This is a genomic window from Burkholderia sp. AU45251 (genome assembly GCF_030482905.1).
Lineage (GTDB): Bacteria > Pseudomonadota > Gammaproteobacteria > Burkholderiales > Burkholderiaceae > Burkholderia > Burkholderia aenigmatica.
This window is the reverse complement of the sequence record NZ_JAUJQH010000006.1, coordinates 57,672-115,342: the sequence shown is the minus strand read 5'-3', so window position 1 is coordinate 115,342 and position 57,671 is coordinate 57,672. Positions and strand designations below refer to the sequence as shown.

Annotated in this window: 41 protein-coding genes and 2 riboswitches (2 of these 43 cut by a window edge); of the genes, 15 read left to right on the top strand and 26 right to left on the bottom strand. The window is 69.9% G+C overall.

What is annotated here, in order from left to right:
- The 4 genes in view from cobG to cobJ are tightly spaced (each overlapping or abutting the next) and all read left to right on the top strand, a layout consistent with a single transcriptional unit that may run on beyond the window.
- Positions 1-428: the end of a precorrin-3B synthase gene (gene cobG, locus QZM67_RS15335; protein WP_301804452.1), read on the top strand. It extends 976 nt beyond the left edge of the window; the window shows 428 of its 1,404 coding nt (coding positions 977-1,404); its start codon lies off the left edge, out of view; it ends in the stop codon at positions 426-428.
- Positions 421-1,047, top strand: a complete 627-nt coding sequence (locus QZM67_RS15330; RefSeq protein ID WP_122945354.1) for a precorrin-8X methylmutase — start codon at positions 421-423, stop codon at positions 1,045-1,047. The genes cobG and QZM67_RS15330 overlap by 8 nt, the downstream gene beginning before the upstream one ends.
- Positions 1,044-1,778 carry a precorrin-2 C(20)-methyltransferase gene (locus QZM67_RS15325; protein ID WP_301804448.1) on the top strand — a complete coding sequence of 245 codons (735 nt, stop codon included), beginning with the start codon at positions 1,044-1,046 and terminating at the stop codon, positions 1,776-1,778. Before QZM67_RS15330 ends, QZM67_RS15325 begins: the two co-directional genes overlap by 4 nt.
- Positions 1,775-3,490, top strand: a complete 1,716-nt coding sequence (gene cobJ / locus QZM67_RS15320; RefSeq protein WP_301804445.1) for a precorrin-3B C(17)-methyltransferase — start codon at positions 1,775-1,777, stop codon at positions 3,488-3,490. The genes QZM67_RS15325 and cobJ overlap by 4 nt, the downstream gene beginning before the upstream one ends.
- Positions 3,491-3,496: 6 nt before the next feature.
- Here cobJ and QZM67_RS15315 read toward each other — a convergent pair whose 3' ends face one another.
- Positions 3,497-4,705, bottom strand: coding sequence for an MFS transporter (locus QZM67_RS15315; RefSeq protein WP_301804443.1), 1,209 nt, complete (start codon positions 4,703-4,705; stop codon positions 3,497-3,499).
- 94 nt (positions 4,706-4,799) lie between these two features.
- Here QZM67_RS15315 and QZM67_RS15310 point away from each other — a divergent pair, with 94 nt between their 5' ends.
- On the top strand, positions 4,800-5,702 hold the full coding sequence (locus QZM67_RS15310) for a LysR substrate-binding domain-containing protein (protein WP_301804439.1): 903 nt from the start codon (positions 4,800-4,802) through the stop codon (positions 5,700-5,702).
- Positions 5,703-5,940: 238 nt separating this feature from the next.
- Positions 5,941-7,296, top strand: coding sequence for a chitinase (locus tag QZM67_RS15305; protein ID WP_301804436.1), 1,356 nt, complete (start codon positions 5,941-5,943; stop codon positions 7,294-7,296).
- Positions 7,297-7,401: 105 nt separating this feature from the next.
- Here QZM67_RS15305 and QZM67_RS15300 read toward each other — a convergent pair whose 3' ends face one another.
- From QZM67_RS15300 to QZM67_RS15285, 4 genes are all read right to left on the bottom strand, one after another.
- Positions 7,402-8,145, bottom strand: a complete 744-nt coding sequence (locus QZM67_RS15300; protein WP_301804432.1) for an IclR family transcriptional regulator — start codon at positions 8,143-8,145, stop codon at positions 7,402-7,404.
- A 60-nt stretch (positions 8,146-8,205) separates the two neighbouring features.
- The gene (locus QZM67_RS15295) at positions 8,206-9,372 is read right to left on the bottom strand and encodes an acyl-CoA dehydrogenase family protein (protein WP_301804430.1); all 1,167 of its coding nucleotides are present in this window, start codon (positions 9,370-9,372) and stop codon (positions 8,206-8,208) included.
- Between the two features lie 130 nt (positions 9,373-9,502).
- A complete protein-coding gene (locus QZM67_RS15290) occupies positions 9,503-10,804 on the bottom strand; it encodes a CitMHS family transporter (RefSeq protein WP_301804428.1) in 1,302 nt (433 codons plus the stop codon).
- 124 nt (positions 10,805-10,928) lie between these two features.
- Entirely contained in the window at positions 10,929-12,095 is a 1,167-nt protein-coding gene (locus QZM67_RS15285) for a CaiB/BaiF CoA-transferase family protein (RefSeq protein WP_301804424.1), read from the bottom strand.
- A gap of 275 nt (positions 12,096-12,370) precedes the next feature.
- On the opposite strand from QZM67_RS15285, the gene QZM67_RS15280 reads away from it, so the two are divergent.
- Together QZM67_RS15280 and QZM67_RS15275 are read left to right on the top strand one after the other, a co-directional pair.
- Entirely contained in the window at positions 12,371-12,616 is a 246-nt protein-coding gene (locus QZM67_RS15280) for a hypothetical protein (RefSeq protein ID WP_175022511.1), read from the top strand.
- Positions 12,617-12,766: 150 nt separating this feature from the next.
- Positions 12,767-13,189, top strand: coding sequence for an NUDIX hydrolase (locus tag QZM67_RS15275; RefSeq protein ID WP_301804420.1), 423 nt, complete (start codon positions 12,767-12,769; stop codon positions 13,187-13,189).
- A 21-nt stretch (positions 13,190-13,210) separates the two neighbouring features.
- Here the strand turns inward: QZM67_RS15275 and QZM67_RS15270 are convergent, their stop codons facing one another.
- From QZM67_RS15270 to cobW, 7 genes are all read right to left on the bottom strand, one after another.
- A complete protein-coding gene (locus QZM67_RS15270) occupies positions 13,211-13,537 on the bottom strand; it encodes a low molecular weight protein tyrosine phosphatase family protein (RefSeq protein WP_301804417.1) in 327 nt (108 codons plus the stop codon).
- A 31-nt stretch (positions 13,538-13,568) separates the two neighbouring features.
- A complete protein-coding gene (locus tag QZM67_RS15265; RefSeq protein ID WP_175022514.1) occupies positions 13,569-14,141 on the bottom strand; it encodes a DUF1993 family protein in 573 nt (190 codons plus the stop codon).
- Positions 14,142-14,320: 179 nt separating this feature from the next.
- The gene (locus QZM67_RS15260; protein ID WP_011351963.1) at positions 14,321-14,773 is read right to left on the bottom strand and encodes a YaiI/YqxD family protein; all 453 of its coding nucleotides are present in this window, start codon (positions 14,771-14,773) and stop codon (positions 14,321-14,323) included.
- 58 nt (positions 14,774-14,831) lie between these two features.
- A complete protein-coding gene (locus QZM67_RS15255) occupies positions 14,832-15,440 on the bottom strand; it encodes a VWA domain-containing protein (RefSeq protein ID WP_301804414.1) in 609 nt (202 codons plus the stop codon).
- A 68-nt stretch (positions 15,441-15,508) separates the two neighbouring features.
- A complete protein-coding gene (locus QZM67_RS15250) occupies positions 15,509-16,585 on the bottom strand; it encodes an ATP-binding protein (RefSeq protein ID WP_175022517.1) in 1,077 nt (358 codons plus the stop codon).
- Positions 16,582-20,391, bottom strand: a complete 3,810-nt coding sequence (cobN, locus tag QZM67_RS15245) for a cobaltochelatase subunit CobN (RefSeq protein ID WP_301804412.1) — start codon at positions 20,389-20,391, stop codon at positions 16,582-16,584. Before cobN ends, QZM67_RS15250 begins: the two co-directional genes overlap by 4 nt.
- A 6-nt stretch (positions 20,392-20,397) precedes the next feature.
- The gene (gene cobW, locus QZM67_RS15240) at positions 20,398-21,486 is read right to left on the bottom strand and encodes a cobalamin biosynthesis protein CobW (protein ID WP_089450457.1); all 1,089 of its coding nucleotides are present in this window, start codon (positions 21,484-21,486) and stop codon (positions 20,398-20,400) included.
- Positions 21,487-21,815: 329 nt separating this feature from the next.
- A riboswitch (cobalamin riboswitch) is annotated at positions 21,816-22,083 on the bottom strand.
- 115 nt (positions 22,084-22,198) lie between these two features.
- Positions 22,199-22,436, top strand: a riboswitch (cobalamin riboswitch).
- A gap of 169 nt (positions 22,437-22,605) precedes the next feature.
- Between cobW and cobA the strand changes: the two genes are divergently transcribed.
- From cobA to QZM67_RS15220, 4 genes are read left to right on the top strand one after another with little or no spacing between them, the layout of a single operon-like run.
- Positions 22,606-23,355 (top strand): uroporphyrinogen-III C-methyltransferase, encoded by a 750-nt coding sequence (gene cobA / locus QZM67_RS15235; RefSeq protein WP_301804408.1) that lies wholly within the window; start codon positions 22,606-22,608, stop codon positions 23,353-23,355.
- The gene (locus QZM67_RS15230; protein WP_301804404.1) at positions 23,352-23,729 is read left to right on the top strand and encodes a cobalamin biosynthesis protein; all 378 of its coding nucleotides are present in this window, start codon (positions 23,352-23,354) and stop codon (positions 23,727-23,729) included. The genes cobA and QZM67_RS15230 overlap by 4 nt, the downstream gene beginning before the upstream one ends.
- 37 nt (positions 23,730-23,766) lie before the next feature.
- Positions 23,767-24,369 carry a cob(I)yrinic acid a,c-diamide adenosyltransferase gene (gene cobO / locus QZM67_RS15225; protein ID WP_021160089.1) on the top strand — a complete coding sequence of 201 codons (603 nt, stop codon included), beginning with the start codon at positions 23,767-23,769 and terminating at the stop codon, positions 24,367-24,369.
- A gap of 2 nt (positions 24,370-24,371) precedes the next feature.
- Positions 24,372-25,676, top strand: coding sequence for a cobyrinate a,c-diamide synthase (locus tag QZM67_RS15220; RefSeq protein WP_301804399.1), 1,305 nt, complete (start codon positions 24,372-24,374; stop codon positions 25,674-25,676).
- Positions 25,677-25,715: 39 nt separating this feature from the next.
- Here QZM67_RS15220 and bamE read toward each other — a convergent pair whose 3' ends face one another.
- Together bamE and QZM67_RS15210 are read right to left on the bottom strand one after the other, a co-directional pair.
- Positions 25,716-26,255: an outer membrane protein assembly factor BamE gene (gene bamE, locus QZM67_RS15215; protein WP_175022522.1), complete on the bottom strand. Its 540-nt coding sequence runs from the start codon at positions 26,253-26,255 to the stop codon at positions 25,716-25,718.
- Between the two features lie 333 nt (positions 26,256-26,588).
- The gene (locus tag QZM67_RS15210; protein WP_175022523.1) at positions 26,589-27,752 is read right to left on the bottom strand and encodes a M20 aminoacylase family protein; all 1,164 of its coding nucleotides are present in this window, start codon (positions 27,750-27,752) and stop codon (positions 26,589-26,591) included.
- 342 nt (positions 27,753-28,094) lie between these two features.
- Here QZM67_RS15210 and QZM67_RS15205 point away from each other — a divergent pair, with 342 nt between their 5' ends.
- Positions 28,095-29,165, top strand: a complete 1,071-nt coding sequence (locus tag QZM67_RS15205; RefSeq protein WP_175022588.1) for a type IV toxin-antitoxin system AbiEi family antitoxin — start codon at positions 28,095-28,097, stop codon at positions 29,163-29,165.
- Entirely contained in the window at positions 29,134-30,039 is a 906-nt protein-coding gene (locus tag QZM67_RS15200) for a nucleotidyl transferase AbiEii/AbiGii toxin family protein (protein WP_301804393.1), read from the top strand. The genes QZM67_RS15205 and QZM67_RS15200 overlap by 32 nt, the downstream gene beginning before the upstream one ends.
- A gap of 48 nt (positions 30,040-30,087) precedes the next feature.
- Here QZM67_RS15200 and QZM67_RS15195 read toward each other — a convergent pair whose 3' ends face one another.
- The 9 genes from QZM67_RS15195 to QZM67_RS15155 all read right to left on the bottom strand — a co-directional run bounded on the left by QZM67_RS15195 (position 30,088) and on the right by QZM67_RS15155 (position 52,328).
- Positions 30,088-30,504, bottom strand: a complete 417-nt coding sequence (locus QZM67_RS15195) for a PIN domain-containing protein (protein WP_175022525.1) — start codon at positions 30,502-30,504, stop codon at positions 30,088-30,090.
- Positions 30,501-30,764: a type II toxin-antitoxin system VapB family antitoxin gene (gene vapB / locus QZM67_RS15190; protein ID WP_301804389.1), complete on the bottom strand. Its 264-nt coding sequence runs from the start codon at positions 30,762-30,764 to the stop codon at positions 30,501-30,503. Before vapB ends, QZM67_RS15195 begins: the two co-directional genes overlap by 4 nt.
- A gap of 250 nt (positions 30,765-31,014) precedes the next feature.
- Positions 31,015-32,031: a GNAT family N-acetyltransferase gene (locus QZM67_RS15185; RefSeq protein WP_301804387.1), complete on the bottom strand. Its 1,017-nt coding sequence runs from the start codon at positions 32,029-32,031 to the stop codon at positions 31,015-31,017.
- Positions 32,031-32,870, bottom strand: a complete 840-nt coding sequence (locus QZM67_RS15180) for a formyltransferase family protein (protein ID WP_301804383.1) — start codon at positions 32,868-32,870, stop codon at positions 32,031-32,033. The genes QZM67_RS15185 and QZM67_RS15180 overlap by 1 nt, the downstream gene beginning before the upstream one ends.
- An 86-nt stretch (positions 32,871-32,956) precedes the next feature.
- Positions 32,957-35,173 (bottom strand): TonB-dependent siderophore receptor, encoded by a 2,217-nt coding sequence (locus QZM67_RS15175; RefSeq protein WP_301804826.1) that lies wholly within the window; start codon positions 35,171-35,173, stop codon positions 32,957-32,959.
- 46 nt (positions 35,174-35,219) lie between these two features.
- Positions 35,220-36,596, bottom strand: coding sequence for a lysine N(6)-hydroxylase/L-ornithine N(5)-oxygenase family protein (locus QZM67_RS15170; RefSeq protein WP_301804380.1), 1,377 nt, complete (start codon positions 36,594-36,596; stop codon positions 35,220-35,222).
- A gap of 32 nt (positions 36,597-36,628) precedes the next feature.
- Positions 36,629-37,681, bottom strand: coding sequence for a GNAT family N-acetyltransferase (locus QZM67_RS15165; protein ID WP_301804377.1), 1,053 nt, complete (start codon positions 37,679-37,681; stop codon positions 36,629-36,631).
- Entirely contained in the window at positions 37,671-42,662 is a 4,992-nt protein-coding gene (locus QZM67_RS15160; RefSeq protein ID WP_301804374.1) for a non-ribosomal peptide synthetase, read from the bottom strand. The genes QZM67_RS15165 and QZM67_RS15160 overlap by 11 nt, the downstream gene beginning before the upstream one ends.
- Before the next feature lie 9 nt (positions 42,663-42,671).
- The gene (locus QZM67_RS15155; RefSeq protein ID WP_301804371.1) at positions 42,672-52,328 is read right to left on the bottom strand and encodes a non-ribosomal peptide synthetase; all 9,657 of its coding nucleotides are present in this window, start codon (positions 52,326-52,328) and stop codon (positions 42,672-42,674) included.
- Positions 52,329-52,579: 251 nt separating this feature from the next.
- Between QZM67_RS15155 and QZM67_RS15150 the strand changes: the two genes are divergently transcribed.
- Entirely contained in the window at positions 52,580-54,325 is a 1,746-nt protein-coding gene (locus QZM67_RS15150) for a cyclic peptide export ABC transporter (RefSeq protein ID WP_301804368.1), read from the top strand.
- Between the two features lie 193 nt (positions 54,326-54,518).
- Here the strand turns inward: QZM67_RS15150 and QZM67_RS15145 are convergent, their stop codons facing one another.
- The 3 genes in view from QZM67_RS15145 to fhuB are tightly spaced (each overlapping or abutting the next) and all read right to left on the bottom strand, a layout consistent with a single transcriptional unit that may run on beyond the window.
- Positions 54,519-55,556: an ABC transporter substrate-binding protein gene (locus QZM67_RS15145; RefSeq protein WP_301804365.1), complete on the bottom strand. Its 1,038-nt coding sequence runs from the start codon at positions 55,554-55,556 to the stop codon at positions 54,519-54,521.
- The gene (fhuF, locus tag QZM67_RS15140; RefSeq protein ID WP_301804362.1) at positions 55,553-56,353 is read right to left on the bottom strand and encodes a siderophore-iron reductase FhuF; all 801 of its coding nucleotides are present in this window, start codon (positions 56,351-56,353) and stop codon (positions 55,553-55,555) included. The genes QZM67_RS15145 and fhuF overlap by 4 nt, the downstream gene beginning before the upstream one ends.
- A protein-coding gene (gene fhuB, locus QZM67_RS15135; protein ID WP_301804359.1) for a Fe(3+)-hydroxamate ABC transporter permease FhuB crosses the window boundary here: on the bottom strand, positions 56,350-57,671 show its 3' portion. 769 nt of this gene lie beyond the right edge of the window; 1,322 of the gene's 2,091 nt are visible here — the last part of the coding sequence; the start codon falls outside the window, past its right edge; its stop codon occupies positions 56,350-56,352. Before fhuB ends, fhuF begins: the two co-directional genes overlap by 4 nt.

The following is a 57,671-nucleotide window of genomic DNA, read 5'->3' as shown; positions in this document are numbered from 1 at the left end:
TGTCGATGACGCCCTGGCAAGGCGTGTTCATGCACGGCGTATCGCGCGAGCGCGCGCCGGCCTCGCTCGATGCGCTTGCGTCGCTCGGCCTCGTCTGCGCGCCGTCCGATCCGCTCGCGACGCTCGTCGCGTGCACCGGCAGCGCGGGTTGCGCGAAAGCGCGCGCCGACACCAAACACGACGCGCTCGCACTCGCCGCGCGCATCGGCCACGCGGTCGACGTGCACCTGACCGGCTGCGAACGCCACTGCGCACTGCCGCATCCCGCGACGCACACGCTCGTCGCGGTTGCGCCCGCGCACTACGACCTTTACCGGCGCGACGCCGCTGCGGGCCTCGGTGCCCCACTCGCGCGCCATCTGACGATTGACCAGGCCGCGGCCCGACTGACGGGCGCGCGGCACAGCCAGGACACCACCGATGCTTGACTACATTCGCGATGGGCAGGAAATCTACCGCCAGTCGTTCGCGACGATCCGCGCCGAGGCCGACCTGTCGCAGGTTCCGCCCGACCTCGAGAAACTCGCGGTGCGCGTGATTCATGCGTGCGGGATGGTCGACGTCGTCTACGACCTGCGCTTCTCGGCCGGCGCCGGCACGGCGGGCCGCGCGGCCCTTGCCGCCGGCGCGCCGATCCTGTGCGACGCGAGGATGGTCGCCGAAGGCATCACGCGCGCGCGGCTGCCGGCCGACAATCGCGTGATCTGCACGCTCGGCGAGCCGGAGGTGCCCGATCTCGCCCGGCATCTCGGCAACACGCGTTCGGCTGCCGCACTCGAACTGTGGCGTCCGCATCTCGCGGGCAGCGTCGTCGTGATCGGCAATGCGCCGACCGCGCTGTTCCACCTGCTCGACATGATCGACGCCGGCGCGCCGCGCCCCGCGCTGATCCTCGGTTTCCCGGTCGGCTTCATCGGTGCGGCCGAATCGAAGGCGCTGCTCGATGCCGACAGCCGCGGCGTGCCGTACGTCGCGCTGCTCGGCCGGCGCGGCGGCAGCGCGATGGCGGCTGCCGCAGTCAACGCGCTCGCGACGGAGGTCGAATGAAGCGCGCACGCGGACGCCTGTTCGGGGTCGGCGTCGGCCCCGGCGATCCTGAACTGATGACGATCAAGGCGCTGCGCGTGCTGCAGGCCGCGCCGGTGGTCGCGTATTTCGTCGCGAAGGGCAAGAAAGGCAATGCATACGGCATCGTCGAAGCACACCTGCAGGACGGGCAGACGCAACTGCCGCTCGTCTATCCGGTGACGACCGAGGCACTGCCGCCGCCGCTGTGCTACGAGACGGTGATCGCCGACTTCTACGATACGGCCGCCGAAATCGTTGCCGCGCACCTCGACGCGGGCCGCGACGTCGCGGTGATCTGCGAAGGTGACCCGTTCTTCTACGGTTCGTACATGTACCTGCACGACCGCCTCGCGCCGCGCTACGACACCGAGGTAATCCCCGGCGTATGCGCGATGCTCGGCGGCACCGCCGTGCTCGGCCAGCCGCTCGTCTATCGCAACCAGAGCCTGTCGGTGCTGTCGGGCGTGCTGCCCGAGCACGAACTGCGCGAGCGGCTTGCGCGGGCCGACGCGGCCGTCGTGATGAAGCTCGGCCGCAATTTCGACAAGGTGCGGCGCGTGCTCGACGGGCTGGGGCTCGCGAAGCGCGCGCTGTATGTCGAGCGCGCGACGATGGCGAGCCAGCGCATCGTGCCGCTCGACGAAGTCGATCCGATGGCGTCGCCGTATTTCTCGCTTCTCGTCGTACCGGGGGAAAAATGGCAAGGATGACGACGCCGCCCGCGATCGTGATTCTCGGCACGGGCGCGCTCGATACCGCGCGGCGCATCCAGGCGCGCTATCCGGGTGCGCTCGTACATGGCCTCGCGTCGCGCGTCGCGGCCGACGTGCCGTTCGACGATCTCGGTGCGCACTTGCGCGAACTCTATGCCCGCGGCCTGCCGATCGTCGCGCTGTGCGCAGCCGGCATCGTGATCCGCTGCCTCGCCCCCGCGCTGGCCGACAAGGGCGTCGAGCCGCCCGTGCTCGCGGTGGCGGAAGACGGTTCGGCGGTCGTGCCGCTGCTCGGCGGGCTGACGGGCGTCAACGTGATCGCGCGCGAAATCGCCGCATGCGTCGGCGTCGCGCCGGCGATCACGACGAGCGGCGAACTGCGCTTCGGCGCGTGCGTGCTCAATCCGCCGGAAGGCTATGCGCTCGCCGATCTCGCCCAGGGCAAGCGCTTCGTGTCCGATCTGCTCGCGGGTGCGTCGACGCGCATCGATGGCGCGGCGCCGTGGCTCGACGATGTCGCGCTGCCGCGCGACGACGCGGCCGCGCATGCGATCCGCGTGACACCCGATGCATGGCCCGGCACGCGCGACGAACTCGTGATTCATCCGCGCAGCGTGGTGGTCGGTGTCGATGCACCGGCTATCCACGGCGATGAAGCGCTCGCCGCGCGCATCGACGCCGCACTCGAAGCGCACGGTCTCGCGCGGCTGGCGCTCGCGGCCATCGTCGCGCCCGCATCGGCAATCGGTGATGGCGGGCTGGAAGAAGCGGCGCAAACGCTCGACGCACCGCTGCGCTTTGTCGATACCGACGGTGACGGCGGCGCGACAACCGATGCGGCCGCACTGCTCGGCCGCGCGTTGCGCGTCGTGCATACGCTGCGCGCGACGACGAACGGCATCGCATGCGCGGTCGCGTCGCATCCGGTCGATCCCGCCACGCTCGGCCGCGCGCGCGGCCGCCTGACGGTGCTCGGGCTCGGCCCGGGCGGCGCCGCGTGGCTCACGCCGGCCGCGCGCGCCGCGCTCGCGGAAGCGACCGACATCCTCGGCTACACGACCTACGTGGACATGGCCGGCCCGTTCCGCGACGACCAGCGCGTGCACGGCACCGACAATCGCGAGGAGATGCAGCGCGCACGCCATGCGTTCGAACTCGCGGCGGAGGGCCGGCGTGTCGCCGTGGTGTCGTCGGGCGATCCGGGTGTGTTCGCGATGGCCGCGGCCGTGCTCGAAGCGCTCGACGAAGCGCGCGATCCGCACTGGGCGGCGGTCGACCTGCGCGTGGAGCCCGGCATCTCGGCGTCGCTCGCGACGGCCGCGCAGGCTGGCGCGCCGCTCGGCCACGATTTCTGCGCGATTTCGCTGTCCGACAACCTGAAGCCGTGGGACGTGATCGAGACGCGGCTGCGGCATGCGGCGCAGGCCGATCTCGTGATGGCGTTCTACAACCCGATCTCGCGTGCGCGGCCGTGGCAGCTCGATCGCGCGCTCGATGTCGTGCGCGCGCACCGCACGGCCGATACGGTGGTCGTGCTCGGCCGCGACATCGGCCGGCCGGGTGCGACGCTCACGACGACGACGCTCGGCGCGCTGCGCAGCGACCAGGTCGACATGCGCACGATGGTGATCGTCGGCTCGTCGACGACGCGCCGCTTTGCGATCGGCAACGCACGCGAATGGGTCTATACGCCGCGCTGGTATCGCTGAACCCGGTCAGCGCGTCGGCGTGACGCCGCGCGTGCCGGCATCCGCGATGCCGGTCGCGCCACCCGCTCGCCAGAACCGGTACACGAGCACACCGACGATGGCCTGTGCCGCGACCACGAACGCGACGCAGCCGGCCCATCCCCACCGATGCCAGCCGGGCACCGGCAGGATCGAGCCGAGGCTGCCGCCGAAGTAATAGCAGGACAGGTAGATGCCGATCGCTGTCGAGCGCGCGCTCGACGCCGCCTGCGAGATGAACGTGTTGGCCGACGCCTGTTCGACGAACACGGCGGTCGAGCTGAGCGCGAGGCCCGCCAGGATCACCGGCACGGTGTCGGACAGCGTCAGCAACGCCCCGCCGATCGCGAGCGCGGCCGCGGCAAGCCCCGGCGCGCGCGGGCCGCGATGCCGCGCGAGGCGCCCAGCCAGCGGGGTCACGACCACCGCCACCAGAAACACCGCATAGATCGCGCCGATCCCGACCGTACCGAAGCCGAACGGCGCGCGCGCAAGGCGCAGGCCGACGAACGTGAACGTCGCGACCTGCGACGCGAGTACACACGCGCCGATCGCGAACGACGCGAGCAGCGGGCCGCGCGTGACGATGCGCCAAGACGGCCCCGCACCGGCATCCGCTTCGTGCTCGGCGCGCCGCGCGATCGCACCGGACGCCGGCAGGCTCGCGTAGATCGCGATGCCCGTGACGAGACACAGCGCCGCGACGACGTCGAGCGCATGCCGCCAGCCCCAGATCGACGTCATCAGGTTGGTCGCGAAGCGGCCGGCGAACCCGCCGAGCGTCGTGCCGGCAACGAACAGCGCACTGATCTCGGCCGACGTGCCGCGATCGAAGCGCTCGGCGATATAGGCGATCGACAGCGCGAAGACGAACGGCATGACCAGGCCGGCCGCGAAGCGCGCGCCGAGAAACGACGCGAAACTGCCCGCATGCGCGGACCACACGACCGGCAGCGCGACCGCCACGGCCGCCAGCGAGATCGCGATGCGTCGCTCGATGCGTGCGGCCAGCACGCCGACGAACGGCGCGATAATGGCGACGGCCGTCGTGGTGGCGCTCACGCCCTGCCCTGCACGCTCGGCGCTCACGCCGAAGGTGGCCGCGAGTTCGTGCAGGATGCCCTGCGTCGAATACAGATTGAGAAACGCGGCAAAGCCGCAGAGAAAGAACGCGATGCGCGTGGTCCTGTCGTTCATCGGAGCGGCCTGGTCGTCGATGCCGACAGTCTGACGAGCGCGCCGCATGCACGCCAATACCGTTTTCATCGCGATTGATACCGGAACGACAACAATGCTCGACCTGCGCCGCCTTCGCTATTTCGTGGTCGTTGCCGACGAACTGCATTTCGGGCGTGCCGCGTTACGCCTGCGCGTCGCGCAGCCGCCGCTGACCCGCCACATCGCCGCGCTGGAAAGCGAGCTCGGCGTGCGGCTGTTCGAGCGCTCGACCCGTGCGGTGCGGCTGACGCCCGACGGCGAGCGATTCCTCGAACATGCACGCAACGTGGTCAGCGCGGCTGCCGAGGCCGAGGCGAGCGCGCGCAAGCTGGCGCAGGGCATCGCCGGGCGCATCGTGATCGGCTACGCGAGCTCGATTCCGATGTCCGACACGTTCCCGGACATCGTCCGTCAGGCGAGCCGCACGATGCCGGACGTCGAGCTCGCCTTCCGCGAAGCGTCGACCGCCAGTCAGCGCCAGCAGATCGCCGACGGCGCGATGGACGTCGGGTTCGGCTGGTCGTGGGCGCGTGCGCCCGGTGCAGCGGTGCCGTCGTTCGTCGTCGCCCGCGAACCGCTCGTCGCGGCCGTGCCGGCCGGCAATCCGCTTTCGGAGCGCACGCGCGTCGACTTTGCCGCGCTCGCCGGCGAAACCTTCGTGACCTTCCCGCCCGGCTTCGGCTCCGCGCTGACGACGGCGCTCGACGATCTGTGCGCGCAGGCCGGTTTCGCGCCGCGCATCGGGCCGACCGCATCGCAGATCACGACGCTCGTGTCGCTGGTGGCCGCCGAGCGCGGCATCGCGATCGTGCCGGGTTTCACCGCGACGCTGCAACGCCCGGGCGTCACCTACGTACCGCTGAGCGACACGCGCCGGGTCGAACTGATCGTGTCGTGGCGCGAGCCGTTTGCATCCGCATGCATCGAACGTTTCGTCGCCCTCGCCCGGTCGCTCGAACCGCCTGCGTCGGCCTGACCGGCGCGCGCGCCGTACATCGGCACGAGGCGGAAAAATCGCCCGCCCGGCGTTGCGCAACGGTGTCGAATCGGCAAGATCGTTACGTACCGGGAATCAAATAACAAAAAGAACTCCTGACTATTCCCTATCGGGCGCGAATCCTCCAAGATGGGCACGCCGTCGGGCCGGCACACCCGGTTGCCTGCCGGGCGGCGATACGCGGGCCAGCGTATCTCTCTTCCACTTGGAGAACACCATGCACAACAATGTGTTGCCGTGTTTCATTCCGCGCGCGCTTGCCGCGGGTTGCCTGCTCGCCGTCGCGAGCGTGTCCCAGGGCGCCGGCGTCTATGCGCCCTATGTCGACGTGACGCTCTATCCGACGCCGCTCGTCGACCAGATCGGCGTCCGGCAAGGCATCCAGCAATTCACGCTCGCGTTCGTGGTCGCGGGCAGCGGCTGTACGCCCTCGTGGGGCGGCGTGCAGCCGATCGGCAATGGCGCGAGCGGAGGCCTGCTGACCGCGCTGTCGACGTCGATCGCGAGTTATCGCGCGAAAGGCGGCGAAGTCGCCGTGTCGTTCGGCGGCGCGAACGGCACCCCGCTGATGCAGGCGTGCTCGACGGTCCCCGCGCTGGCAAGCGCGTACCAGACCGTGATCGACACGTACGGCCTCACGCACATCGACTTCGACATCGAAGGCGTGTCGCAACTCGACACGGCCGCTGTCGCGCGCAACTTCCAGGCGGTCACGCAATTGCAGGCGAGCTATGCGGCGAAAGGCAAGCCGCTGCACGTGACGCTGACGCTGCCGACGATGCCGACCGGGCTTACGCAGGACGGCCTGAACATCGTCAATGCGGCGATTTCGAACCAGACCGTGTTCGATGCGGTGAACGTGATGGCGATGGACTACGGCCCCGCGAATCTCGACATGGGCGCGGCCGCGATCAGCGCCGCGCAGGCGCTCTATTCGCAACTCGATACGTCCTTCAAGTCGGCCGGCCAGCCGAAGACCAATGCCCAGCTCTGGCAGATGGTCGGCGTCACGCCGATGATCGGCGTGAACGACGTGCAGGGCGAAACCTTCACGCTCGCGAATGCGCAGAGCGTGCTGAACGCGGCGGTCGCCAACGGCTACGGCTTCTTCGGCAACTGGTCGGTCGGCCGCGATCAGGCGTGCCCGTCCGGCGGCACCTATGCGTCGCCGACCTGCTCGGGCGTCGCGCAGCAGCCGTACGCGTTCGCGACGATCTTCAAGCAGCTCGACGGCAAGTGGGGAACGGGCGTCACGCAGGATCCGAACTACGGCGGCGGCTCAAACGGCGGCACGCCGCAGCCGGGCGCACCCTGGGCGGCCGGCCAGGTCTATACGGCCGGCGCGACGGTCACCTACCAGGGCACCACGTATCAGGCGCAATGGTGGACACAGGGCGACGTGCCCGGCCAGGCTGCCGTGTGGAAGGCGGTCGGTGGCGGCACCGCCACGTGGTCGGCGACCACCGGATATTCAGGCGGCACCTGCGTGATGTACCAGGGCGCGAAATACTGCGCGAAATGGTGGACGCAAGGCGACAACCCGAGTGCGGGCGGTGTGTGGGTGAAGTCGTGATGCCGCGGAGCGGCCGTCGCTAGGCCAGCGCGTCAGGGGCCGTTCACGACGATCGCGACCGGATCGCCGGCGGACGGCTCGCAGGCCGGCGCGCCCTGCCCGCCGTCAGCCGCGCGCGTGTTCGGCCAGCAGCCTGGCCTTCGCATCGACGAGCAGCGCCGCATGCGTATCGCGATGCTGGCGGATCCGCTCGGTCGGCCCGACCACCGACAACCCGTACCAGTCGCCGTCGAGCGTCAGCGCGACCGCGATCGCCGACAGCTCGGGCGCGCTCTCGCCGAAGTTCTCGGCCCAGCCGAGTTCGCGAAACCCGGCGGTTTGCGCGACGAGCGCGGGCAGGTCTGCCACGGTCGAAGCAGTGAAGCGCTCGAACGGCAACTGCGCGCCGAGCACCTGCTGCGCATCGCCGGCCAGTTCCGCGAAAATCGCCTTGCCGATCGAGTTCGCATGCAGCGGGCGCAGCTCGCCGGGCGCACGCGTATAGCGGATCGCCTGCTCCGATTCGACGACGTCGAGGTACGTGATCGACACGCCCTGGATCTTGCCGAGCACGGCCGTCTCGCGGCTCGCGTCGCGCAGCGCGACCAGATGCGGATGGACGATGTCGACGACCGGATCGGTCGCGTCGATCGCGGCGGCGATCGTCTGCAGGCGGCGCGTCGGGTAGTAGCCGCCGCGCTTGCGCACTTCGTACAGGTAGCCGCGGCTCACGAGCGTGCGCGCCATCGCGAGGCAGCTCGACGCCGGCACATTGAGCAGGCGCGCGAGTTCGGTGAGCGGCAGCGGCCGCCGTTCGGCGGCGAACAGCTCGAACAGGTCGAGCGTGCGGGCAACGAGTTTGACGTCCATGACGAGCGCTTGATTCGGAACGGGAAACCGCGCACCGGGCCGGCCGCCGGGTCGGACCGGTCAGTACGACTTCGGCAGCCCGAGCACCTTCTCTGCGATGTAGCACAGGATCAGTTGCGGGCTCACGGGCGCGAGCCTCGGAATCATACACTCGCGCAGGTAGCGCTCGACATGGTATTCCTTCGCGTAGCCCATCCCGCCGTGCGTCGCGACCGCCGTCTGACATGCGTGGAACGCGGCTTCCGCGCCGAGGTATTTCGCGGCGTTCGCTTCCGCGCCGCACGACTGCCCCGCGTCGTAGCGCGTCGCGGCCTTCATCACCATCAGCCACGCGGCCTCGAGCTGCATCCACGCCAGCGCGAGCGGATGCTGGATCGACTGGTTCTGCCCGATCGGCCGGCCGAACACGACGCGCTCGCACGCGTACTGCGTCGCGCGGCGCAGCGCGGCCTGCCCGAGCCCGATCGCCTCCGCGGCGATCAGGATCCGCTCGGGATTCAGCCCGTGCAGCAAATAGCGGAAGCCGTCGCCTTCGTGACCGATCAGGTCGCCTTCCGGCACGCGCAGGTTGTCGATGAACAGCATGTTCGAATCGACCGCCTTGCGGCCCATCTTCTCGATCTCGCGCACCTCGACGCGAGACCGGTCGAGATCCGTATAGAACAGGCTCAGCCCGTCGGTCGGCTTCGCGACCTGGTCGAGCGGCGTCGTGCGCGCGATGATCAGCATCTTGTTCGCGACCTGCGCGGTCGAGATCCAGATCTTGCGCCCGCTCAGCACGTAGTGGTCACCGTCGCGGCGTGCCTGCGTGGTCAGGTGCGTGGTGTCGAGCCCCGCGTCGGGTTCCGTCACCGCGAAGCACGCCTTGTCGCGCCCGGCGATCAGCGGCGGCAGGAAGCGCGCCTTCTGCGCATCGTTGCCGAATACCTGCACCGGATTCAGCCCGAAGATGTTCATGTGGACGGCCGACGCACCGGACAGGCCGGCACCCGATGCGCTGATCGTGCGCATCATCAGCGCGGCCTCGGTCATCCCGAGCCCGGCACCGCCGTAAGCCGGATCCATCGCGATGCCGAGCCAGCCGGCCTCGGCGAGCGCCGCGTGGAAATCGGCCGGAAACCCGCCCGCGCGATCGCGTTCGAGCCAGTAGTCGTCGCCAAAGCGCGCGCAGATTTTCTCGATCGCGCTTTCGATCGCGCGCTGGTCATCGGTCAGGTCAAACTGCATGGAATGCTCTCCCGGAAAAAGCGGAGCGGCCGCGCCGCTCTCAAGGAAACGCCAGGCGGCGCCAGGGTTTCCGCGCCGACCGACGTCCCCTCGCGGGGTGCGCCGGCACGAAGCGGCAGGCCTGGGCCGCTCACAACGGAAATACCCCGACGATCACGGCGGCGAACACCATCAGCACCGTGGCGGCAAACAGGAACGGAATCGTGAATTTCTGGTGCTCGGCGAGCTCGACACCGGTCAGGCCGACGATCAGGAACGTCGCAGGCGTGAGCGGGCTCACCGGGAAACCCGTCGTCATCTGGCCGAGCAGCGCGGCCTGTGCCATCTGGATCGGCGACACGCCCAGCAGCTTCGCGCTTTCCGCGAGCACCGGCAGCACGCCGAAGTAGAACGAATCGGGGTCGAACAGCAGGCTGAGCGGCATCGACAGCAGCCCGAGCACGAACGGCATGTGGCGCGCGTGCTCGACCGGCACGTGCGCGACGACCACGTCCGCCATCGCCTTCAGCATCCCGGTGCCGGACATGATGCCGGTGAACGCGCCGGCCGCGAGCAGCACGCTCGCCATCATCAGCGCGGCCTTGGCATGCGCGTCGATCCGCTCGCGCTGGGCCTGCACGTCCGGGTAATTGATCACGAGCGCGGCGACCGTGCCGAGCATGAACATCACCATCGGGTCGACGATGCCGGACACGAGCGTGACGAGCACGACGAGCGTCAGCACGAGATTGATCCGGAAGCGCTCCGGCCGGCGCAACGCGCGTTCGGCATCGGTCAGCGCGCGCGGCGCGATCGCGAGCGACGCCGCACCGGCACGATCGAGCCCGAGCCGCTTCGCCTCGCGCACGCCGAGCACGTATGCGGTGCCGAACACGAACACGAGCCCGACGATCTGCACCGGAATCATCGGCATGAAGATCGCGGAACCGGGAATATGCAGCGCCGCCGACGCGCGCAGCATCGGCCCGACCCACGGCAGGAAATTGACGCCGGCCGCCATCGATGCGACGCACGCGAGGATGCGGCGATCCATCCCGAGCCGCGTATAGAGCGGCATCATCGCGGGCAGCGTGACGAGAAACGTGACGGCGCCCGAGCCGTCGAGATGAATCAGCAGCGCGAGCAGCGCCGAGCCCATCACGATCCGCGGCGGATGGCAGCCGATCACGCGCAGCACGCCCGCGATGATCGGGTCGAGCATGCCGGCATCCGTGAGGATTCCGAAAAAAAGAATCGCAAAAACGAACATCCCGGCGATCGGGCCGATGTTCTGGACGCCGTGCACGATGAACTTGCCGGTCGCAAGCCCGAAACCGGCCGCGAGCGACGCGGCCACCGGCACGACGATCAGCGCAACGAGCGGCGACAGCCGCTTCGTGATGATCAGGCTGAACAGCGCGACGATGGCGATCGCGCCGATCCATGCAAGCATGATGCGTCTCCTCTTCAGCCGGTGCGCCCGTGCGGGGCGCGGCGTGGGGTTCGAAGGGGCGTGCGGTACGCTTGGCCGTGCGGCGCCATCGGGCGCGCGGCACGGCCGGCGGCCGCGATGCCGGTCAGTCCCGGTGTGTGTCGTGGTCGTGGTTGTCTGCGTCGGCGAACACCTGCGCCGCGTGCTCGTTCAGCGCAGGCGGCGGCCGCCGGTACGTGGCCGGCGTACGGCCGAGCTTGATCGGCGACGCGATGCCGCGATGCCGGCCCAGTTCGACTTTCATCTCCCGATGCGCGACATGCGGATGGTCGAGCGCGGCATCGAGCCCGAGCACCGGCGCGCACGGCACGCCGCGGCGCATCAGCTGCTCGGCGAGTGCCGCGCCGTCGTGTCCGGCCAGCGCCGTCTCGAGCAGCGTGCGCAGCGCGGCGCGATTCGCGCTGCGCGCGCGGTTGTCCGCGAAGCGCGGATCGTCGAGCCAGTCGCGCGTGCCGAGCACGTCGCACAGCCCCGCGAACTGCCCGTTGTTGCCCACCGCCAGAAAGATGTCGACGCTCGCCGTCGGAAAGCTGTCGTACGGCGTGATGTTCGGATGCGCGTTGCCGGTGCGCACGGGGGCATTCCCCGAATGGAAGAAGTTCGGCGTATGCGGATGCAGGATCGACAGCGCGCAGTCGAACAGCGTCGATTCGACGAACTGGCCGCGGCCGCTCGCGTCGCGCTCACGCAGCGCCATCAGCACGCCGAGCGCCGCATTCAGCCCGGTGACGAGATCGACGATCGGCACGCCGACCCGCAGCGGCGCGCCGCCGGCTTCGCCATTGACGCTCATCAGCCCCGCGAGCGCCTGCACGGCCGCGTCGTAGCCGGGCAGCCCGCCGAGCGGGCCGTCCGCGCCGAAGCCCGATACCCGGCAATGGACGAGGCGCGGAAAGCGCGCGTGCAGCGCGTCGAAGCCGAGCCCCCAGCGCTCCATCGTGCCGATCTTGAAGTTCTCGACGATGGCGTCCGCATGTTCGAGCAGGCCGAGCAGCCGCTCGCGGTCGGCGGCCTGCGTCAGGTCGAGCGCAATGCCGAGCTTGTTGCGGTTCACGCCGAGGAAGTACGACGCGGTATCGCCGTCGAACGGCGGGCCCCAGGTGCGCGTTTCGTCGCCGGACGGCGGTTCGACCTTGATCACCTCCGCGCCGTGGTCGGCCAGGATCTGCGTCGCATACGGGCCGCCCAGCACCCGCGACAGATCGATGATGCGCAATCCCGCCAGCGCGCCCTGCTGCTCGTGTTCCGCCATGCGTCCCGCTCCTGGTTCCGGTTGATCGGACTGCCGGCTCCGGCGGCCCGGCGCCTGCGGCGCGACCTTCCGGATTGGGCAAATAATTCTTGTGTGTGAATTTATATTCACACTCAGGAATTATGTTGTCAACCCCGGCGGCACCCTGAGTCCGGGCGGATGACGCCGCCGCGCGCAAGTGGGGGCGACCCCGAACACGGGCCGGTTGCGGTAGCGCCCCGCCTTTCGCTAAGCTGGCGGAAACCTTCATCTCGAAAAAATAAGGCGGATTATTCATGAAACGGATGCTGCTGGCGGCCTTCATGCTGGCGTCGACGCTGGGCGTCGGACATGCGCAAACCCAGACGTTCCATTTCGGCGAAGGACAGACCGGGATGCCGGGCGCAGCGCCGACCGCACGGCCCGCGCCCGCGCGCCGGCACGTCACGCCGCCGCCGTCCCACCATCGGCGTGCCGTTCACAAGCGCCGCCATCCGAGCCACGTGAAGCCGACGCGCAACGGGATCTATACGCACGCGTGATGCGTCAGCGGTCCTGCAGCGCCGTGCACGGAACTGTCACGAACCGCCGGTAGCATCGTTGCGGCTGCCTGTACGCCGTCGCGGCCGGCTGCCGAATGACGCGCCGCCGACGCGCATTTTCTCCACGATTCAGCACCTGTTTTGCCGAACATGAGTACCGGGCCGGACACACTCGCCGTCATCAAGGAACGCGCCACGATCGTGTGCCGTCAGCGCAGCAGCGTGCTGCTGGTCGCCCGCACCGCGTCGCGCTGGTCGCTGCCGGGCGGCACGATCCGGCGTGGCGAGACGCCGCTCGATGCGGCACTGCGGGAGCTCGCCGAGGAAACGCGGCTGGAGGGGCTCGCGCTCGATTACGCGGTGCAGTTCGGCGGGCTGACGAAGCTCCATCACGTGTTCGTGGCCGACGTGCCGGCGCACCTGACGCCGCGCGCGAGCAACGAGATCGCCCGCTGCAAGTGGTTCACCGACGACCGCCTCGACACGCTGCGTGCAAGCGTGCCGACGCGCAAGATCATCGAGTTGCTGCGGCTCGACGGTTTTTCGGCGATCGCGAACGGCCGGCTGCGCTGACGTCCACCTCGCCCGTGCCGGTCACCCGCGCAGGAACGGGCCGGCCTTGCGCTCGAGCAACGTGACGAGTTCGGGCTGCATGGTCGCGTAACGGTCTGGAATGTCGAGGCACACGATCTTCTTGTGCCGTACCTGCGCGCCGAATTGCGCCGCCAGCCTCGCCTTGTGCGCCCGCTCCATCACGAACACGACGTCGGCCCAGTCGAGCTGCTCGGCGGACACGCGCGTGTCCGCATCGGGCGCGAGGCCCGCCGAGTCGGTGTCGACACCCGGCCACGCGGCGAATACCGCTTCGGCCGTCGGGCTGCGCAGCCGGTTGCGGCTGCAGATGAAAAGTGCCCGCGTCATGTCGTTTCGACGGTGCCCGGCGCCTGCCGGCTCACCCCTGCGGAATCGTGCCCGGCCGGACGTACGCGAGCATGTGCGGCACGTAGTCGGCCTTGCCGAGTTCGACGCCGTGGTGGCGCAGGATCGCGTACGCGGCGATCGCGTGGAAGTAGAACTGCGGCAGCGCCCAGTCGCGCGCGTACTGTTCGCCCGTCATGTCGAACGCGATCCCGTTCGGCATTTCGAGCGCGATCGGCAGCGAGGCACCGCCATCGAGCGCATCCGGCGCGAGTTCGTCGAGAAAGGCGAGCGTGCCGGCGATGATCGCCTGCGCGTCGGCCAGCGTGCCGGGCTGCGCATCGGCATTCCATCCCGCTTCGCGCAAGGCCAGCAGCGCAGCCGGCAACGGTTCGCCACGCAGCCGGTGGACGGGCTCCATCGCCTGGAAGCACGAGAAGCGCACCTGTGCGGCAAGCGGATACATGTCGGGTGCCAGCTTCAGCGACATCGCCGCGTCGGGCGCGTCGCCCGCGGCCTGCCGGTGTGCGACGGCCTTGTCGAGCCACGCGGTCTGCGCGCGCAGCATCTGGGTGAAGGTCGGAACGAGAAGTTGAGTCGGTGACACGCGTGCGCTCCTGTGTTGTGGTTTGCGCCACGATAGCAGTGTCGGCGCGAACCTGCATCCCGGCCTGAGCGATGAGCGCGATTAAATGCGGATCCGGTGATGTGACGCATGGTCCGTGCAGGTGTTCGTCCACGCATCCACGCAGGATGATCGCCGCACGCGGCTGGCGCAACGCACCCTCAGGGCTTGCCGTGTCGCGCCAGGAACCGGTCGAGCTGCGAGGCGAACGCCTTGCCGTCGCGTGCGCTGAATGGCGCCGGCCCGCCCGTGTCGATGCCCGCGCTGCGCAACTGATCCATCATCGCGCGCGTCGACAGGCGTTCCTCGATGTTCTCGCGGCTGAACCAGTTGCCGCGCGGGTCGAGCGCATGCGCGCCCTTGTCGAGCACGGCGGCGGCCAGCGGGATGTCGGCGGTGATCACGAGATCCCCCGCTTCCACCAGCTCGACAATGCGCGCATCGGCCACGTCGAAGCCGGCCGGCACCTGCACAGCCTTGATGAACGGCGACGGCGGCGTGCGCAGAAACTGGTTCGCGACCAGCGTCACACAGATTTCGGCACGACGCGCGGCGCGAAACAGCATGTCCTTGATGACGGCCGGACACGCGTCGGCATCGACCAGTACTTGCATGGCGGGTGTTTCCAGAGAGCAGCAGAAGCGGCGATCATAACGCACCGCTGGCCGCCCATCAGCCGGCGCGGCCCGTGTACAGCGCGTCGGCCGTCACCCACTGCGCGCCCCAGGCCGCGGCCAGCCGCGCGCCCTGCCCGATCCGCACGGCCGCATCGTCGAAGTCGACGAACACGACGTGATCGGCCGCCGCGGGTTTCGCGGGTATCTCGCGCGTGCGTCCGTCGGACAGCACCCACAGCCAGCGCTGCTTGCCGGGCTCGCGCCGCGCCGCGCGCGCGAGCAATTGCGCGGCGGCCGCGATGCCGTCCGCGAGCGGCGTGCCGCCGCCACCTTCGACGGGTTCGAGCCAGCGCGCATTCCACCAGCGCGGCACGGCCGGGCCGAAGCGGCGCGCGGCGCCATTGCCGCCGAAACAGATCAGCGCGGTTTCGACACGGTCGCGCGCGGCCTGGTCGAAATACGCGACGATCAGCCCCTTCGCCAGTGCGAGCCGCTCGTGCGACAGCATCGACGCCGAACAATCGAGCACGAAGCAATGCAGTGCGTCCGGCGTGCCGGCCCGTTTCCGGAAGCGCAGATGGCCGCGATGCAGCGGGCCGCCGCGTTTCCCGGCAAGCGTTGCCGGCCATGCAACGGTGGTGCCGGCACGTGCCGTGCCCGGCACGCGCGCGGCTGCGCCTGATTGCCATCGAGGACCGCGAACGGTGTTCGCAGCGGCGCCGGCTCGATGGCTCAGCGCTTTTTTAGCGGCAGCGGCACCACGCCTTTCACGTCGTGCAGCCCGGCCGGTTCGGGCGGCAGGTAGCCCCAGTCGCCCTGCGCTGCCGCGGCATCGTTCTGCGCGGCGCCCGATGGATCGTCGGGGCGCTCGCGCGCATCGGGCGGCGTGTGACCGTCGCGTTCGTCGTTTTTCTGCGGCGCTCGGGACGATGGCGGCGTCCCCGCATGACGCCGGTGCCGCAGCACCGCGTCGGCCACGCGCTCCACATGCGACACCGTCACCGCATCGGCCTGCTCCAGTGCGGCGAGCGCGCGCGCCGCGCGCAGCATCACGAGATCGGCACGCAGCCCGTCAACGGCCGCGTCGATGCACAGCGCGCTGACGCGCGCATGGACGGCATCGTCGAAATCGAGCGCCGCCAGCCGTGCACGCGCCGCGTGAATCCGGTCGCCGAGTTCGCGCTGTGCGGATACATGGCCTGCGCGGAACGCGTCCGGATCGAGATCGAACGCGAGCCGCGCCTTCACGATCCGCTCGCGCTGTGCGGCGTCGAAGCAATTCTCCAGTTCGACCATCAACCCGAAGCGGTCGAGCAACTGCGGACGCAGCTCGCCCTCCTCCGGATTCATCGTCCCGATCAGCACGAAGCGCGCATCGTGCGCGTGCGACACGCCATCGCGCTCGACGATGTTCACGCCGCTCGCGGCGACATCGAGCAGCGTATCGACGAGCCCGTCGGCGAGCAGGTTCACTTCGTCGACATACAGCACGCCGAGATGCGCCCTCGCGAGCAGGCCCGGCCGGAAGCGCACGCCATTTTCAGCGAGGGCATGCGCGAGATCGAGCGTACCGGTCACCTGCTCGTCGCTCGCCGACAGCGGCAGCGTGACGAACTGCCCTTCGGGCAACAGCTCCGCGAGGCCGCGCGCCGCGGTCGACTTCGCGGTGCCGCGCGGCCCGCTGACGAGCACGCCGCCGAGCGACGGGTCGATCGCGGCGAGCAGCAGCGCCTGCTGCAATGCGTCCTGCGCAACGAGCGCCGCAAACGGAAACACCGCGCGGGCGCGGTGCAGCGTCGGATCGGTCATCGCCGTCCCCCTTCCTGGAGTTGTTCGCTCGCGAGCCAGACCGCTTCGATCCGTTCGCGATAGTCGCCCGGATGCTGCCACAGGCCTCGCAGCATCGCCTCGACGAAGCGTTCGCAGATGCCGTGCAGCGCCTTCGGATTGTGCCGTTCGAGGAACGCGCGGGTGGCGTCGTCGAACAGGTACGCGTCGGCGACGAGCGCGTACTGGTGGTCGGACAGCACGCGCGCGGTCGCGTCATAGCCGTACAGGTAGTCGACGGTCGCGGCCATCTCGGCCGCGCCCTTGTAACCATGGCGCTTCACGCCATCGAGCCATTTCGGGTTGACGACTCGCGAGCGGATCACGCGCGCAATTTCCTCGCGCAGCGTGCGCATCTTCGGCGCGACCGGGTTCGCGTGGTCGCCGTGGTAGATGCTCGGCTGCTGACCGGACAGATGCCGCACGGCTGCGGTCATCCCGCCCTGGAACTGGTAGTAGTCGTTCGAATCGAGGATGTCGTGTTCGCGGCTGTCCTGGTTCTGCACGACGACGTCGATCGTCGCGAGCCGCTCGCCGAACACGTCGGCCGCCGCGTCGCCCGCGCTGTTCTGCGCATACGCATGGCCGCCCCACTGGCGGTAGGCATCGGCGAGATCGGCGTCGGTCTGCCAGCGGCGCTGGTCGATCAGGTCCTGCAAGCCCGCGCCGTAGCTGCCCGGCCGTGCGCCGAACACACGCCAGCCGGCGCGGCGCCGCGCTTCGTCCGGTGCCACGCCCTGCGCGACCCACTTCGCGCGCTCGCGCTCGATGCGCGCGCGGATCGGGTTCAGCTCCTCGGGCTCGTCGAGTGCGGCCACCGCCTGCACGGCCGCGTCGAACAGGTGCATCAGGTTCGGGAACGCGTCTCGGAAGAAGCCCGACACGCGCAGCGTCACGTCGATGCGCGGCCGGTCGAAGATCTCGATCGGCAGGATCTCGAAGTCGGTCACGCGGTGGCTGCCGTGCGCCCATTTCGGCCGCACGCCGAGCAGCGCGAACGCCTGCGCGATGTCATCGCCGCCCGTGCGCATCGTCGCCGTGCCCCAGACCGACAGGCCGATCGCGCGCGGATAGTCGCCATGATCCTGCAGATGGCGTTCGATCAGTTGCTGTGCGGATTTCAGGCCGAGCGACCACGCCGCCTGCGTCGGTACCGCGCGCGTGTCGACCGAGTAGAAATTGCGACCGGTCGGCAGCACGTCGGGGCGGCCGCGCGACGGCGAGCCGCTCGGCCCCGGCGGCACGAAGCGGCCGTCGAGCCCGCGCAGCAGCTGACGCATTTCCTCGCCGCCACACGCGTCGAGCGCGGGCAGCAGCATCTCACGGACACGCTCGATCACGGCGAGCGTGTGCGGCCAGTCGCCGGGAGGCGTCGCATCGGTACCTGCGTTACCGCCGTCGGCTGCGCACAGTCCGTCCAGCCACTGCTGCGCAAGCCGTTCGAGCCGCTCGCGCGTATCGCCCGCATGGCGCCACGGCGATGCGTCGAGCGCCTGCAGGATCGCCGGGCGCGGGCCGACCCACGGCGCGGCCCAGTCGGCCGCGAGCGGATCGAAGTCATCGCCGAGTGCGAGATCGCGCGCGAGCGCGCCGATCAGTCCTGCGCGTGCTCCCTTGCCGTCGCCGACCGGAAAGCGCGCGAGCGCGAGCAGCGTGTCGCGCCGCTGGCGCTCGGCCGGCGATACGCCGAACACGTGCAGTCCGTCGCGAATCTGCGCTTCCTTCAGTTCGCACAGCCACGCGTCGACGCGCGTGAGCAGCGCATCCTCGTCGCCCGTATCGCGTGGCGGCGACACGCTCAGTTCGTCGTGCAATCGGTGTTCGGCGATCGTCGCGAGGATCGTCTTGCGCAGCAGCTTCGCGCGCCGCGCATCGACCATCAGCGCTTCGTAGTATTCGTCGACCTGCCGCTCGAGATCCTGCAGCGGGCCGTAGTTTTCCGCGCGCGTGAGCGGCGGCATCAGGTGATCGATGATCACCGCCTGCGCGCGACGCTTCGCCTGGCTGCCCTCGCCCGGATCGTTGACAATGAACGGATACAGGTGCGGCAGCGGCCCGAGCGTCAGGTCGGGCCAGCACGCGTCGGACAGCGCGACGCTCTTGCCCGGCAGCCATTCCAGGTTGCCGTGCTTGCCGAGGTGGATCACCGCGTCGATGCGATAGGCGTCGCGCAGCCAGAAATAGAACGCGAGATACGCGTGCGGCGGCACGAGATCCGCGTCGTGGTAGCTCGCGTAGTCGTTCTCGCCGCGCGAGCGCGACGGCTGGATGCCGACGAACACGTTGCCCGCGCGCCAGCCGGCGATCGTGAAGCGCCCTTGCCGCAGCGTCGGATCGGCTTCAGGCGGGCCCCAGCGCTCGTTCAGCGCGTCGCGCACGGCCGCCGGCAGCCGCGCGAAACGGGCGACGTAGTCGGCCAGCGGGAAGCTCTGGAAGGCGGGGCGCAACGCATGCACGGCCGCGTCGTTGGTCACGCCTTCGGTGAGCCGCGCGATCAGCGCGTCACCGTCGGGCGGCAGGTCGGCCACCGCGTAGCCCGCGTCGCGCAGCGCCGCGAGCACGCGCAGCGCGGACGCCGGCGTGTCGAGCCCGACGCCGTTGCCGATCCGACCTTCGCTTTGCGGATAGTTCGCGAGAATCAGCGCGACGCGCTTGTCGGCGTTGTCGCGCGTGCGCAGCCGGCACCAGCCGCGCGCAAGCGCCGCGACGAACGCGATCCGCTCGGCGTCCGGCTGGTAGCGCACGACGTCGACCTCGGTATGCGGGCAGCGGTACGCGAGCCCCTTGAAGCTCACCGCGCGCGTGACGATGCGCCCGTCGACCTCGGGCAGCGCGATGTGCATCGCGATATCGCGCGCATGCAGGCCCTGGTTGTCGGCCACCCACGCGTCGCGATTGCCGCCGGACAGGATCACCTGCAGGACCGGCGCGTCGCCGGCGAGCACGTCGTGCTCGGGGCTGTCGATCGCGCCGGCCGCGAACGCGGTCGTGTTCAGCACAAGCGCGGCGTCGTGCGTGTCGCAGAGCTGCGTGATGACTTCGCGGCTCACCGCGTCCTTCAGCGACGTGACCGCGATCGGCAGCGGATTCAGCCCTTCGTCGATGAGCGTATCGGCCAGCGCGTCGAACACGGCCGTGTTCGCGGCCTGCCAGTGCGCGCGATAGAACAGGATCGCGACGACGGGCGCGCCGGGCGTCCAGCGCGACCGCCAGTCGTCGACGCTCGCGCGGTCGCGCGCCGGGTGATACAGCGCGGCGGCCGGCAGCGGGCGCGGCAGTTCGGGCTCTTCGCCGAACCCGAGCGTATGGAATGCAATGCTGCGCAGCAGCGCCTCGGCGTTGTGCACGCCGCCTTCACGCAGGTAGCGCCACCACAGCCGGCACAGGTCGGGCGCGACCGTGCTCTTCGCGACGAGGTTCGGGTCTTCCTGCAGGTCGCCCGAGAACATCGCGAGCTGCTGCTTGCGTTTCGACGCGAGCGACACGGCCTGCTCGATTCCGTACGGCCAGTACGCCTCGCCGCCGAGATGATCGATCACGACCGACTTCGCATGCTGCAGCACGTCGTCGACGTAGAAGTCGACCGACGCCGGCTGCCGCAGGAACGTGACGTTCGCGAGCCGCACGCTCGGGAAGCCGGCCGGCAGGTGCGGCACGACGCTCGCCAGCAGCGACAGTGTCGTGTCGGCCGAGCTCAGGATCACGATGTCGGCCGGCTGCTGGTCGATCCGGACGACGCCCTGCGTGTCGTCGACGAAGCCGCCCGGCGTGGTGCGCAGCAAATGCATCGTGTGTTACGCCTGTTGCGGCTCGGCCGCGCACGCGGCGTCGAACGCGCGTTGCAGCGCGGCCGCGTCGAGATCCTCGCCGATCAGCACGAAGCGGCTCGCGCGCGTTTCGCCGTCCTGCCAGCGACGGTCGAAATAGCTGTCGAAGCGGCGGCCGACGCCCTGGATCACGAGGCGCATCGGCGCGCCGGGCAGCGCGGCGAAGCCTTTCGCGCGATAGATCGTGTGCGCTTCGACGACACGCTGCAGCGCGGCGATCGTCGCTTCGCGCGTGCCGGCGTCGCCCGACACGACGACCGAGTCGAAATCGTCGTGATGGTGATCGTGATCGCCGTCGTCGGCCGAGCCGTGATGGTCGTGACGCAGGTGGATCGTTTCTTCCGATGCCGATTCGAGACCGAGCAGCATCGCGAGATCGAGCTCGCCGCGCGTCGCGCGCACGATCTTCACCTGCGGCGGGATTTCGTCGCGAATCGCGGTTTCGATCTGCGCGAACGCTGCGTCGCCGACGAGATCGGCCTTGTTCACGATCACGAGATCGGCGGACGACAGTTGATCGGCGAACAGCTCGTGCAGCGGCGATTCATGATCGAGGTTCGGATCGGCGCGGCGCTGCGCGTCGACGGCCTGCGGGTTTTCCGCGAACTGGCCACTCGCGGCGGCCGGCCCGTCGACCACGGTCACGACCGCGTCGACCGTGAAGCTGTTGCGGATCGTCGGCCAGTTGAACGCCTGCACGAGCGGCTTCGGCAGCGCGAGGCCCGAGGTTTCGATCAGCACGTGGTCGATGTCCGCACGCCGCTCGACGAGCGCTTCCATCACCGGATAGAACTCTTCCTGCACGGTGCAGCACAGGCAGCCGTTCGCGAGTTCGTAAAGCTGGCCCGACGCTTCGCCCTGCGCCCCCTCGGCATCCTCGCAGCCGATGCCGCAGCCCTTGAGGATTTCGCCGTCGATGCCGAGCTCGCCGAATTCGTTGACGATCACCGCGATGCGGCGGCCTTCGGCGTGCTGCAGGATGTGGCGCATCAGCGTCGTCTTGCCGCTGCCGAGAAAGCCCGTGACGATCGTGACGGGAAGCTTGCGCATGGTCATGGTAGGTCCTGTGTCGAAAATGGAATCAGCCCGGGATCGTCGCGTCGATGGCGGCGTGGCAGTTCATCTGGCGGATCGCGGGCATGCCGCCGCGCGATCCGGACGGACAGTCGCGGGACGGGCGGAACGACGAAGCGGACATGGTGCTTCCTTGCGAACGGTCGACATCGTGAATGCCAACACGGCTGCCGCCGGCCCGGTGCGCGCCGCCTGCCGTTCGCCACGCCGGCCGGCGCGGGTTGGCGCGACGGCGGATCGGCGGAGGAAGCGGGCAACACGCGGGCGTCGGGCCTGCTGCGGCCGTGGACGATGCGCCGCCTCCCCGCGGCGCTGAACCCCAACGTTTAGGCCGGTATCCGGGCTGACGAACACACCGCTTCGCCTTCCCGGATGCACGCGGCATCCAGTGGCGGTCGTCCGCATGCGCGCGGCATGCGGCGAAGCGGCGTTGCGTGGCGCTTCTCGCGCGACGCGTTCGCTTACCGTTGCGGGGGCAGCACAGGTTGGCTCGACTGCGGCGCAGGCAGGCTCCCTGTTTCCCGTTTAACTGCGCGCGCCGGAGCGGCGCGCGCGAGCACCAAAACGCGTGCGAGTGTAGGCGGCGCAGGCGGGGAGCGTCAAGGCGGAGCGGGCCACCGGGCCCGGTTCCGGATGGCCGGCGCACGTGGCCGAACGCCGTGCGCAGTGGTTCGCGCGGGTGGATCGCTGTGCTATCGTATGCGCCGCGTTCGGTGCTCGCATGCGTATTCCGCGCCTGCAGTTAAACGGGAAACAGGAGGCGGACCACCGCCCGGCCTGTGCTGTCCCCGCAACGGTACGCCGCCCGCGCGACGCGCTTCCCCGCGCACGCGCCCAGGCCGCCCACGATGCCACTGCCCTTCAGCCGGGCGGGAAGGCCGCGGCCTGGCAAGCGGCCAGCCCGGATACCGGCCGACGCAAGGGGCGAGCCCGAGGCTCGCCGAACGCCCGATCCGCGGGGGACGGATGGGGTGCGCATTCCGCCCGCGGCCGCGCGGGCTTCGTTCGATCCGTCATGCGTTTCCTGTCTGCTGGCCGCCGCCGTGCCGCCCGCCTGCCCTGTTCCACTGTTTCGACACGGTGCGCACCGTGCCGCGCCCGATGAGCCGCGCCTGGCTCATCGGCGCCGGCCCCGGCGACGCCGACCTGCTGACGCTCAAGGCCGTCCGTGCGATCGGCGCGGCGGACGTGCTGCTCGTCGACGATCTCGTGAATCCCGACGTGTTGCGCCATGCGCGTGCCGATGCGCAGATCGAGCACGTCGGCAAGCGTGGCGGCCATGCATCGACGCCGCAGGAGACGATCGTCGCCGCGATGCTCGCGCATCTGCGCGCGGGCCGCAGCGTCGCGCGGCTCAAGGGCGGCGATCCGTTCGTGTTCGGCCGCGGCGGCGAGGAACTGGCCGCACTCGGCGCGGCGGGATTCCCGGTCGAGGTCGTGAACGGCGTCACCGCGGGCATCGCCGCGCCGGCCGCGCTCGGCATTCCGGTCACGCAACGCGGCGACGCCCAGGGCGTGATCTTCGTCACGGGCCACGGCGCGGGCGCCGGCGAACCCGACTGGCGCGCGCTCGCGGCCACGCGCATGACGATCGTCATCTACATGGGCATTCGCCGCCTCGACACGATTGCAGCCGCGCTGCGAGAAGGCGGCCTGCCCGGCGATACGCCGTGCGCGGCGATCGAGAACGCGACGCGCCCCGAACAACGGCACGTGCTCGCGACGCTCGACACCCTCGTCGAAAGCATCGGTGCGACTGGCATCGGCTCGCCAGCCATCGTCGTAATCGGCCGCGTCGCGGCGTTCGCCGACGATCCCGCGGTACGTGCCGCGCTCGGCAGCGGCGCATGATGCGCGTCGCGCTCGGCGTCGGTTTCCGCGCGGGCGTCACGGCTGCGCAGCTCGATGCCGCGATCCGCGCGGCGCTGACCCTGTACCCGGGCGCCGAACCGGCGCTCGTTGCGACGCTCGCCGACAAGGCGCGTGCCCGCGCGCTGCGCACGCTGTGCGCACGACGCGGCTGGCCGCTCGTCGCGTTCGACGCGGCACGGCTCGCGCGCCACCCGGAACTGGCCGCAAGCGGCCCGTCGGATGCCGCGCTCGCCCGCTTTGGCGTCGCGGGCGTGGCCGAGCCGTGCGCGCAGCTGGCGGCGCCGCACGGCCGGCTGCTGGGCCCCAAATCGATCCGGGACGGCGTGACGGTCGCGCTCGCCGGCCCGCTCTGAACCCTTTGTTTCGCTTTCTTTCGACAGGACCAATCCGATGAAAACCGACGCCGAATCCCATCAACGGATGACCGAACGCCGCCGTGCCGGCCATGAGAAGAAGCAGGCCGCCGCCGTCAACGAAAAGGGCCTGCTGATCGTCAATACCGGCAATGGCAAGGGCAAGAGCACGGCCGCGTTCGGCATGGCCGTGCGCGTGCTCGGCCACGGCATGCGGCTCGGCGTCGTGCAGTTCATCAAGGGCGCACTGCACACGTCCGAGCGCGACTTCCTCGGCGCGGTAGCCGAATGCGATTTCGTGACGATGGGCGATGGCTATACGTGGAACACGCAGAACCGCGACGCCGACATCGCGACCGCGCGCAAGGGCTGGGACGAGGCGCGCCGGATGATCGAGAGCGGCGACTACCGGATGGTGATCCTCGACGAACTGAACACAGTGCTGAAGTACGAATACCTGCCGCTCGACGAAGTGCTCGCGACGCTGGCCGCGCGCCCTGATTCGGTGCACGTCGTCGTGACCGGGCGGCACGCGCCCGATGCGCTGATCGACGCGGCCGACCTCGTCACCGAAATGCGGCTCGTCAAGCATCCGTACAAGGAACAAGGCGTGAAGGCGCAACGCGGCGTGGAGTTCTGAGCGTGCCGGCCTGCCCCGCGCTGTTCGTCAGCGCGCCCGCGTCGGGCCAGGGCAAGACGTCGGTGACGGCCGGCCTGGCGCGGCTGCACCGCCGGCTCGGCCGGCGCGTGCGCGTGTTCAAGACCGGGCCCGACTTTCTCGATCCGATGCTGCTCGAACGTGCGAGCGGCGCGCCCGTACATGCGCTCGACCTCGGGATGGTCGGCGAGGCCGGCTGCCGCGCGCTGCTGGCCGACGCCGCGCGCGAGGCCGACCTGATCCTGATCGAAGGCGTGATGGGGCTGTTCGACGGCACACCGAGCAGCGCCGACCTCGCGGCCGCGTTCGGCGTGCCGGTCGTCGCGGTGATTTCCGCGAAATCGATGGCGCAGACGTTCGCGGCGATCGCGTTCGGGCTCGCGCGGTTCCGGCCGGGGCTGCCGTTTCACGGCGTGCTGGCGAATCGCGTCGGCTCGGCGCGGCACGCGGAACTGCTGCAACAGGCGCTGCCCGACGACCTGCGCTGGCTTGGGCACGTGCCGGCCGATGCGGGCATCGCGCTGCCGGAGCGGCATCTCGGCCTGTACCAGCCGAACGACATCGACGACCTCGACGCGCGGCTCGATCGCGCGGCCGACGTGCTCGCGCAAACGGCGCTTGCCGAGTTGCCGCCGGCTGTTGCGTTCGCGGAACCGGACCTGGCCGCACCGCTGCCGCGCGCGCTTGCCGGCAAGCGGATCGCGGTCGCGCGCGATACGGCGTTTTCGTTCGTCTATCCGGCGAATCTCGCGTTGCTGGATACGCTCGGTGCGGAACTGCGGTGCTTCTCGCCGCTTGCCGACGAACCCGTGCCCGACGATTGCGACGCGCTATTTTTGCCGGGCGGCTATCCGGAACTGCATGCGGCGACGCTGGCGGCGAATGTCGTGGCCGCGCAGACGATTCGCGCGCATGCGGCGGCCGGCCGGCCGATCGTCGCGGAATGCGGGGGGATGGTGTATCTGTGTGAATCGCTGACCGACGCGGACGGCCTGACGACGCCGATGCTGGGCGTGCTGCCGGGCCATGCGACGATGCAGCGCCGGTTCGCGGCGCTCGGCATGCAGCAGCTCGATACGCGCACCGGGCCGATGCGCGGACATACGTTTCATTATTCGCGGCTCGCGACGCCGCTGGAACCCATCGCGCACGCCGCGCGCCCCGACGGCGCGCCGGGCAGTGGCGAAGCCGTGTATCGCCACGGCGCGATCGTCGCGACGTACATGCACATGTACTGGCCGTCGAATCCGGATGCGGCGGCGGCGCTGTTCAGCGGGGAAGCGTGGTGACTTGCGGCGACGGAATGACGCGGCCGGGCAAGCCCGCCGTCACGGCTTCTCCCGTCCGGGCGCTTCCGATCTCGATGTCCGGATCACGATCCCGTCCGGCGAAAAATGTGCATTGAACATCGCGTCGCCCGATACGCCACCTTCAGCCCAGTGCCAGCTCCAGACTTCTTCGTGGCTCAACGCGTATTGCGAGACCGACGTCGGCTTGCCGAGCAGTTGCCGCACGTCGTCCTTCGTCATCCCCGGCACGACCTTCGCGATGTTTTCCGCGCTCAGCGCCTGCGTGATCGACATGAGCCTGCCGTCCGGCCCGAAGTCGAGCATGTACGTGCTCGTCCCGAACGGGCCGCGCGGATACTCGTACCGCTGCGAGCCGTCTTCGTTCTGCCTGACCATCTCGGGCTTGCCCGCGGCGCGGAGCACGTCGTCGACCGTCGACACGCCCCGCTGCAGACTACCGAACGCCACGTTGTCCGGCTTGATCGCGTTGACCGCATCGGCCATCTTCTGATCGTCGCATCCGGTCAGGAGGAAGCCGAACGCGCAGGCCGTCAGCGCGATGAGGATAGGTTTTCGCATGTCGTAGGGGCGGTATCGATTGAGCAGGGCCGGCGCCCATGGCCAAGAGGCAGTGCGGGCCCGGGTGTGAGCGGTCGAGCGACGCGTGCCCGGCCGTGCAGGCCGGAAAACACCGTTCGTTCAGCGAGCGGCGCAGCCGAATTCTCGTTGCTGCCGGCGCCCGGAACGGATCGCGCCGTGCGGGCCGTCCGCGTGTGCCGACGCCCGGTCCGACGCGAAACGGAGCGTAGCACGCGGCCCTGCAACGCCATGTCAAGGACCGTCAAATCCCGATCCCGCCGGGGCAATGCGATGCCGATGGACCATGCGGGCGCCGCGCGCGGGCCGCAACCGTCACACCAGAAACGCCTCGGCCAGCTTCACCCAGTACGACGCGCCGGTCGGCAGCGCCGCATCGTTGAAGTCGTAGCCCGGGTTGTGCACCATGCAGCCACCCTCCCCGTCGCCGTTGCCGATGATCAGGTAGCAGCCGGGCCGCTTCTCGAGCAGGAACGCGAAATCCTCGCTGCCGGTGAGCGGCACCATCCCGTCGATCAGGTTCGCGTCGCCTACCCATTCGCGTGCGACGTTGCGCGCGAAGGCCGTCATCTCCGCATCGTTGACGAGCACCGGGTAGCGGCGCTGGTAGTCGATCGTCGCGGTCGCGCCGAACACGGCCGCCTGCGCATGCACGACTTCCTTGATACGCGTCTCGAGCAGGTCGCGCACCTCCGGCTTCAGCGCGCGCACCGACAGGCGCATCTGCGCACGATCGGGAATCACGTTCGGCGCCTCGCCCGCGTGGATCGCGCCGACCGTGACGATCGCCATGTCGAGCGGCGACACGTTGCGCGACACGATCGTCTGCAGCGCGATGACGATTTGCGCACAGACGACCACCGAGTCGACGGCCTTGTGCGGCACCGCGCCGTGGCCGCCACGGCCCTGTACGTCGACGATCACCGTATCCGACGACGCCATGAACGGCCCCGGCAGGAAACCGAACTTGCCCGTCGGGAACCCGGGCATGTTGTGCATCGCGAAGATCGCGTCGCACGGGAACTGCTCGAACAGCCCTTCGTCGAGCATCTTCTTCGCGCCGCCGAGCCCTTCCTCCGCCGGCTGGAAAATCAGGTTCAGCGTGCCCGAGAAGCAGCGCTCGCGCGCGAGATGCTTCGCGGCTGCGAGCAGCATCGCCGTGTGGCCGTCGTGGCCGCACGCGTGCATCTTGCCGGCGATCTTGCTCTCGTACGGCAGGCCCGTCGACTCGTGGATCGGCAGCGCGTCCATGTCGGCGCGCAGGCCGAGGCGCTGCGTGCCGTTGCCGACCTTCAACTGCCCGACGACGCCCGTCCCGCCGAGCCCGCGATGCACCGTGTAGCCCCACGACTGCAATTGCGCCGCGACGAGGTCGCTCGTCGCGAATTCCTCGAAACCGAGCTCGGGGTGGGCATGGATGCGGTGCCGGATCTCGATCATTTCGTCGGCGAGGCCTGCGGGAATCACGCTGTGCGTCACGGTGTCGTCTCCTGTCCTTTGGGGAATATGCGGGCAAGGATAGTCAGTTCGATGGCAACCCGGAAGACCGAGAGTCGTCGTGGTAGCAACCGATGGTTGCCATAGGGGAATGCGATGCACGACGAGCGCAAGCCCGGCCATCCGGACGACTGCCGCACGGGATCCGAGCGCGCGAAACTGTACGCCATCCGCCCATTTCCTGCGTATGAGAGCCCGATGACTATCGAATGGCATCCATAAATAGCCCATACATATCAATGGCTTGTGAATTCTTGTTCACTTTTTGACGTCCGTACATTTTTTGTGTACGCTAACAAAAAAGTGAACATGCGATTCCCTTCGATGCCCGCGAACCCTTCCCTCTCCCTGCCGGAACAGCACGTGCTCGACGAAGCCTGCGCCGCGTTCGAACGCGCGACCCGGCGCTTTCGCGCGCGGCCCGTGCGCGTGCCGGCCGCCTACAAGGCGCGCGCCGACGCCATGATCCGCTTCGACGTTGCGGGGCAGGTATTCGAGATGCCGGTCGCGGTGCGCCTGCACGTCGAATCGCTGGCGGGCACGCTCGCGGCATTGCGCCGCGGCGGCGGCAACGCAGCGCCCGGCGAGCGCCCGTTGATGCTGGTCGCGCCGCATCTGTCGGCCGAACTGGCCGCCGGCCTGATCGACCAGGGCATCCCGTTTCTCGATACCGCCGGCAACGCATGCCTGATTCAGCCGGAGGCAACCGTGATGATCGCGGGCCGGCCGAAGCCCGCACGGGCACCGCGCCGGCAGTCGTCGCGCGCGACGACGCCGAAGGGGCTGGCCGTGATGTTCGCGCTCGCGACGCAGCCCGGCCTCGTCGCGCAACCGTATCGGGCGATCGCGGCCGCGTCGGATGTCGCGCTCGGCACGGTCAATCTGGCGATGGACGATCTGATCGCGCGCGGCCTCGTCGGGCAGCGCCGCAACGGCGAGCGCCTGCTTCCCGACTGGCCTCGCTTCGTGCAGGAATGGGTCGCGTTGTACCCGAGCCGCTTGCGCGCGAAGCTGCCGAGCCGCCGGTTTGCCAGCCTCGCGCCCGACTGGTGGCGCGGTTTCGATTTCGCGGCATTCGATGCGCGGCTCGGCGGCGAGCCGGCGGCCGACCTGCTGACGCACGACCTGAAGCCGGCCACGATCACCGTCTATACGCACGGCACCGCGTCGAACCGGCTGCTGCTCCAGGGACGCCTGCGTCCGGACGAGCGCGGCGAGGTCGAACTCGTCGAAGCGTTCTGGCCGCCGTCTGCCGCGCTCGACTGGCGCGAGCAGGAAGGACCGGTCGTGCCGCCGCTGTTGATCTACGCGGATCTCGTCTCGTCCGGCGACAGCCGCAATCTCGCCATCGCGGATCGCATCCATGACCGGTATCTCGCCCACCCGCCCGCTTGAAGTCGACGCACGCCGGCCGCTGGAGCCTGCGGCGGTCGCGTTGCTGCAGGCCGTTAGCTCGGCCTGCGCAAACCTCGACGCGGCGTTCGTGGTCGCCGGCGCTACCGCGCGCGACATCCTGATGTGGCACGTGCACGGCATCCGGCCGGTGCGTGCAACGCGCGACGTCGACGTTGCCGTGTGCGCGGTGAGCTGGCCATTTCACGCGCAACTCGTCGAGGCACTCGTCGCCACCGGGCAATTCACGCGCGCATCGAAACAGCAGCAGAAACTGCTGTTCGACAACGGCGCGCACGGTTTTCGCACGGAGCTGGACCTCGTGCCGTTCGGGCCGCTCGAAATGCCGCCGGGCGAGATTGCGTGGCCGCCCGGCGGTGAATTCGTGCTGAACGTACTCGGGTTCCAGGAAGCGGTGGACACCGCACAGCCGGTGTCGATCGACGCGCATACCGTGGTGCCGGTGGCCAGCCTGCCGGCGCTGACGCTGCTGAAGCTGCTCGCGTGGAAGGACCGGCGTGCGCGCCAGAACAGCGACGCGTACGACCTGCTGTTCCTGCTGCGGAATTTCCACGACGCCGGCAATCGCGAACGTATCTGGGATGATGCGCCGGACCTGCTCGAGACCCATGCGTTCCAGCCGGGACTCGCCGCGGCCGCGCTGCTCGCGCGCGAGGCGCAGCAAATTGCTTCGCCGCCAACGCGCGACGCGATCCGCGCGCTGTTGTCGGACGCAGCGACCTATGCCGCGCTCGGCCAGGATCTGCTGGCACGCGCTTTCGCACTGTTGCCCGGTGAATTCACCGACGACGTCGACCGGTATCTCGATGCGTTCCGTACCGCCTTTCTCGTCGATCAACCCGCGCCACGCACGTGACGCGTCGCTGCGGAACAGCAGCGTGCGCGTACGGATACGAAGCTGCGCTCAGGCCGCCCAGTCTTCGAGCGCCAACCCGGCGACACGGCCGAACTCGCGGCTGTTGTGCGTGACGAGCACCGCACCGGCCGCGATCGCATGCCCGGCGATCGACGCGTCGTTCGCGCCGATCGGCGTGCCGCGCGCGGCAAGATCGGCACGAATCGCGGCCGTTGCATCGACGGCCGCGGTATCCCACGACAGCACGCCATCCAGCCGCGAAACAAAGGCCGTCACGAGTTCCGCATGCTTCGGTGACGCCTTCCTGCCAACCGCGCCGAACCGCATTTCGGCGTACGTAATCGCCGAGACGACGATCCGGTGTTGCGCATTGACGCACGATTGCAGCCGCGACAGCACCACGGGAGGCCGCTCGCGCATGATGAACGAGCAGATGTTCGTATCGAGCATGTAGAGCGTGGTCACTGGCCGGACTCCGTCGGCGCGGCGCCACCACCGGACAGGTCGAAGCGGCCGGACTCGATGACGACCGGACGTTCGGCGAGGAAGTCGGCGTCGGCCAGCGGTTCGCTCGCGAACGAGAGCCACGTGGGCCGCACCGGCCGCAGCAACAGTGTGTCGCCCTCGCGGCGGATCTCGAGTTCCGTCACCCCCTCGAACTCCATGTCCTTCGGGATGCGGATCGCCTGGTTACGGGCGTTCTTGAAAATGGAAACGGTGCGCATGAGCCACTCCATGGGAGATCGATGCGTCCATTCTAGGCATATGTCGGCATATGTCAATTTGACGGGGTGCGAATCGGACGTCGCGCCCCACGCTGTCGAGGGTGTCGGGTTCATGTTGCCGGCCTGTCGTGGATGAGAAGAGCGATCCATTCTTCATGACGCAGGCCGGGCGGTCCATATCCCGGACGGCCGATGCACGCGCATCGCAAGGCCGCACGCAACGTCGCACCGACGCTGCGCGCCCGCACCGTCACGGCAACCGGAAAGTGTCGAAGAATGTATCGCGCTCGATCACGGTGAGCGCCGCGCGCTTGTGCGGGAAATCGAATTCCTTCAGCGTGTAGAACCCGAGCCGGTGCATGTACGCGATGTGCCGCACGTGATCGACGCGCGGCTCGCCGACGAGCCGCTGCGTGCGCGGTTCGTCGACGAACATGTAGTGCAGCACCCCGCTCCACCATGCATGCAGCTTGCCGGCGCTCTGGAAGCGCGAGTCGCCGATCAGCAGGTGCAGCCCGCGGTCGTAGTCGTGTGCCTCGTAGAACGGCGCGAGACGGTCCTCCTTCGCCCAGTAGAACTCGAAATAGCCGAACGGCGTGTCGTCGAAATAGCCGATCATCGGGTGCATGTGCGGATCGGCGAGCCGCTCCGCGAGATACGCCGCGTGCTCGTCGCGCGTGCCGCGCTGGTCCCAGAAATGCGCGACGCGATCGAGGTTCATCCAGTCGCTGAACAATTGCGCATGTTCGTCGATGTCGACGGTGCGCAGGCTGAACGTCATCCCGACCTGCGGCATGTCGCGCGTATAGATCTCGCCGGCCGGCGACGGCGGCCGCACCGGGTGCCGGTGGCCGTTCGTGATCGTGTAACGCAGCGGCATCCCGCCCGACGCAGGCGCCTTCAGCCACGGCCGCGGGTTCTGCCAGAACGTCGCGCGCGACACGGTGAGGCGCAGCGTGTCGCCGGCAACCTGCGCACCGTCGATCACACCCTCGCGCACCGCGCGTGCGACGTACGACGCAACGGCCGCCGCATCGGTGCCGCCGAGCGGCACCGTGACCGTCGCCGCGTCGTAGCGCGTGTCGGTGTTGAACAGCGCGACGAACGCCGCGAGCAATCCGTCCGGCGCATCGTCGGGCCGCCACGCGTCGAGCGTGCGCTCGGCGACTGCCCTCGCCGGCCCGCGTGCGGCGCCGTCGAGCGCGGCGGCCACGTCCCCTTCGACGGCGTCGGCCGTGCCGGCCGGTTTCGTCAGCGTGTCTTCCATCACAGTGCTCCCGCGTCGTGGCGGTCGGCGAGGACGTGCAGCCCCCGCTCGAGCGCCGGAAACAGGCTGCGCTGGAAGTTGTTCCAGCGCAGTTCGAGAATCGTGTCGTCCGGCGCGATCGACGTGTCGAGCACGTCGCAGATCACCTCGCCGGAATCGATGCCGTTGTCGACGTAGTGGAACGACGCGCCCGTCATCATCACGGGCTCGACGGTCGACGTCGCGCCGCTCGCCCAGTCGACCCGTTCGCCGCGCGCGCCGTGCAGCGCGTCGAGCGTCGCCCATGCGCCGCGCCGCTGGTACGGCGAACCGTCGGCGGTGATGCCCGGATGAATGTTGGCGATGCGCCGGTGAAAGCGCGCGCCGGGCCGCACGAGTTCGTCGAGGATCACGAGCAGCCCGTCGAGCACGACGACGTCGGCTTCGAGTTCGAGCAGGCGTTCGAGCAGGCGGCGCTCGAACGCCTGCTTGGCCGCAGCGCGCTCGCGCGCGTCGCGCGGCAGCCGCCGGTACGTCGACGGAATCGAGCAGAACAGTTCGTCGACCGGCCGACCCTGCACCGCCAACCCTTCCGGCAGGATCCACGGGCGGCCCGGCGCGCGGGCGAAGCCGTAGTCGGCGACTTTCGCGCGGTCGGCCGGCGACCCGTCGTCGTCGTCGACGATCACGCCCTTCAGCGTGTAGCGCTCGCCGAGTGGCGAGTCGTTCAGGCGTTCGACGAGAAATTCGAGCGGTGCCTTCATGTAGCGCGTGCCGCCCTGATAGGCGACCGGCTGCCCGGCACGATCGGCCGCGCCGTTGCGCAGCGACTGGATGTAGACGAGATTTTTCTTCGGCATGGATGCGTCGTGGAAAAGCGGACGAAGGCGCCGCAGCCGGCCCGCGCCAGCCATGAAGGCCGGCCGGCGGGCCGCGGCGCGCATCGTCACCAGTTGTATTTCGCGGTCGCGATCACCGTGCGGTCGGTACCGAAAATGCAGACGTTCATCGACTGGCAACCGCTGACGTAATGGCGGTTGAAGAGGTTCGTCCCGTTCACGGCGAAGCGCCAGTTACGCGTGTCGTAGTGCAGGCCCGCGTCGAACAGCGTGACGCTCGATACCGTCAGCGAGTTGTCGGCCGCACCGGCCGAGGCGCTCTGGTAGCGAATGCCGCCGCCGAGGCCGAAGCCCTCGAGCGGCCCCGTGTGCCACGTCCAGTCGGTCCACAGCGACGCGATCTGGCGCGGACGCGGCACGTCGACCGGCCAGTTGTTCAGCGACACGTCGTTGGCCTTCACGTTCTTCACGTCCTGATACACGTACGACGCGATCACCGACAGGTTGCGCGTGACCTTGCCGGTCGCGCTCAGCTCGATCCCGCGCGAACGCACTTCGCCGGTCTGCACCGACTTCGTGATATCGGTCGGCGCCGGCGTGAGCACGTTGGTCTGGTTGATCTGGTAGATCGCCGCGTTCAGCATCAGGTTCTTGCCAGGCGGCTGCCAGCGCAGCCCGGCCTCGATCTGCTTGCCGCGCGTCGGCTGCGCCAGCCCGCCGCCGAGCATGCTCACGCCGATCATCGGATTGAACGACGTCGCGTAGCTGATGTACGGCGACAGCCCGTAATCGCCCTGATACGTCAGACCCACGCGGCCGGTGAACGCGGTGACGTCGGCCTTCGACTGCGTGCCGCTGGCGCGGTCGTCCATCCGCATGTTGACCCAGTCCTCGCGGCCGCCAAGCGTCAGCGTCCAGCGGTTCCACTTGATCTGGTCCTGCGCGTACAGGCCGAACGTGTTCATCGTCGTGTACGTGTTGGTACGGGACGTCGCGTCGGGATCCGCGAACACGCCCATCGTGACCGGCAGGTAGACCGGGTTGTACAGGTTCAGCGGCGGCGCCGCGGCCAGCCATTCGCTGTCGGTCGCCGTCTGCCGGTTGTACTGGAAACCGAGCAGCAGCGTGTGCTCGAGCGGGCCGGTGCCGAAGCGCGCCTGCGCGTTGTTGTCGATGTCGAAACGACTGTAGTTCATCTGGAACAGGCCGGCCCAGCGCGACACGTCGGTCGTGCTGCCGTCGACGAAGCCGTTCCCGAACACCGACGCGTTGTCGAGCGACAGGTGCATCCAGCGCACGTTCTGGCGCAGCGTCCACATCGAGTTCAGATTGTGCTCGAACTGATAGCCGAGCGACCACTGCTTCTTGCGGTAATAGTTGAAGTTCCCGTCGCCTTCGTAGATATCCTTATTGATCTGCCCGTTCGGGTTCGGCAGCACCGTGCCCTGCGCGGGCAGGAAGTTCGACGAGATGTCGCCCCAGTCCTGCAGGTAGGTCGCGGAAACCGTCAGCGACGTATCCGCGTTCGGGCGCCAGCGGAACGACGGCGCGAGCGCAATGCGCTGGTCGTTGTTCGGGCCGGTCACCGCGTTGCCGTCGCGCGCGACGCCGACGAACCGGTACGCGTACTTGCCGTCCGGGTCGAGCTTGTCGCCGACGTCGATCATGAACTGCTTGCGCGCATAGTTGCCGATCTGCACACCGGCCTCGCGCACGCGCTCGCCGTCGGCGAGCTTGGTCTGCACGTCGATGATCGCGCCGGGATCGCCCGCGCCGTACAGCACCGAGGTCGGCCCGCGCAGCACGCTGATGCTGTCGATCATGTACGGATCGACGCGCCAGCTCGCCAGGTTCAGCGTGTTCGGCACCTGCAGCCCGTTCACATACGCGGTCGGCGTGAAGCCGCGCAGCGCCGCGTACCAGTCCGAACGGTTATCCGAGCCGTACGACGAGAAACCCGGCACGTAGCGCAGCGCCGCGTTCACGTCGGTCGCGCCCGTCATCTCGATCTGCTGCGCGGTGACGATGTTGATCGTCTGCGGAATCTCGTTGATCGGCGTATCGGTCTTGGTGCCGGTCCGGCTGCGCTTCGCGACGAGCCCGACCGTGCCGTCCCCTGCCGAGGCCGCGTTGACGTTGATCGTCGGCAGCGTGCCGGCCGCCGCGCTGGCCGCCCCACCGTTCTGCGCACTGCTGGCCGACGCCGCGGCGCCCGCGTTCACGGCCGGCGCCGTCTGGGCATACGCGTGCCCTGCCGCCGCACCGAACGCCACGCTCGCCGCGGCTGCGATCGCACGCAAACGCGTGCCTGTTGCCCACTCCATCTTTCTCTGCTCCAGTTTTTTCACGCGGTCTCCGACCGCGCCTTTGTCAAAGAGCGAAAGCCATCCGGCTTGCGCTCACCCCGTTGTCCTGTCGTTTTTCATGCGGTGCCCGGGCCGCGCCTTCGTCATGGGCGGGTGCGGTTCCGTGTTCGAGCGATGCGCAGATTTCGTCCGCGCGGCGCGCCAGTACCGACAGCAGCGTGTCGGACAGGCCGTGGCTGTCTTCGCAGCAGCCTTGCAGGTAGATGCGTGGCGCGAAGTGCTCGGGCGTCGCGAGCAGGTAGTCGCGCGCGACGTCGCCGCGCACCAGCGCATCGCCCAGGTGCGGCGCGAGCCCTTCGAGCAGCGCGGAATGCGTGTCGCGGCGGTAGCCCGTCGCCAGCACGAGCGCGTCGAAGCGCTCGACGCGCGCGGCGCCGCTCATCCGGTCGCGCAGCGTCAGCTCGATGCGGCCGTCGGCGCCGCGCACCGCAGCCTCGATCGCGCGGTTCGCGAGCAGTGCATGACGCGGCGTCCCGTCGATGCGCTGCAGGTACAGCATTTCGTAGATCTGTTCGATCAGCGGGCGGTCGACCACCGCGTAGTTCGTGTCGCGATAGCGCTCGAGCAGTGCACGGCGCGCGTCGTGCGGCTGCGCATAGACGACATCGGTGAACTCGGGGCTGAAGATCTCGTTGACGAACGGGCTGTCGTCCGCGGGCTTCAGTGCGCCTGCGCGCATCACGAGGCTCGCGTCGACATGCGGGAAGCGGCGCGCGAGATCGATGAACACCTCGGCCGCGCTCTGCCCCGCGCCGATCACCGCGACGCGGCGGCGCTCGCCGTCCGGCGATGCGACGAGCCGGTCGATGTCGGTCAGGTACGACGACGAGTGGATCACGCGGTCGCGGCCGAGCGTGGCGAACGCGTCCGGAATCGCCGGCGTGCCGCCGACGCCGACCGACAGCGCGCGCGTGACGCGCTGGCGCTCGTGGCCCGCGGCGTCGCGCGACAGCACCCGCAGCGCATCGATCTTCGCGCCATCGCCACGCACGGGCTCGATCGCGAGGACGGTCTCGCTGTAATGGACGCGATCGTCGAACGCCTCGGCCACCCAGCTCAGGTAGTCGTGGAACTCGACGCGGGTCGGATAGAAGTTCTTCAGGTTGACGAATTCGTTCAGCCGGCCGCGTTCGAACAGGTAGTTGATGAACGTGTAGGGGCTTTTCGGATCGCGCATCGTGACGAGATCCTTCAGAAACGAGATCTGCATCCGGCAGTCGTCGAGCAGCATCCCGCGATGCCAGCCGAATTCAGGCTGGCGCTCGACGAAGCAATGGGCAAACGTCCGCGCGCCGCTGCGCTCCGCGAGGCGCACGGCCAGCGCCAGATTCGACGGCCCGAAGCCGACGCCGATCAGGTCGAATACGGTTTCTCTCTGCATGTCTCAGCTCCCTTGTCGGTTAATCCGGCGCGTCAGACGTGACGGCCGGAGAAGAACGTCTCGCGCAGCGCGCGCATCCACAGCGGCTGCGCGTCGGCCAGCGCAAGACGGCGCTGCCGCGCGAAGCCATGCCGCGCGAGATGGTCGGCAACCCGCACGTGGCCGGCCGGAACGGCACAGCCGACCGCTTCGGTACGCGGGTCGTCGAGAAACAGGTAATGCACGACGGACGGCAGCCAGCCGGCCACGCAATGCGGGCCGCGCCAGCGCGATTCGCCGACCAGCATCCGCAGTCCGCGGTCGTAGTCGCGCGCTGCGACGTGCGGCGCGAGCGCGTCTTCCTTCAACCAGTACGCTTCGAAAAACGCGAACGGTTCGCCGTCGAAGCAGCCGACGAGCGGAATCACGTGCGGATCGGTGCCGGGCGCGGTGCCTTGCGCGCCGTCCGTGCCGGATTGCGCGGGTTGCATGGGTTGCGCGCCCGGCCAGCCGTCGCGCACGCGCGGTTCGCCGAACCAGCGCGCGAGTCGCTCGGTGTCCTCGGCGGGCTGCCAGCCGCGCAGCGTGAAACGCACGCCGAGCGCCGGCAGGTCGCGCGCGTAGACCTCGCCGCGCGGCGCGGGCGGCCGGCGCGGATGGCGGCGGCCGTCGGTGAGCATCGGCAACGTCGCGCATGGCAGATGCGGGCCGACGAGCCACAGATCGGCCTGCTGCGCCCAGCCTTCACGCATGCAGCGGCCGCCGTCGGCGAGCACGCCGCTCGCGCGCAGCGCGTCGAGCGCGACCGCCGGCCACGCGGCCGGGTCGAGCCCGATCGCCGCGTGGCGCGCGCTGTCCGAAAACGCCGCCGCCAGCGCGGCCAGCAGCGCGCGCCGCTGGTCGGCCGGCGCCGCGCGATGGTTGTACGCGACGAGGCGCAGCGCGCCGTCGTCGCCGAGTTGGGCGCGCAGCAACTGCGCGCCGATGCCGTCGCCCTGCGCGACGCGGATTTCCGCACCGTCGCGCACGGCGAACAGACCGTCCGCGAACGCGAGGCGGTAGGTATCGAGCATCGTGAATCCGTCCGGACGTACTTCAGCCAGCATGGCGTGCCTCCTGTCCCGTTTCCGTGAGCGCATCGAGTCGCGCGCCGAGCGCCGCGAGCGTCGGCGACGCAAATACGTCGGCAACCGTCAGCGTGTGACCGGCGCGGCTGGCCGCATCGACGAAACGCACGACGTCGAACGAGGTCGCGCCGGCTTCGAACAGGTCGGCGTCGGGTTCGGGCGCGGCCGTCGCGAACGTGTCCGACCACAGCGCCGCGAGCACGGCAGCCGCATGCGTCGTACGTGACGGCGTTGCCGCGCATGAACGGCCTTGCGCCTGTGCGCGACGCGGCGCTTGTGCAACGGCACGCTCGTCGGGCACGCCGAGCGCAGCTTCCGACGCGCCCGCGAAGCGCGCGACTTCGTCGTGATAGAGATCGACGAGTGCATCGACGAAGCCGCGCTCGAGCAGTTCGTCCGCATACGAGAACGCGGCGCTCACGCGACCGTCCGGATGCTCGACGACGTCCAGCTCCAGCGTGAACACGACGCGATGGCGCGCGTCGTCGAATCCGGCCAGCGACAGGCCGGCCCAGTCGCGCGCCGCGGCACCGGCCGGGCGCAGGTAGTTGAACATCACCTGGAACAGCGGATTGGCCTGCGCGGCACGCGGCGCGCGCAGCGCCGCGACGACGTCCGCGAACGGCACGTCGGCGTGCGCGTAGGCCGCGAGCGCCGTGTCGCGCACTTGGGCGAGCAGGTCCGTCCGGCGCGCGGCCGGGTCGATCCGCGTGCGCACGACGACCGAATTGATGAAGAGGCCGAGCGCGTCGCGGGCCGCGTCGCCCGTCAGCTCGCGCGTCGACGCGAGCACGCCGACCGGCTGGTCGGCCACCCCCGTCGCGCGGAACAGTGCGGCGTTGAGCGCCGCGTGCAGCAGCATCGGCAGCGTCGCGTGCGCGGCCGACGCCGCGTCGCGCGCCGCGCGGATCAGCGGGCCGTCGAATTCGAACGCGATGCGTGCCGCGCGCCATTGCGGCACGGCCGGCGCGTCCGCGCGCTGCGGCAGCACGCGCGCCGGCAGATCGGCGAGCGCATCGCGCCAGTAGGTGACGCGGGATGGATGGCACGGCGCGGGTAGCACGAGTGGCACGGCCAGTTGGATGGCCGCTTCGGCCGGCACGGTGGCGCCCTTTATGCGGGCGACATAGCGCGCACGAACCGCATCGAGCCACAGCTCGATCGATTCGCCATCCGACACGATGTGATGAATCGTCACCGACAACACGTGATCGTCTACGCCGAGCCGCAGTACCCGCGCGCGCCACAGCGGCGCATCGGCTGCGAGGTCGAATGGCGTGAGTGCATCCTCGTCGGTCAACGCCGCGGCGCGAGCCAGCACATCGGTTTGCGCCGACAGGTCGATCACCGGCAGTTCGACAGCCACGTCCGCGTCGATCCGCTGGCCCGGCAGCGCGCCGTCACGCGCAACGAGCCGCGCGCGCAGCGCGGGATGCACGGCGGCGACATCCGAGAAGGCGGCACGCAGCGCATCGACGTCGAGCGGGCCGCGCACACGCAGCGCGACCGGAATGTTGTATGCGGCGCTGTCCGGCTGCGCACGCCACAGGAACCACAGGCCGAGCTGCGCCGGCGACAGCGGCCACACGCCGTGTGCGTCCGGTTTGGCTACCGCGACACCTGGCGCCGCAGCACCGGCATGCGCGGCGCGCGGCGCATCGGCCACCTGCAACGCGTACTGCGCGAGCACCGGCGCCTCGAACAGCGCGCGCACCGGCACGTCGCGGCCGAGCCGCTCGGCCACGCGCGTCGCGACGCGCACGGCGGCGAGCGAATGGCCGCCGAGATCGAAGAAGTGATCGCCACGGCCCACGCGCTCGAGATTCAGCACGTCGCACCAGATCGCCGCGAGCGCGGCTTCGTCGCCGTCGTGCGGCGCTTCGTACGCGCGTTCGACACGCACCGGCGCCGGCAGCCGGACGCGGTCGACCTTGCTGTTCGCGTTGCGCGGCAGCGCGTCGAGCACGATCAGTTGCGCCGGCACCATGTAGTCGGGCAGCGTCTGGCGCAGGTGCGCGTCGAGCGTCGCGGCTTCGACCGGCTGCGCGGCTGCCCGTGCGTCGGCGGTCAGTTCGACATACGCGACGAGCTGCGCGAGTGCGCCCTGCCCGTGCACGATCGCGCACGCTTCGCGCACCGCGTCGTGCGCGGCAAGCTGCGCCTCGATCTCGCCGAGTTCGATGCGCAGCCCGCGCAGCTTCACCTGATGATCGACGCGGCCGATGAAGTCGAACACGCCATCCGCGCGACGCCGTACGAGGTCGCCCGTGCGGTACAGCCGCGCGCCCGGCGCGCCGTACGGATCGGGCACGAAGCGCTCGGCCGTCAGCGCCGGGCGGTCGAGATAGCCGCGCGCGACGCCGATCCCCTCGCCGCCCAGGTACAGTTCGCCGATCACGCCCACCGGCAGCGGATGCAGCCGCTCGTCGAGCACATGCGCGGTGCGTGCGCCGACCAGCGTGCCGATCGGCAGGTACGCGGCGTCGCCGAGCTTCGCGAGATCGTCGCCGGGCCGGAACATCCACAGCGTCGGCGTGATGACCGTCTCGGTCGGGCCGTAGCCGTTGACCACGCGCACGTTCGGCAGCGCGCGGCGCAGCATCGCGAACGCCTCGCGCGACGTCGCCTCGCCGCCGACCGTCAGCGAACGCAGCGTCGGCGGCGCACCGTGCGCGAGCGCCCATTCGGCGAGCTGCGCGGCGCAGCCGGGCGGCACGTAGGTCATCGTCACGCCGTCGCGGACCATCATCGCGCAGGTCTGCGCGGGCGGCCACAGCACGTCGGCCGTCACCGACACGGCGGCACCCGACATGTATTGCGAAAACCAGCCTTCGTGCGCGCCGTCGAAGTTGACCGACTGGAACAGCAGGAATACGTCCTGCTCGCCCGCGCCGTAGCGCTCGGCGATCGCCGCGCAATGCAGCGCGAACGACGCATGGTCGACGATCACGCCCTTCGGCTTGCCGGTCGAACCCGACGTGTAGATCGCATAGGCCGCATGGCCCGGCAGCACGTCAGGCAGCACGACGTGCGCGGCTGCGTCGAGTGCATCGACCTCATCGGCGCGCCACACGCGCAGATCCGGCAGCTCGGGCAGCGACGCGGCGCTCGCGCCGTCGGTCAGCACGTGCTCGATGTGCGCGTCGCCGACGATCTGCGCGAGCCGTTCGCGCGGATGCGCGGGATCGAGCGGCACGAACGCGGCGCCCGACTTCAGCACCGCGATCAGCGCGACGAGCAGGTCGACCGAGCGCTGCAGCGCCACGCCGACGCGCATTTCCGGGCGGACGCCGGCCGCCACCAGTTGGCGTGCCAGGCGGGCCGCACGTGCGTCGACTTCGCCGCGCGTCAGCGCGCGATCGATGTCGGCCACGCCGCGCGCGTCGGGTCGTGCTTGCGCATGCGCGGCGATGCGGGCATGCACGGGCACGAACGGTTCAGCGTCGGTCGCGCCTGCGGGTGCGTTCCATGCCAAGAGCTGCGCGCGCTCGTCGGCTGGCAGCCAGTCGAGATCGCCGACCGGCATGTCGGGGCGCGCAAGCGCATCGGCCAGCAGCGTGACGAAACGCGCGGCCAGCCGGGCGATCGCGTCCGCATCGAACAGGTCGAGCGCGTAGATGAATGCGGCGTCGAACGTACCTTCAGGCGTCGCTTCGACGGACAGCGTCAGGTCGAATTTCGCGGACGGCGTGCCCGACGGCAGCAACGCGGCCGACGCCGTGCCGAGCGCAGGCAGCGCGCGGCGCTCGCCATACGCGGCCATCACCTGGAACAGAGGATGGTGGCTTGCGCTGCGGGGCACGCCGAGCGCGTCGACCACCTGCTCGAACGGCACGTCCTGGTGCATCTGCGCGTCGACCAGCGCACGCTGCGTGCGGGCGACCAGCGACGAGAAATCGCCGTGCGCGGGCACGTCGACGTCGATTGCCAGCGTGTTGACGAAGAAGCCGATCAGGCCGGCGACTTCCGCACGTTCGCGGTTCGCGGCCGGCACGCCGACGCAGATGCGCGCGTCGCCGGTCGCGCGCGCCAGCAGCGCATCGAGCGCGGCGAGCAACACCGCGAACGGCGTGGCACCCGATGCGGCCGCGAATGCGCGCAGTTGCGCGCCGATGCGCGCGTCGAGCGAAAACACATGGCGTGCGCCGCGCGCACTGCGGCGGGCGGGTCGTGCGGTCGCGCCCGGCAGCGTCAGCACGCCGCGTTGCGGATCGAGCCGTTCGCGCCAGAACGCGAGCTGGCGGTCGCGTTCGCCGGCGTCGAGCCAGCGGCGCTGCCACAGCGCGTAGTCGGCGTACTGGATCGGCAGCGGCGCAAGCGGCACCGGCCGGTCGGACGCATACGCGCGATAGAACGCCGCGAGTTCCTTGAGCATCACGCCCGACGACCAGCCGTCCGACACGATGTGATGCACGGTCAGCGCGAGCCAGTGATGGGTCGCGTCGAAGCGCACCAAGTGGGCACGGACGAGCGGCGCCGCGCCGAGATCGAACGGCTCGGCTTCATCGGCCGTCGCGACGGCTTCCGCGCGCGCCGTGCGCTGCGCGTCCGGCAGCGCTTCGAGATCGGCGTCGCGCCACGGGCAGCGCAACGGCGCGTGGATCGTTTGCGCGACGCCGTCCTGCGCTTCGTCGAAGGTCGTGCGCAGCGCTTCGTGGCGCGCGATCAGCGCGTCGCACGCAAGGCGCAGCGCATGCGCGTCGAGCGGGCCCGTCAGCGCCAGGCGCTCGGTGATGTGATACGCGTCGGGCGCATCGATCAGCCGCGCATGCAGCCACAGCCGCGTCTGTGCAAACGACGCCGGCACCCGGTCGCTGCGCGGCGTGCGCGGAGGGATCGGCAGCACGCGAAAATCGATGCCGGCCGCGCCGAGCTTGTCGATGAAGACCGCGCGCTGCGCGTCGGGCAGTTGCGAGAAACGCGTCGCGAGCGCGAGCCAGTCGGGTTGAACCTTCGTCATCCGTCGTCCTTATTGGGTTTCCAGTTCGCCGAGCAGCGCGTCGATCGCGCTTGCCGCATCGGTCGCGCCGCATGCCGCACAGGCCGCGTCGATCGCCTCCGCGCAGCGCGCCAGCGTGCGCGTGTCGAACAGCGTGCGCAGCGGCAACGCGAGCCCCCAGTGCAGGTTTGCCTGCGCATGGGCCTGCGTCGCGAGCAGCGAATGGCCGCCGAGCAGGAAGAAGTCGCCGTCGCGGCCGATCGCGTCCATGTGCAGCACGCGTTGCCAGATCTCGGCGAGCGCGCGTTCCGTGTCGGTCGCGAGCGCGACGTCGGCTGCCGTTTCGCGTACCGGTGCGGGTAGCGCATGGCGATCGCACTTGCCGTTTGGCGTGACGGGCAATGCATCGAGTTCGATCAGTTGCGACGGCACCATGTAGGCCGGCAATTGCGCGCGCAGCGCGTCGAGCAGCGCCGCACGGTCGAGCGGGCCCGCGTCGCCGCATGCGACATAGCCGATCAGTTGCTCGTCGCGCACGATCACGACTGCATCGTTCACGCCGGGCGCCGCACGCAGCAGCGCCTCGATTTCGCCCGGTTCGATCCGCTGGCCGCGCAACTTGACCTGCGTGTCGACGCGGCCGAGGTAGTCGAGCGCACCGTCGGCGCGCCGGCGCGCGAGGTCGCCGGTGCGGTACATGCGCGCGCCCGGCACGAACGGATCGGGCACGAAGCGCTCGGCGGTCAGCGCAGGACGGCCGAGATAGCCGCGCGCGAGGCCTGCGCCGGCGAGATACAGTTCGCCGGTCGCGCCGGCCGGCACCGGCTGCCATGCGGCATCGAGCACATGCAGTTGCAGGTTCGCGATCGGATGGCCGATCGGCACCGCGACCGCATTTGCGTCGTCGGGGCCGCAGGTCCAGTGCGACACGTCGATCGCGGCTTCGGTCGGCCCGTACAAGTTCACGAGCGTCGCGTTCGGCAGCAGCCGCGCCATCTTTGCGACGAGTTCGGGCGCGAGTGCCTCGCCGCTCGCGACGATCAGGCGCACGCTGTCGCACTGCGCGGCGGCCGAAAAATCGTCGAGATACGCGGCGAACGCCGCGAGCATCGACGGCACGAAGTGCAGCACCGTCACGCCGTGTGCATGGATCGCCGCGGCCAGACGCGCCGGATCGCGATGGTCGCCAGGCGCGGCAATCGCGAGCTTCGCGCCGATCGCCAGCGGCCACACGAATTCCCACACGGAGACGTCGAAACCGAACGGCGTCTTGTGCAGCACGACGTCGTCGCGCGTCAGCCGGTAGGCGTGCTGCATCCACGCGATCCGGTTCGCGAGCGCGCCGTGCGTGTTGCCGGCGCCCTTCGGCTTGCCGGTCGAGCCGGACGTGTAGATCAGGTACGCAAGTTGGGCATCGTCGATCGTGGCAGGCGCGCTGGCAGCGTCGCTTTCGCTTTCATCGGCGAGCAGATCCGCGACCGTCAGCAGCCGCGTCGTCGCACCGTCGCCGAGCGCAGCTTCGACTGATTCACGCAGATGCGCCTGAGTGATCGCGACGGCCGGCCGCGCGTCGCGCAGCAGGTAGGCGATGCGCTCGGCCGGATAGTCGGGATCGACCGGCAAGTAGGCCGCGCCGGCCCTCAGTACGCCGACCAGCGCCATCACCATGTCGAACGAACGCTCGACACACAGCGCGACCGGCGTGTCGGGCTGCACGCCGCGCCGGCGTAGCGCGGCCGCGATCCGCGACGTGCTGACGTCGAGTTCGCGATAGGTTGCGCGATGCACGCCGCCGTGAATGTCCGCGTATTCGAGCGCGATCGCGTCGGGCGTCGCCCGCGCCGCATCGGTGAATTGAAGGTGCAGCGGCTGCTGTTGCGATGCCGGCCACTCGCGCGCGGTGTCTTGCACCAGCGCCAGCGCATCGCGGGTTGCGTCGTCTGCGATCGACAGCGCGCCGAGCAGCGCGTCCGGCGTGCGGGCCAGCGCATCGAGCGCACACGCGAATGCACGGTGCCAGGTTTCAACCTGCCGCGCGTCGACGCGCGCGGTGTCGTAGCCGTAGTCGATCGTCAGCTCGGCGCCGCTCTCGATCACGAGCGTCAACGCAAAATCGGTCGCTTCGATGCTGCGCACGTCGCTCAACGCGAGCGCGCGCGGATCCGCGTCGCGCGCCGTGTCTTCGACCGGGTAGTTCTCGAACACGACCAGCGTGTCGAACAATGCACCACCCGCACCACGCGCCCAGCGCTGGATGTCGGCAAGCGGCGTGTGCGCGTGCTCGGCGGCGGCCGCGTTGTCGCGTTGCAGCGTTTGCAGCCAGTCGGCCGCACGCTGCTGCTGCGCCGGTGCGGTGATGACCGGCATCGTGTTGATGAAGAGACCGAGCACCGAGTCGACGTCCGCCAGCGCGTCGGGACGTCCCGCGACGGTCGCGCCGAACGCGACGGCCGGCTGGTGCGTCATCCGCTGCAGCGTAAGTGCCCAAGCGCCCTGCACCAGCGTGTTGACGGTCAGCTTCAGTGCCCGCGCGGTCTGTGCGACACGCGTCATCGTGCAGGCGTCGAGCGTCGCGCGCCACGTGACCATCTCGGCATCCGCCCGGTCGGCCGTGCGTTCCGCGATCAGCGTCGGTGTGTCGAGCCGTGCGAGGCGTTCCGTCCAGAAGCGTTCGTCGGCGTCGCGGTCGCGCGTGCCGAGCCATGCGATGAAGTCGCGATAGCGCAGTGCCGGGCGGCTCGCGAACGGCGACACGGCGTCCGGGTCGCGATAGTCGCGCAGCACGTCCGCGAGCAGGCGCGCGGTGCTCCAGCCGTCGAGCAGCACGTGGTGGCGCGTCCAAACGACACGCCATGCGTCGTCGGTCACGCGGATCAGCGTGAGCCGCATCAGCGGCGGTTCGCGCCAGTCGAAACCGCGGGCGCGGTCGGCCGCAAGCCATGCGTCGAAGTCGGCGTCTAGCGTGTCGCCGCGTGTGCGCCAGTCGAACTGTTCGACCGGCATTGGCGCATGGCGATGCACGCACTGCAGCGGCGCGGCTTCGTCCGGCATCACGCTCGTGCGCAGGATGTCGTGGCGCGCGATCGACGCTTCGAATGCGGCGGCGAGACGATCGGCGTCGAGCGCGGTCGCTGTCGCGACGAGCTGGTTCACGTAGCTCGCGTGACCGGGCGCGAACAGCGCGTGGAACAGGATGCCCTGCTGCATCGGCGACAGCGGATACACGTCGTCGATCGTGCGCCAGTCGAGCGGCGCGCGTTCGATCGCGGCCTGCGTGAGACCGGCGGCCTGGGCGAGCGGGAAATCGCCGGGCGTCGCGCCACCGCCGCGATGCGCCACGCGCGACGCACACGCGTCGACGAGTTCGCGCAGCGCCGCCGCGAAGCGTTCGGCGAATGCGTCGATCGTCGCGCGCTCGAATTGCGGTGCGCCGTAGACCCAATGCACTTTCAGCGTGCGTGCGCCGTCGCGATCCGTGTCGAGGTAGGCGTGGATCGCGAGCGTATTGCCGAGCGGTCCCAACGGATCGCGTTCGACGCCGGTGCCGCCGAAGCGCGGCACGAGCATCGCATCGCGCGGCGCGTCGAACTGGCCGAGGTAGTTGAACGTGACGCGCGGGCGCGGCACGGCGGCCAGCGTCGCGCGCGTCGCCGCATCGCCGTAGTGTGCGAGCACGCCGAAGCCGAGCCCCTTGTGTGGCACCGCGCCCAGCGTGTCCTTGACCGCGCAGAGCGTGTCGCGCGCGGTGGCCGCGACCGGCAGCGTCACCGGGTAATGACTCGTCAGCCAGCCGATCGTGCGGCTGGCATCGGCATCGTCGAACAGCGCCTCGCGGCCATGCCCTTCCAGTTCAACCCGGCACGATGCGGCACCGCTTACGCCGGCCAGTGTCAGCGCGAGCGCCGCGCCCAGCAGTTCAATCGTCTGCGTGCGATAGGCGGCATGCGCATCGGTCAACGCCGCGCGGGTCAATGCCGCGTCGATCGTCTGCACGACGACGGCGGCATCGGCGTTCGTCGCCGTTGCGTCGGGATGATCGGGCACGACGTCGTCGCCCAGCGCCATGCCGGCCCAGTACGCGGCTTCGCCCGCAAACGGCGATGCCGGTTCCGTTGCCGCACGCGCGAGTCGCGACGCCCATGCATCCGCGCGCGGGCCCGGCTGCGACAGCCGGATCGGCGCGCGCTCGCATGCGGCGCGGTACGCGGTGTCCAGGTCGTCGAGCAGGATGCGCCACGACACGCCGTCGACGATCGCATGGTGAATCGCGAGACAGAGCTGCGTTGAGCCGTCCGGCAAGCGTGCCGCGCATGCGCAGGCAAGCGGCCCGCGGCCGAGGTCGAGACGGCGCTGCAACGCGTCGAAGCGCGCGAGCGCGTCGGTTTCGTCCCGGGCAGAGACTTCGACGAACGGCAGTGCGTCGTAAGGCTTCGCGGCATCGTTGGCTTGCCACGTGCCGTCCGCGCCGCGCGCAAAGCGCTGGCGGAATGCGTCGTGATGCGTCAGCAGTGCGTCGAATGCCCGTGCGAATGCGTCGGCGTCGAAAGGTCCGTGCACGTCGAATGCAACCGACTGGTTCCAGTGGCCCGGATGCGGGATACCGAGCGCGAAGAAGCGCTGCTGTGCGGGCGTCAGGACCTGCGCCGCCACGGGCGCGCTGGCAACGGCCGCGACCGCAGGCTGCGCGGCAGCCACGTCCTCCGTCTTCGCGATGCGTGCGAGTTCGGCCACCGTCGGGCCATCGAACAGTTGCTTCGGCGTGAAGCGCACCCCGCGCTTGCGCGCACGGGCGATCACCTGCAGCACGAGGATCGAATCGCCACCGAGTTCGAAGAAGTTGTCGTCGCGACCGACTTGCGGCGCCTTCAGCACGGCTTGCCAAACTTCCGCGAGTACCGTTTCGACCGGGCCCTGCGGCGCATTGCCAGTCGCGCTCGCGACCGGCGCGGCCGCCAGTTCACGCAACGCGGCGCGATCGATCTTGCCGTTCGCGGTCACCGGCAGGCGCGCGAGCGCAACGAACTGCGCGGGCACCATGTAGTCGGGCAGCTTCGCGGCAAGCGCTGCGCGCACGGCGGCCTCGTCGAAGTTCGCGCCGTCGCGCATCACGACGAACGTCGCGAGCCGCAGCCGGCCGTCGTGTTCGATCGCAAGTGTTTCTGCCTGCGCAACCGGGCCGGCCGCACGCACAGCCGCACTCACCTCGCCCGGTTCGACGCGGTAGCCGCGAATCTTCACCTGGTCGTCGATGCGTCCGAGGAACGCAAGACGGCCATCCGCGCGCAACCGTACGCGGTCGCCCGTACGATACAGCCGCGCACCGGGCGCGAACGGATCGGGTACGAAGCGCTCGGCGGTCTGCGCCGGGCGACCCAGATAGCCGCGCGCGACGCCCGGCCCGCCCAGATACAACTCGCCCGTCGCGCCGGCCGGCACGCACGCGCCGAACGCATCGAGCACCAGCACACGCGCATTCGGCAGCGGCAGGCCGAGCGGCACGCCGCTCGCGGGATCGCGCGCATCGGCGGCAATCGACGCCGTGTCGCATGCGATCGCGCCGACCGTCGCTTCGGTCGGCCCGTAGTGGTTGATCACGCGGCAGGCGGGCGCAAGCGCGGCCAGTCGCGTGACGAGCGCCCACGTGAGCGTTTCGCCGCCCGTCACGAGCGCGTGGCGCGGCAGCACGTCGGCCGGCACACGTGCATCGAGCAGCGCCTGCAGGTGGCTCGGCACGATCTTCAGCACGCCGACGTCGCGGCGGCGCATTTCCTCGGCGAACAGGTCCGGATCGAACGCGCACGCGGCCGGCAGCAGGTGCAGCGTGCGGCCCGCGCACAGCGCGCCGAACAACGTCGTGTGGCCGAGATCGGCCGCGACGGTCGATACCATCGCGAACGACGCGTCCGGTGCGAACGCGAGTTCGTCGAGCATCCCCTGCACGTAGTCGGCTAGCGCGCCGTGCGACACGACGACGCCCTTCGGCGTACCGGTCGAGCCCGACGTATAGATCAGGTACGCGCCCTGTTCCGGATGCGGTGCGATACGCACGCCGGCTGCGTGCGCGAGCGTCGCGTCCTGCGCGAGCGTGTCCACGTCGAGCGGCCGTGCATCGATGTCGGCCGGCCAGGCGGCCGACTCCGCGACGAGCGTCCAGCGCGCGCCGCAGTCGGCGGCTGCCGCGGCGAGTCGCGCGGCCGGCTGTGCCGGGTCAAGCAATACGGCGAGCGCACCGGCCTTCAGCGCACCGAGCAGGCCGACGACGAACCGTGCCGAGCGTTCGATACAGACGATGACGGCCGCTTCGGCAGCCACGCCGCGCTGGGTCAGCGCGCGTGCGATGCGGTTCGATGCGTCGTCGAGTTCGGCGAACGTCAGCGATGCCGACGCATCGGCGAGCGCGACGCGATGCGGATACGCGGCCGCCTGTCGCGCGAATGCGGCGACGATGTCCGCATGTTCGACGCGCAGCGCACGGCCGTCGCGCGGCTGGCGCGAAGCGGCCGACGCGTCGCACGGCAGTACAGCCGTCGTTTGGTGCGGGTCGCGCGCGGCCGCACCGACGAGCGCCGCATAGCTGTCGAGCCATGCGCGCGCGGTGTCCGCATCGATGCAGTCGGTCGCATAGGCCGCGACCAGTGCGATGCCGTTCGCATCGTCGGTGAAATCCACTGCGAAGTCGAAGCGCGCAGCGAGATCGGGGCCCGGTGTTGCAACGGCCGTCGCACCCGGCAGCACGCTGTCGTGCCGTGCGTCGAACTGCTGCGCGAATTTCACGCGCAGCCATTCGTCGCCGCGCTTGACCGGCGGTTTCACCGCATCGACGACGCGCTCGAACGGCACGTCCTGGTGCGCGACCGCGTCGAGCGCCGCCGCGCGCGCCGCATCGACGAGCGTGCGGAACGGTAGCGTCGGCGCCACGCGCACGCGCAACGCGACGGTATTCAGGAACAGCCCGAGCAGCGCACGGGTTTCGGGGCGCTGACGATGCGCGACCGGCACCGCAACGACGATATCCGTCGCGCCGGTCAGGCGCGACAGCCATGCGTCGAGCGCGGCCAGCAGCACCGTGAAGGTGGTTGCCTGTGCGTCGCGCGCAAGTTGCCGCACGTCGGCCGCGACCGCGTCGGGCAGCCGCACCGACACGCGCGCCCCCTGCAGCGTGCGTACCGCCCCCGGCTGGCGATCGACCGGCAGCGCGAGCGGGCCCGGCACGTCGCGCAATGCGCCGCGCCAGTAGTCGAGCTGACGTTCGCCCTCTCCGCCGGCCAGCATGTCGCGTTGCCAGTCCGCATAGTCGGCGTACTGGATCGGCAGATCGGGCAACGACGGTTCGCGGCCTTCGGCATACGCGCGATAGGCAGCCGACAATTCGTCGAACGCACAGCGCGAGCTCCAGCCGTCGGTAATCGCGTGATGCGCGGTCAGCAGCAGGCGGTGACAGTCGTCGGCGAGTGCGACCAGCGTCGCGCGCAGCAGCGGGCCGCGCGCGAGGTCGAACGGTTCGGCCGCATCGCGCTCGGCGAGACGCGCGGCCCGCGCGTCACGTGCGGCGGGCGGCTGGTCGCGCAGGTCGATGTCGGCGATCGACACCGGCAGATGCGCATGAATCCGCTGCATCACGACGCCGTCGTCGTTGTCGACGAGCGTCGTGCGCCACGCTTCGTGCCGCCCGATCACGTGATCGAGTGCGCGCTGCAGCGCGTCGCGGTCGAGCACGCCGTCGATCGTCCAGTGCGCGGCGATGTGATACGCGGCGCTCGCGTCGCGCGTTTGCGCGAGCACCCAGAAACGTTGTTGCGCGAGCGACGCGGCGCGGTCGACATACGGTGCGCCCGATACGGCCGCTTCTGCCGGCAAACGGCGAGCGGTAATAGCGGCTAGCGGCTCGCCGGTTTCTCGTTCCGAACGGTCGACCGCTTCAGCCAGTTCGAAGAGCATCGGATCGGCGAACAGCGTATCGAGCCGCAGGTTCACGCGCGATGCGGCACGGATCGCCGCCTGCAACTGCATCGCGGCGAGCGAATCGGCGCCCAGCGCGAAGAAGCGGTCATCGCGCGACGGCGTGACATCGAGGCCAAGCAGCGTCTGCCAGAGGCCGGCGAGTTGCCGTTCGGTCGGCGTGCGCGGTGCGTCGCCGTTGCCTTGCGCGGTCTCGCGCGCGGCAGCAATCTTCTCGCGCAGTGCGGCCCGGTCGATCTTGCCGTTCAGCGTATACGGCAGCGCATCGCACCGCACGAACCGGTGCGGCTGCCATGCGGCCGGCAGTTGCGAGGCCACGTGTGCTTTCAGCGCCGCATCGTCGGCTGCCGCGCGCAGTGCGACGCACGCGATCAGCCGCGTCGGCCCGTTGCCGGTTTCGGCGACCACGGCAGCGTCGGCCACGGCCGGATGCGAACGCAGGCACGCGGCGATTTCAGCGGGCTCCACGCGCACGCCGCGCACCTGGACCTGATCGTCGAGGCGGCCGAGATAGTCGAATGCGCCGTCGTCGCGCAGCCGTGCGAGGTCGCCCGTGCGGTACACGCGCGCACCGGGTTCGCCATCGGCATCGGGAATGAAACGTTCGGCCGTCAGCGCCGGACGGCCGTGATAGCCGCGTGCGACGCAGACGCCGCCCAGCAGCAGTTCGCCCACGCCGTCGGCCTCGCCGCCGTCGACGCGCGCGACGCGCGGGCCGATCACGCGGCCGATCGGCAACGACGCATACGCATCGTCGGCGGCCAGCGCGGGCGTCTCGCCCGGCTCGACCGGCCACAGCATCGGCGAGATCACGGCCTCGGTCGGCCCGTAGCCGTTGATCAGGCGTACCGACGGGAACGTGCTGCGCACGAATTCGAACGCCTGCTGCGGCAACGCTTCGCCACCGAATGCGAGCACGCGCAACGCCGGCGGCACGCCATCGCGCGCGGCCACCGCCGCGAATTCACGCAGGTATGCAGGCGGGAACGCGGCCACGTTGACCGCTTCATTCACCATCAGCGCATGTGCGGCATCCGGCGCGAACGGCTGCGGCGGCGCCACGACGATGCTGGCACCGGTCGCGAGCGGCGCGAGCCAGCATTCATGCGCGGCGTCGAAATTGACCGACGCGAAATGCAGCAGGCGATCGCCGGCCTCGATCGGCAGCGCGGCCGCGAGCGCGTCGCAGTGCGCGGCCAGCGGCCCGTGTTCGACGACGACCGCCTTTGGCGTGCCGGTCGAACCCGACGTATAGATCATGTACGCGGCCGAACGCGGGTGGACGGACGCTTCTTCGCCATCGGCGGCGATCTCGTGCCCGTCCGACGCGTCGAATGCCGCGTCAAACGCATGTTCGAACAGCTGGCCGAGCGCCGCACGGCCGGCCGCGTCGACGATCCCGTGCCGCAATTGCGCATCCTGGACGATCCAGTCGAGGCGCGCGGCCGGATGACGCGGATCGAGCGGCACGAACACACCGCCCGCCTTCAGCACGGCCAGCAGCGCGACGAACAGCTCGCACGAACGCTCGACGCACACGCCCACCCGCACTTCCGCGCCGACGCCGGCCGCGCGCAGCTGCCGGGCCAGCCGCGACGCCCGCGCATCGAGCGCGCCGCGCGACAGGCGCAAGCCATACTGGAAAGGGATCGCGATCGCAGGTGCGTCGGGCGCGATGCGCGCCAGTTCGCGGATTCGGTGATGCAGCGCAGTCGGGAAACTCGTCATGTGCGTGAAGTCCTTCGGTCCGGCCGCTTCGGCCAAGTCTCGAGGCCGCTTGGGGCGGCTTCACTGATGTGACGAACGGCGCGGCCGATTTTTTACCGTTTTGTATCCAAAGCACGTGCGAACGCTTTTTTGAACACGCCGCTAAATATTTACGCGGCCCATTCGTCTATCAGGGAGGAAAGCCGGAACGGGGCCCCGCCTCGCCCGCTGCTTTCGCGTTTTCGCCTGCCCTCCCTTTACAGACGTTGCCGATGACAGCTGCCCACGAGCCTTCTTCCCCGCCGTCCCTCGACGCTTCCCCCGGCCGCCCCGCGGCGCGCCTGATCCTCGCGCTGTTGCGCGAAAGCCGCGCGTCACTCGTGCTGGCGCTCACCGCGTGCGTGCTGAACGGCGTCGCGAGCGTGCTGCTCGTCGCGACGCTGAACCGCGCGCTCTCGCAGCCGGGCGCCGCCGACGCGTCGCTCGCGTGGCGCTTCGCGCTGTGCGCGGTAATCGCACTCGTCACGCGGATCGTGTCGGGCACGCTGTTCGCGCGCCTGTCACAGGACACGATGGCGCGGCTGCGCGTGCATCTCGCGCGGCGCGTCGGCGCGGCCGAGCTGCGCGACATCGAGCGGATCGGCGCGGCGCCCGTGCAGTCGGTGTTGACCGATGACGCGACCAACGTGTCGATGCTCTTTTTCGCGCTGCCGAACCTGGTCATGCACGGCTCGATCGTGTTCGGCTGCCTCGGCTATCTCGCGTGGCTGTCGTGGCCGGTGTGCCTGCTGGCGCTGGCCGCGATCGTCGCGGGTTCGCTCGGCTATCACACCGGCGACCGCCGCGCGATCGCATCGCTCGAAGCGGCCGGCCAGGCGCAGGACCGGCTGTTCGGCTATCTCGGTTCGCTGTTTTCCGGCGCGAAGGAGCTGAAGCTGCACGATGAACGCGCCCGCCAGTTCGTCGACGGCCAGCTCGGCGCCGCGATCGGCGAAGTGCGCGACCACCGCCGCCGCGCGTTCAGCGCGTATGCGGTCGGCGTCGGCTGGATCATCTTCCTGTTCTATGCGTTCCTCGGCGTCGCGTCGTTCTGGCCGCAGCTCGGCGTGCATGCCGATCCGGCCGCAGCCGCCGGCTACGTCGTCGTGTTCCTGTTCATGCTCGTGCCGCTCGACGGGCTACTGAACAACCTGCCGACCGTCAATGCGGCACGCGTGTCGCTCACGCGGATCGAAGGCGTGATGGCCGAATTCGGCGCGCTGCGCACGGTGCCGCCCGCGTCGGACGCTCCCGACGTGCCGCCGGCCGGCGCCGTCACGCTGCGCGGTGTCACGCATGCGTACTTCCACGAACGCGACGAACGGATGTTCAGCATCGGGCCGATCGACCTGACGATCAAACCGGGCGAGCTGGTGTTCATCGTTGGCGGCAACGGCAGCGGCAAGACGACGCTCGCGAAGGTGCTGACGGGGCTCTACGAGCCCGAGGAAGGCACGATCGAGGTCGATGGCCGCACGATCGGCTGGCGCGAGCGCGCCGCGTACCGGCAGCGCTTCAGCGCGGTGTTCAACGATTTCCACCTGTTCGATGCGCTGCTCGGCATCGTCGATCCCGACGATCCGTCCCGCGCGCAGGCCGACGCGCGCGCAAACGCGCTCGTCGCGAAGCTCGCACTCGATCACAAGGTGAAGGTGGTCGACGGCGCGTTCTCGACCCGCGCGCTGTCGACCGGGCAGCGCAAGCGGCTCGCGCTCGTCGTCGCGTACCTGGAGGACCGGCCGTTCTACCTGTTCGACGAATGGGCGGCCGATCAGGATCCGTCGTTCAAGGCCGTGTTCTACGAGCAATTGCTGCCCGAGCTGCGCGCGCGCGGCAAGGCCGTGATCGTGATCACGCACGACGACCGCTACTTCGATCTTGCCGACCGCTTGCTGAAGCTCGACAACGGGCGCATCGTCAGCGACACGACGCCGGCGCGGTCACGTGCGCAGGATGGCGTCGATGCGCTGAGCGCGTAACACATCAGTCGATAAAAAATCGCCGACGCGCTGCAGCGGCAGTGCGTCGGCGATTTTCGTTTCAGAAAGAAAGATTGGCGGCGCGCGGTGCGTTCGTGTAAAGGCTCGCGCCGTTCACCGCCAGTCAGGCCAACCGAAACGCCCTGCCCATGGAAATCCAGGCGGCATCATCCGCCGATCGACCGCCGCGCACTCAGCGCGTGGCCGGCAGCTTCAGCATCGTCTCGGTCATCACGTCGGCCAGCTTCAGCGCCGACATCGGCCCGCCGAACCCCCAGATATTGCGTTCGATGAGCGCGATCCGGTGTTCCCGCATCGCGGGCACGAAGCGCCACACCGGCGAATCGAGTTTCTCGGACAACGGCACGTCCATTCCCGATGCGGTCACGAACAGCACGGCCAGGTCGCGCTGCCGGAGCAGGTCGGCCGACGTCACGTACAGCGTGCCTTCCCGCGTCGGCTTCTTCGGCCACGGATCGAGCCCGAGCGCCCGCGCGAGGCCCGCCGACGTGCTGTTGCCCGTATAGGCCCAGTAGCGGTCGGGCAAACCCAGATCCTGCAGCAGCGCGATGCGCTCGCCCTTGCGTCCGGCGGCCGCGAGCCGCGCCGCATTGCGTGCGATGCCCGCGTCGAGTTGCGCGTCGATCGCCTGCGCGCGCGCGTCGCGCCCCGTGACCGTACCGATCGTCCGGAAGATCTGCCGCATCCAGTCGAGCTGCGTGACCGGCACACCACCGTCCGACACGTTCGGGCTGAACTGGAACAGGATCGTCGGCGCGATCCGGTCGAGCGCATCGAAAATCGGCGCATGCCGGAAACCGACACCGATGATCAAATCGGGTTTGACCGCCGCGATCGCTTCCAGGCCCGGCTCCTGGCGCGAACCGATGTCGGTCACGTTCGCGAGCCGCTCGCTTTGATAGCCGAGCCAGCCCGGATAGAACGCCGTATCGGCCATCCCGACCGGCACGAGGTCGAGCGCGATCACGCTTTCCGCGAACATGAAGTCGAGCGCGACCACGCGTTGCGGGCGCACCGGCATCGTCGCGCTCGCCTGCGACACGACGGGATTGCCGGCCACCGACACGGCACCCGGCGCACGCACGCCCTGAGCACGATGGGCATCGAGGTTCGCGGCACCGGCGCCGGACGACGCGAAAAACGCGCCGCAGCACGCGGCGCCGAGCGCTGCGAGTGCGCGGAGCGCGTCCCGGCGGCCGGCATCCGTCACCGGATCGCGTCCTGCTCGGCCAGCGCCGTGTCGTCCATCGTCAGTAGCAGGGGGCAGCTTCCACACAGTTGCGTTTCTCCAGGAATTTCATAGCGCAGGCAGCACACGCGGCGCGCGCGAAACGGCGTCGGCAGCAGCGCCGAGCGCGGCACGGCATCACGCACGGGCACACGCAGCGGATTCGGTTCGCCGTGAACGCAGCGCGAACCGAACAGCCAGTCCGCATCGCGGACGGGATCGGCGGCGCATGGCAGCGAACGATACGTATCGAGCAGATAGTCGAGCAGGTTGCCCGCGTTGCTCCACAGCACGCGCGGCGTGACGCGGCCCATCGCCGCGAGCAGGTCGATCACCGCGCCGAGATGCGCGACGAGCCCCGCATAGCGTGGCGCCGGGTCGTCGCACGGTTCGCCGAGTGCATCGTGCGTGAAGTACAGCGCCGCGGGCATCCCGTCGTCGAGCGCGACGAACGTGCGCTCGGGTGTCATGTCGAGCGGCCGGCCGAGCGTCAGCGCGGCGACGACGCCGGCCGGCGCCGCGCGGCCGAAATAGTATTTGCTCCATTGCGACATCAGCGCGCGCGCATGCTGCGCCGGATCGCCGCCGTAATGGCGGACCATCGCGTCGAGCACGATGTCGCGGTGTGCGGGCAACGCGCTGACCGGCACGATGAGGCGGCCCGGCGCGTGCGCGTCGTCGGGCATGCCGAGCCAGACGACGTCGAGGTGTTCGGCGAACGGTTCGGGCGCGAACGCCGAGAAGCGCGTGGCGCGCGCGCCGTCGAGCGCGGGCGTCATCGCCCTGCGCGCCGGGCGCGGCGCCCCTCGAGGATCAGTAGCCCGAGCAGGTACGGTGCGCCGATCAGCGCGGTCAGCACGCCGGCCGGTACTTCTCGCGGCGCGACGACGGTTCGTGCCGCGAGATCCGCCACACCGAGGATCAGCGCGCCGCACGCGGCCGCGAGCCACAGCCGCGTCCGGTGCCGGCGCGCGCCGAGCATCGTCGCGACGTGCGGCGCCATCAACCCGATGAAGCCGACCGGCCCGACCGCCGCGACGGCCGCGCACGCGGCGAGCGTCGCGATCGTCAGCGCAAGCGGCCGCAGCGCGGCTACCGGCAGGCCGAGCGCGGCCGCCTGGTCGTCGCCGAGCGCGAGCATGTCGAGCGGTTTCGCGAGCCACGCGAACACGGGCACCGCGAGCACACACCACGGCAGCAGCATCGACACCTCGCCCCAGCTCCGGCCATAGGTGCCGCCGACGAGCCACACGACGAAGCGCGCGGGCTGCACGCTTTCCTGCGTGATCAGCCATTGCGCGAGCGTGGTCCACAGCGCGCCGATCACGATGCCCGTCAGCGCCACCGCGAGCGGTGCATAACGATGCCGGTGATTCAGCGCAAGCGTGATCGCGAGCGACAGCCCGCCGCCGATCAATGCGGCGGCCGCGAGCGTCACGTGGCCCATCAGCGGCCACGTCGACAGCGCAAACAGCGTGACGAGCCCCGCGCCTTGCGTGACGCCGAGCACTTCGGGGCCCGCGAGCGGATTACGCACGACGCTCTGCATCGCGACGCCGCTGACCGCCAGCAGCGCGCCGGCAAGAAGCGCGCACAACAGGCGCGGCATGCGCAGGTCGATCAGCATCCGCGCGAGCGCATCGTGGCCGGACAACGCGGCCGACCAGCGCGCGATCGACAGCCACTCGGAGCCGGCCGACACGCCGACGAACACGACCAGCACGCCTGCCACGACGAACAGGACGGTGCGCAGCGGCCAGCCGAGCCGTTCGAGCCAGCCGACGAGCCGCGTCGAGCCGCCGCCCGCCGCCCGTTCGGCATCCGCGTGCAGCACGCCCGACCACGCGGCCCCGCGCCGGATCATCGCCAGCATCAGCGGCGTACCGACCAGCGCGATCGCGACGCCGGTCGACAGCGTGGCGTCGAGACCCGACGCGAGCACCGCGCTGTCGGTGACGAGGACGAGCGCGCCGCCCGCGAGCGCCGACAGCGGCACCAGCACACCGAGCCGAGCCGCGCGCGCGCCGCGCACCTGGCGCAGCAGGTTCGGCGCGACGAGGCCGACATACGACAGCGGGCCCGCGATACTGACGGCCA

Bases quoted from the DNA above. Each gene is read 5' to 3' on its own strand.
- QZM67_RS15330 (WP_122945354.1), top strand. From the start codon at position 421: ATGCTTGACTACATTCGCGATGGGCAGGAAATCTACCGCCAGTCGTTC.
- QZM67_RS15325 (WP_301804448.1), top strand. From the start codon at position 1,044: ATGAAGCGCGCACGCGGACGCCTGTTCGGGGTCGGCGTCGGCCCCGGC.
- cobJ (WP_301804445.1), top strand. From the start codon at position 1,775: ATGACGACGCCGCCCGCGATCGTGATTCTCGGCACGGGCGCGCTCGAT.
- QZM67_RS15315 (WP_301804443.1), bottom strand. From the start codon at position 4,705: ATGAACGACAGGACCACGCGCATCGCGTTCTTTCTCTGCGGCTTTGCC.
- QZM67_RS15310 (WP_301804439.1), top strand. From the start codon at position 4,800: ATGCTCGACCTGCGCCGCCTTCGCTATTTCGTGGTCGTTGCCGACGAA.
- QZM67_RS15305 (WP_301804436.1), top strand. From the start codon at position 5,941: ATGCACAACAATGTGTTGCCGTGTTTCATTCCGCGCGCGCTTGCCGCG.
- QZM67_RS15300 (WP_301804432.1), bottom strand. From the start codon at position 8,145: ATGGACGTCAAACTCGTTGCCCGCACGCTCGACCTGTTCGAGCTGTTC.
- QZM67_RS15295 (WP_301804430.1), bottom strand. From the start codon at position 9,372: ATGCAGTTTGACCTGACCGATGACCAGCGCGCGATCGAAAGCGCGATC.
- QZM67_RS15290 (WP_301804428.1), bottom strand. From the start codon at position 10,804: ATGCTTGCATGGATCGGCGCGATCGCCATCGTCGCGCTGTTCAGCCTG.
- QZM67_RS15285 (WP_301804424.1), bottom strand. From the start codon at position 12,095: ATGGCGGAACACGAGCAGCAGGGCGCGCTGGCGGGATTGCGCATCATC.
- QZM67_RS15280 (WP_175022511.1), top strand. From the start codon at position 12,371: ATGAAACGGATGCTGCTGGCGGCCTTCATGCTGGCGTCGACGCTGGGC.
- QZM67_RS15275 (WP_301804420.1), top strand. From the start codon at position 12,767: ATGAGTACCGGGCCGGACACACTCGCCGTCATCAAGGAACGCGCCACG.
- QZM67_RS15270 (WP_301804417.1), bottom strand. From the start codon at position 13,537: ATGACGCGGGCACTTTTCATCTGCAGCCGCAACCGGCTGCGCAGCCCG.
- QZM67_RS15260 (WP_011351963.1), bottom strand. From the start codon at position 14,773: ATGCAAGTACTGGTCGATGCCGACGCGTGTCCGGCCGTCATCAAGGAC.
- QZM67_RS15250 (WP_175022517.1), bottom strand. From the start codon at position 16,585: ATGACCGATCCGACGCTGCACCGCGCCCGCGCGGTGTTTCCGTTTGCG.
- cobN (WP_301804412.1), bottom strand. From the start codon at position 20,391: ATGCATTTGCTGCGCACCACGCCGGGCGGCTTCGTCGACGACACGCAG.
- cobW (WP_089450457.1), bottom strand. From the start codon at position 21,486: ATGACCATGCGCAAGCTTCCCGTCACGATCGTCACGGGCTTTCTCGGC.
- cobA (WP_301804408.1), top strand. From the start codon at position 22,606: ATGAGCCGCGCCTGGCTCATCGGCGCCGGCCCCGGCGACGCCGACCTG.
- QZM67_RS15230 (WP_301804404.1), top strand. From the start codon at position 23,352: ATGATGCGCGTCGCGCTCGGCGTCGGTTTCCGCGCGGGCGTCACGGCT.
- cobO (WP_021160089.1), top strand. From the start codon at position 23,767: ATGAAAACCGACGCCGAATCCCATCAACGGATGACCGAACGCCGCCGT.
- bamE (WP_175022522.1), bottom strand. From the start codon at position 26,255: ATGCGAAAACCTATCCTCATCGCGCTGACGGCCTGCGCGTTCGGCTTC.
- QZM67_RS15205 (WP_175022588.1), top strand. From the start codon at position 28,095: ATGCCCGCGAACCCTTCCCTCTCCCTGCCGGAACAGCACGTGCTCGAC.
- QZM67_RS15200 (WP_301804393.1), top strand. From the start codon at position 29,134: ATGACCGGTATCTCGCCCACCCGCCCGCTTGAAGTCGACGCACGCCGG.
- vapB (WP_301804389.1), bottom strand. From the start codon at position 30,764: ATGCGCACCGTTTCCATTTTCAAGAACGCCCGTAACCAGGCGATCCGC.
- QZM67_RS15185 (WP_301804387.1), bottom strand. From the start codon at position 32,031: ATGGAAGACACGCTGACGAAACCGGCCGGCACGGCCGACGCCGTCGAA.
- QZM67_RS15180 (WP_301804383.1), bottom strand. From the start codon at position 32,870: ATGCCGAAGAAAAATCTCGTCTACATCCAGTCGCTGCGCAACGGCGCG.
- QZM67_RS15175 (WP_301804826.1), bottom strand. From the start codon at position 35,173: ATGGAGTGGGCAACAGGCACGCGTTTGCGTGCGATCGCAGCCGCGGCG.
- QZM67_RS15170 (WP_301804380.1), bottom strand. From the start codon at position 36,596: ATGCAGAGAGAAACCGTATTCGACCTGATCGGCGTCGGCTTCGGGCCG.
- QZM67_RS15165 (WP_301804377.1), bottom strand. From the start codon at position 37,681: ATGCTGGCTGAAGTACGTCCGGACGGATTCACGATGCTCGATACCTAC.
- QZM67_RS15160 (WP_301804374.1), bottom strand. From the start codon at position 42,662: ATGACGAAGGTTCAACCCGACTGGCTCGCGCTCGCGACGCGTTTCTCG.
- QZM67_RS15155 (WP_301804371.1), bottom strand. From the start codon at position 52,328: ATGACGAGTTTCCCGACTGCGCTGCATCACCGAATCCGCGAACTGGCG.
- QZM67_RS15150 (WP_301804368.1), top strand. From the start codon at position 52,580: ATGACAGCTGCCCACGAGCCTTCTTCCCCGCCGTCCCTCGACGCTTCC.
- fhuF (WP_301804362.1), bottom strand. From the start codon at position 56,353: ATGACGCCCGCGCTCGACGGCGCGCGCGCCACGCGCTTCTCGGCGTTC.